At 61.8% G+C, this 57,095-nt stretch carries 51 protein-coding genes and 1 pseudogene (2 of these 52 only partly in view); 28 read left to right on the top strand and 24 right to left on the bottom strand.

Translation table 11 applies throughout. From position 1 onward, the window contains the following. On the bottom strand, nt 1–841 hold the 5' portion of the coding sequence (locus tag D0B32_RS05715) for an alkene reductase (RefSeq protein WP_117332670.1). It extends 302 nt beyond the left edge of the window; 841 of the gene's 1,143 nt are visible here — the first part of the coding sequence; it begins with the start codon at nt 839–841; its stop codon lies beyond the left edge, outside the window. Between the two features lie 287 nt (nt 842–1,128). On the opposite strand from D0B32_RS05715, the gene D0B32_RS05710 reads away from it, so the two are divergent. Beyond that, nucleotides 1,129–2,349, top strand: coding sequence for an MFS transporter (locus D0B32_RS05710; protein ID WP_117332669.1), 1,221 nt, complete (start codon nt 1,129–1,131; stop codon nt 2,347–2,349). A 29-nt stretch (nt 2,350–2,378) separates the two neighbouring features. On the opposite strand, the gene phoU is transcribed toward D0B32_RS05710, so the two are convergent. Further along, on the bottom strand, nt 2,379–3,086 hold the full coding sequence (gene phoU / locus D0B32_RS05705; protein WP_117332668.1) for a phosphate signaling complex protein PhoU: 708 nt from the start codon (nt 3,084–3,086) through the stop codon (nt 2,379–2,381). 408 nt (nt 3,087–3,494) lie between these two features. On the opposite strand from phoU, the gene D0B32_RS05700 reads away from it, so the two are divergent. From D0B32_RS05700 to D0B32_RS05680, 5 genes are all read left to right on the top strand, one after another. Further along, nucleotides 3,495–5,483, top strand: coding sequence for a sigma-54-dependent Fis family transcriptional regulator (locus D0B32_RS05700; RefSeq protein WP_117332667.1), 1,989 nt, complete (start codon nt 3,495–3,497; stop codon nt 5,481–5,483). A gap of 245 nt (nt 5,484–5,728) precedes the next feature. Then, entirely contained in the window at nt 5,729–5,803 is a 75-nt protein-coding gene (gene pqqA, locus D0B32_RS05695; RefSeq protein WP_006410019.1) for a pyrroloquinoline quinone precursor peptide PqqA, read from the top strand. Nucleotides 5,804–5,875: 72 nt separating this feature from the next. Beyond that, nucleotides 5,876–6,169 (top strand): pyrroloquinoline quinone biosynthesis peptide chaperone PqqD, encoded by a 294-nt coding sequence (gene pqqD, locus D0B32_RS05690; RefSeq protein ID WP_117332666.1) that lies wholly within the window; start codon nt 5,876–5,878, stop codon nt 6,167–6,169. Nucleotides 6,170–6,499: 330 nt separating this feature from the next. Continuing rightward, nucleotides 6,500–8,233, top strand: coding sequence for a methanol/ethanol family PQQ-dependent dehydrogenase (locus D0B32_RS05685; protein ID WP_117332665.1), 1,734 nt, complete (start codon nt 6,500–6,502; stop codon nt 8,231–8,233). Nucleotides 8,234–8,306: 73 nt separating this feature from the next. Next, on the top strand, nt 8,307–9,581 hold the full coding sequence (locus D0B32_RS05680; RefSeq protein ID WP_117332664.1) for a c-type cytochrome: 1,275 nt from the start codon (nt 8,307–8,309) through the stop codon (nt 9,579–9,581). A gap of 161 nt (nt 9,582–9,742) precedes the next feature. Here D0B32_RS05680 and D0B32_RS05675 read toward each other — a convergent pair whose 3' ends face one another. The 5 genes from D0B32_RS05675 to D0B32_RS05655 form a co-directional block, all read right to left on the bottom strand. Beyond that, a complete protein-coding gene (locus D0B32_RS05675; RefSeq protein WP_259294889.1) occupies nt 9,743–11,215 on the bottom strand; it encodes an LLM class flavin-dependent oxidoreductase in 1,473 nt (490 codons plus the stop codon). Further along, complete coding sequence (locus tag D0B32_RS05670; RefSeq protein WP_117332663.1) at nt 11,212–12,465, bottom strand: acyl-CoA dehydrogenase family protein; 1,254 nt, start codon at nt 12,463–12,465, stop codon at nt 11,212–11,214. Before D0B32_RS05670 ends, D0B32_RS05675 begins: the two co-directional genes overlap by 4 nt. Before the next feature lie 109 nt (nt 12,466–12,574). Further along, entirely contained in the window at nt 12,575–13,459 is an 885-nt protein-coding gene (locus D0B32_RS05665) for a MetQ/NlpA family ABC transporter substrate-binding protein (protein WP_117332662.1), read from the bottom strand. Between the two features lie 59 nt (nt 13,460–13,518). Next, on the bottom strand, nt 13,519–14,217 hold the full coding sequence (locus D0B32_RS05660; RefSeq protein WP_117332661.1) for a methionine ABC transporter permease: 699 nt from the start codon (nt 14,215–14,217) through the stop codon (nt 13,519–13,521). After that, on the bottom strand, nt 14,204–15,277 hold the full coding sequence (locus D0B32_RS05655; protein ID WP_117332660.1) for a methionine ABC transporter ATP-binding protein: 1,074 nt from the start codon (nt 15,275–15,277) through the stop codon (nt 14,204–14,206). Before D0B32_RS05655 ends, D0B32_RS05660 begins: the two co-directional genes overlap by 14 nt. 398 nt (nt 15,278–15,675) lie before the next feature. Between D0B32_RS05655 and D0B32_RS05650 the strand changes: the two genes are divergently transcribed. Next, on the top strand, nt 15,676–16,665 hold the full coding sequence (locus D0B32_RS05650) for an LLM class flavin-dependent oxidoreductase (RefSeq protein WP_181969722.1): 990 nt from the start codon (nt 15,676–15,678) through the stop codon (nt 16,663–16,665). A 230-nt stretch (nt 16,666–16,895) separates the two neighbouring features. Continuing rightward, the gene (locus tag D0B32_RS05645) at nt 16,896–17,741 is read left to right on the top strand and encodes a CPBP family intramembrane glutamic endopeptidase (RefSeq protein WP_117332658.1); all 846 of its coding nucleotides are present in this window, start codon (nt 16,896–16,898) and stop codon (nt 17,739–17,741) included. A gap of 38 nt (nt 17,742–17,779) precedes the next feature. Here the strand turns inward: D0B32_RS05645 and D0B32_RS05640 are convergent, their stop codons facing one another. After that, a complete protein-coding gene (locus D0B32_RS05640) occupies nt 17,780–18,436 on the bottom strand; it encodes a response regulator transcription factor (RefSeq protein WP_117332657.1) in 657 nt (218 codons plus the stop codon). A gap of 433 nt (nt 18,437–18,869) precedes the next feature. Here D0B32_RS05640 and D0B32_RS05635 point away from each other — a divergent pair, with 433 nt between their 5' ends. Together D0B32_RS05635 and D0B32_RS05630 are read left to right on the top strand one after the other, a co-directional pair. Beyond that, nucleotides 18,870–19,397, top strand: coding sequence for an Rrf2 family transcriptional regulator (locus D0B32_RS05635; protein ID WP_117332656.1), 528 nt, complete (start codon nt 18,870–18,872; stop codon nt 19,395–19,397). Nucleotides 19,398–19,780: 383 nt separating this feature from the next. Further along, nucleotides 19,781–20,989 carry an NAD(P)/FAD-dependent oxidoreductase gene (locus D0B32_RS05630; RefSeq protein ID WP_117332655.1) on the top strand — a complete coding sequence of 403 codons (1,209 nt, stop codon included), beginning with the start codon at nt 19,781–19,783 and terminating at the stop codon, nt 20,987–20,989. Nucleotides 20,990–21,135: 146 nt separating this feature from the next. Here the strand turns inward: D0B32_RS05630 and D0B32_RS05625 are convergent, their stop codons facing one another. Then, nucleotides 21,136–22,092 (bottom strand): LysR family transcriptional regulator, encoded by a 957-nt coding sequence (locus D0B32_RS05625; RefSeq protein ID WP_117332654.1) that lies wholly within the window; start codon nt 22,090–22,092, stop codon nt 21,136–21,138. 258 nt (nt 22,093–22,350) lie between these two features. Between D0B32_RS05625 and D0B32_RS05620 the strand changes: the two genes are divergently transcribed. Genes D0B32_RS05620 through D0B32_RS05610 form a run of 3 tightly spaced genes read left to right on the top strand, consistent with a single transcriptional unit; the run spans nt 22,351 to nt 25,137 of the window. Then, entirely contained in the window at nt 22,351–23,787 is a 1,437-nt protein-coding gene (locus tag D0B32_RS05620; protein WP_117332653.1) for an NAD-dependent succinate-semialdehyde dehydrogenase, read from the top strand. A 13-nt stretch (nt 23,788–23,800) separates the two neighbouring features. Then, nucleotides 23,801–24,133 carry a carboxymuconolactone decarboxylase family protein gene (locus D0B32_RS05615; protein WP_117332652.1) on the top strand — a complete coding sequence of 111 codons (333 nt, stop codon included), beginning with the start codon at nt 23,801–23,803 and terminating at the stop codon, nt 24,131–24,133. Nucleotides 24,134–24,135: 2 nt separating this feature from the next. Then, nucleotides 24,136–25,137 (top strand): NAD(P)H-quinone oxidoreductase, encoded by a 1,002-nt coding sequence (locus tag D0B32_RS05610; protein WP_117332651.1) that lies wholly within the window; start codon nt 24,136–24,138, stop codon nt 25,135–25,137. A gap of 85 nt (nt 25,138–25,222) precedes the next feature. On the opposite strand, the gene D0B32_RS05605 is transcribed toward D0B32_RS05610, so the two are convergent. From D0B32_RS05605 to D0B32_RS05590, 4 genes are all read right to left on the bottom strand, one after another. Next, a complete protein-coding gene (locus D0B32_RS05605; RefSeq protein WP_220444918.1) occupies nt 25,223–26,110 on the bottom strand; it encodes an amidohydrolase in 888 nt (295 codons plus the stop codon). Nucleotides 26,111–26,202: 92 nt separating this feature from the next. Then, complete coding sequence (locus tag D0B32_RS05600; RefSeq protein WP_259294888.1) at nt 26,203–27,228, bottom strand: substrate-binding domain-containing protein; 1,026 nt, start codon at nt 27,226–27,228, stop codon at nt 26,203–26,205. 34 nt (nt 27,229–27,262) lie between these two features. Next, entirely contained in the window at nt 27,263–28,258 is a 996-nt protein-coding gene (locus D0B32_RS05595; RefSeq protein WP_117332649.1) for an ABC transporter permease, read from the bottom strand. A 38-nt stretch (nt 28,259–28,296) separates the two neighbouring features. Further along, on the bottom strand, nt 28,297–29,844 hold the full coding sequence (locus D0B32_RS05590; RefSeq protein ID WP_259294887.1) for an ATP-binding cassette domain-containing protein: 1,548 nt from the start codon (nt 29,842–29,844) through the stop codon (nt 28,297–28,299). A 192-nt stretch (nt 29,845–30,036) separates the two neighbouring features. Between D0B32_RS05590 and D0B32_RS05585 the strand changes: the two genes are divergently transcribed. The 6 genes from D0B32_RS05585 to D0B32_RS05560 all read left to right on the top strand — a co-directional run bounded on the left by D0B32_RS05585 (nt 30,037) and on the right by D0B32_RS05560 (nt 36,355). Continuing rightward, on the top strand, nt 30,037–30,933 hold the full coding sequence (locus D0B32_RS05585) for a LysR substrate-binding domain-containing protein (RefSeq protein WP_117332648.1): 897 nt from the start codon (nt 30,037–30,039) through the stop codon (nt 30,931–30,933). Nucleotides 30,934–31,050: 117 nt separating this feature from the next. After that, nucleotides 31,051–31,800, top strand: a complete 750-nt coding sequence (locus tag D0B32_RS05580) for an SDR family NAD(P)-dependent oxidoreductase (RefSeq protein ID WP_117332647.1) — start codon at nt 31,051–31,053, stop codon at nt 31,798–31,800. Between the two features lie 76 nt (nt 31,801–31,876). After that, entirely contained in the window at nt 31,877–33,205 is a 1,329-nt protein-coding gene (locus D0B32_RS05575; RefSeq protein ID WP_117332646.1) for an MFS transporter, read from the top strand. Nucleotides 33,206–33,250: 45 nt separating this feature from the next. Next, nucleotides 33,251–34,096 carry a transketolase gene (locus D0B32_RS05570; protein ID WP_117332645.1) on the top strand — a complete coding sequence of 282 codons (846 nt, stop codon included), beginning with the start codon at nt 33,251–33,253 and terminating at the stop codon, nt 34,094–34,096. Beyond that, on the top strand, nt 34,093–35,094 hold the full coding sequence (locus tag D0B32_RS05565; RefSeq protein WP_117332644.1) for a transketolase family protein: 1,002 nt from the start codon (nt 34,093–34,095) through the stop codon (nt 35,092–35,094). The genes D0B32_RS05570 and D0B32_RS05565 overlap by 4 nt, the downstream gene beginning before the upstream one ends. Before the next feature lie 280 nt (nt 35,095–35,374). Next, nucleotides 35,375–36,355, top strand: a complete 981-nt coding sequence (locus D0B32_RS05560; protein WP_259294886.1) for an efflux transporter outer membrane subunit — start codon at nt 35,375–35,377, stop codon at nt 36,353–36,355. Between the two features lie 5 nt (nt 36,356–36,360). Here the strand turns inward: D0B32_RS05560 and phnC are convergent, their stop codons facing one another. Genes phnC through D0B32_RS05545 form a run of 3 tightly spaced genes read right to left on the bottom strand, consistent with a single transcriptional unit; the run spans nt 36,361 to nt 38,918 of the window. Next, nucleotides 36,361–37,167 carry a phosphonate ABC transporter ATP-binding protein gene (phnC, locus tag D0B32_RS05555; RefSeq protein ID WP_117332642.1) on the bottom strand — a complete coding sequence of 269 codons (807 nt, stop codon included), beginning with the start codon at nt 37,165–37,167 and terminating at the stop codon, nt 36,361–36,363. Between the two features lie 13 nt (nt 37,168–37,180). After that, a complete protein-coding gene (phnE, locus tag D0B32_RS05550) occupies nt 37,181–38,032 on the bottom strand; it encodes a phosphonate ABC transporter, permease protein PhnE (RefSeq protein ID WP_117332641.1) in 852 nt (283 codons plus the stop codon). A 1-nt stretch (nt 38,033) separates the two neighbouring features. Next, nucleotides 38,034–38,918, bottom strand: coding sequence for a phosphate/phosphite/phosphonate ABC transporter substrate-binding protein (locus D0B32_RS05545; protein WP_117333472.1), 885 nt, complete (start codon nt 38,916–38,918; stop codon nt 38,034–38,036). Nucleotides 38,919–39,143: 225 nt separating this feature from the next. Here D0B32_RS05545 and D0B32_RS32765 point away from each other — a divergent pair. After that, nucleotides 39,144–39,437: pseudogene (locus D0B32_RS32765) on the top strand (zinc-binding dehydrogenase); the annotation flags it as partial. Nucleotides 39,438–39,569: 132 nt separating this feature from the next. Then, complete coding sequence (locus tag D0B32_RS05535) at nt 39,570–40,022, top strand: cupin domain-containing protein (protein ID WP_117332640.1); 453 nt, start codon at nt 39,570–39,572, stop codon at nt 40,020–40,022. A 767-nt stretch (nt 40,023–40,789) separates the two neighbouring features. On the opposite strand, the gene D0B32_RS05530 is transcribed toward D0B32_RS05535, so the two are convergent. From D0B32_RS05530 to D0B32_RS05520, 3 genes are all read right to left on the bottom strand, one after another. Further along, nucleotides 40,790–41,098 carry a hypothetical protein gene (locus D0B32_RS05530; protein WP_117332639.1) on the bottom strand — a complete coding sequence of 103 codons (309 nt, stop codon included), beginning with the start codon at nt 41,096–41,098 and terminating at the stop codon, nt 40,790–40,792. A 304-nt stretch (nt 41,099–41,402) separates the two neighbouring features. Next, nucleotides 41,403–42,149 (bottom strand): bifunctional 2-polyprenyl-6-hydroxyphenol methylase/3-demethylubiquinol 3-O-methyltransferase UbiG, encoded by a 747-nt coding sequence (locus D0B32_RS05525; protein ID WP_117332638.1) that lies wholly within the window; start codon nt 42,147–42,149, stop codon nt 41,403–41,405. 177 nt (nt 42,150–42,326) lie between these two features. Next, nucleotides 42,327–43,853: an acetyl-CoA hydrolase/transferase family protein gene (locus D0B32_RS05520; RefSeq protein ID WP_117332637.1), complete on the bottom strand. Its 1,527-nt coding sequence runs from the start codon at nt 43,851–43,853 to the stop codon at nt 42,327–42,329. A gap of 331 nt (nt 43,854–44,184) precedes the next feature. Here D0B32_RS05520 and D0B32_RS05515 point away from each other — a divergent pair, with 331 nt between their 5' ends. Beyond that, nucleotides 44,185–45,189 (top strand): LysR family transcriptional regulator, encoded by a 1,005-nt coding sequence (locus tag D0B32_RS05515; RefSeq protein WP_117332636.1) that lies wholly within the window; start codon nt 44,185–44,187, stop codon nt 45,187–45,189. 58 nt (nt 45,190–45,247) lie between these two features. On the opposite strand, the gene D0B32_RS05510 is transcribed toward D0B32_RS05515, so the two are convergent. Continuing rightward, nucleotides 45,248–46,897 carry an extracellular solute-binding protein gene (locus tag D0B32_RS05510; RefSeq protein ID WP_117332635.1) on the bottom strand — a complete coding sequence of 550 codons (1,650 nt, stop codon included), beginning with the start codon at nt 46,895–46,897 and terminating at the stop codon, nt 45,248–45,250. A 162-nt stretch (nt 46,898–47,059) separates the two neighbouring features. Between D0B32_RS05510 and D0B32_RS05505 the strand changes: the two genes are divergently transcribed. From D0B32_RS05505 to iolG, 3 genes are all read left to right on the top strand, one after another. Next, a complete protein-coding gene (locus tag D0B32_RS05505; RefSeq protein ID WP_181969721.1) occupies nt 47,060–48,079 on the top strand; it encodes a sugar ABC transporter substrate-binding protein in 1,020 nt (339 codons plus the stop codon). 140 nt (nt 48,080–48,219) lie between these two features. Continuing rightward, nucleotides 48,220–48,933 carry a TIM barrel protein gene (locus D0B32_RS05500; RefSeq protein WP_259294885.1) on the top strand — a complete coding sequence of 238 codons (714 nt, stop codon included), beginning with the start codon at nt 48,220–48,222 and terminating at the stop codon, nt 48,931–48,933. Nucleotides 48,934–49,057: 124 nt separating this feature from the next. Then, nucleotides 49,058–50,068, top strand: a complete 1,011-nt coding sequence (gene iolG / locus D0B32_RS05495; RefSeq protein ID WP_117332633.1) for an inositol 2-dehydrogenase — start codon at nt 49,058–49,060, stop codon at nt 50,066–50,068. A gap of 3 nt (nt 50,069–50,071) precedes the next feature. On the opposite strand, the gene D0B32_RS05490 is transcribed toward iolG, so the two are convergent. Continuing rightward, a complete protein-coding gene (locus D0B32_RS05490; RefSeq protein ID WP_117332632.1) occupies nt 50,072–50,656 on the bottom strand; it encodes a PadR family transcriptional regulator in 585 nt (194 codons plus the stop codon). 126 nt (nt 50,657–50,782) lie between these two features. Between D0B32_RS05490 and D0B32_RS05485 the strand changes: the two genes are divergently transcribed. Further along, nucleotides 50,783–52,804: an NADPH-dependent 2,4-dienoyl-CoA reductase gene (locus tag D0B32_RS05485; RefSeq protein ID WP_117332631.1), complete on the top strand. Its 2,022-nt coding sequence runs from the start codon at nt 50,783–50,785 to the stop codon at nt 52,802–52,804. 45 nt (nt 52,805–52,849) lie between these two features. Beyond that, on the top strand, nt 52,850–53,290 hold the full coding sequence (locus tag D0B32_RS05480) for a nuclear transport factor 2 family protein (protein ID WP_117332630.1): 441 nt from the start codon (nt 52,850–52,852) through the stop codon (nt 53,288–53,290). A 54-nt stretch (nt 53,291–53,344) separates the two neighbouring features. Here D0B32_RS05480 and D0B32_RS05475 read toward each other — a convergent pair whose 3' ends face one another. Beyond that, nucleotides 53,345–53,560 (bottom strand): hypothetical protein, encoded by a 216-nt coding sequence (locus D0B32_RS05475; RefSeq protein ID WP_259294884.1) that lies wholly within the window; start codon nt 53,558–53,560, stop codon nt 53,345–53,347. Between the two features lie 234 nt (nt 53,561–53,794). Further along, complete coding sequence (locus D0B32_RS05470) at nt 53,795–54,571, bottom strand: SDR family NAD(P)-dependent oxidoreductase (RefSeq protein ID WP_117332628.1); 777 nt, start codon at nt 54,569–54,571, stop codon at nt 53,795–53,797. 150 nt (nt 54,572–54,721) lie between these two features. Between D0B32_RS05470 and gcvA the strand changes: the two genes are divergently transcribed. Continuing rightward, nucleotides 54,722–55,648, top strand: coding sequence for a transcriptional regulator GcvA (gcvA, locus tag D0B32_RS05465; RefSeq protein ID WP_117332627.1), 927 nt, complete (start codon nt 54,722–54,724; stop codon nt 55,646–55,648). Nucleotides 55,649–55,682: 34 nt separating this feature from the next. Here the strand turns inward: gcvA and D0B32_RS05460 are convergent, their stop codons facing one another. Then, nucleotides 55,683–57,095 carry the 3' portion of an FUSC family protein gene (locus D0B32_RS05460; protein WP_117332626.1) on the bottom strand. It continues 633 nt past the right edge of the window, so the window shows 1,413 of its 2,046 coding nt (coding positions 634–2,046); the start codon falls outside the window, past its right edge; its stop codon occupies nt 55,683–55,685.

Below are 57,095 nucleotides of genomic sequence, written 5' to 3'. Positions count from 1 at the left end.
CCGTCGGATGGCCTTCATGCAGCGTGTCGTCGCCCTTGATGCGCGGTTCGATGACGTGCAGGTACGCAATCCCGTATGAGTCCAGCACTTGCGCCACATAGCTGAAGGTCGCTTCCGGGTTGCTGTCCGAGATGCCACCCCATTCGCCCGACGGCGAAATCCGCACGCCCACGCGGTCCGCGCCATACACCGAGATCAGCGCTTCCAGTGCCTCGCGCATGAAGCGCACGCGCTTCTCGAGCGAGCCGCCATACGCGTCGGTGCGCTGGTTCGTGCCGTCCTGGATGAACTGATCGACGAGGTAGCCGTTGGCGCCGTGCAGCTCGACGCCATCGAAGCCCGCCTTTTTGGCCCGCACTGCGGCGACGCGGAAGTCTTCCACGATGTCCGCAATTTCTTCGATGGCCAGCGCCCGATGCGGCGACGCCGGCACGAAGCCATCCTTCGTCAGCGCCACGCCTTCGAACGGCACCACAGACGGCGCCACCGGATCGAGACCACCCGTCATTTCCACGTGGCTTTGGCGGCCGCCGTGAATCAACTGCAGAATCGCCACGCCGCCTCGCGCGTGAATCGCATCGGCGATGGCCTTCCAGCCTTCGTGCTGGCCGTCGTGATAGAGGCTCGCAGCACCGAGGTACGAACGGGCGTGCACCGAAATGCTGGCCGCCTCGATGATCTCGAGGCCACCCAACGAGGCGCGCTGACCGTAGAAGTCCGCCATCATCGGGCTCGGAATATCACCGGGCTGAATCGTACGGAGGCGCGTCATCGGCGCAAGCACGACACGGTGTTTGAGATCGAATGCACCAACCTTGATCGGGTTGAACAGCTTGTCCATGATTCTTCCTTCAAGAGTAAGTTGAGCACCGGAGACCGGGGCTGACGCGTTGCGTTGAAGGGGAATGTAGAGATTGCCGCGTGCTTCAGATAGCCCGAAAAAAGGATGTGGCCTATTCCAGATTCGAAAGAATGCCTCCGCTCGTGGCCGCATCGACCCATCATTTATCCCAATCCTGCATGTCGCTCATTCTGTGGCGCGGCTAGTCGGAGCCGTGCGCTACCGGTAGATTCCGCTGCAACACGGTGCGCCATCCCGGCGCGCCCGCCGTTTCAACGGAGTTCGCCATGTCCGCGCAACCTGCTGATATCAAGCCGCACGATCCGCTGCCCTACGTGCCGGCCAGTTCCTTACCTGTGTCCGGTCTGCTCGCATTAGCCATGACCGGATTCGTCGCCATCCTCACTGAAACGCTGCCCGCCGGTTTGCTGCCGGGTATCGGTCAGGGTCTGCATGTGTCGGAGTCGTGGGCCGGCCAGCTCGTCACGCTGTATGCGCTCGGCTCGGTGGTCGCGGCGATTCCCATGACGGTGGCCACACGCAGTTGGTCACGCCGTACCGTGGTGCTGCTCGCCATCGCCGGCTTTCTGCTGTTCAACACCGTCACGGCCGTGTCGTCGTCGTTTGCCTTGACGCTGTTCGCCCGCTTCATGGCCGGCGTCGCCGCGGGCATCACGTGGGGCTCGGTACCCGGCTACGCGCGCCGCATGGTGGCGCCGCATCTGCAGGGCCGTGCGATGGCGCTCGCGCTGATCGGCACGCCCATCGCGCTGGCGATCGGCGTACCCGCAGGCACCTGGCTGGGTGATCTGGTGGGATGGCGCGTGGCGTTTGGCGGCATGTCGGCGCTTACCGCGCTGCTCATCGTCTGGGTGTTGAAGACCGCGCCGCATGTGCCGGGTCAGGACGCGGGCAAGCGCCAGCCGGTGGTGGAAGTGTTCAAGCTGCCAGGCGTGCGGCCGGTTTTGCTGGTGATCCTCGCGTGGATGCTCGCGCACAACATCCTGTACACGTACATCGCGCCGTTCCTCGAACCGGCCCATATGACGCAACGCGTGGATACCGTGCTGCTCGTGTTCGGCGGCTTCGCGATAGCCGGCATCTGGATTACCGGCGTGTTTATCGACCGCTGGCTGCGCGTGCTGGTGCTCGCGAGCCTCGCGACCTTCGCGATTGCGTCGGCGGCGTTGGGTATCGACGGGCGTTCGGCGGTGGTGCTTTATCTGGCCGTGGCCGCGTGGGGGCTGACCTTCGGTGGCGCCGCGACCTTGCTGCAAACTGCCTCGGCAGACGCTGCGGGCGATAACGCGGACACCGCGCAATCCATGATCGTCACGGTGTGGAACGGGGCAATCGCAGGGGGTGGTGTGATCGGCGGGGTGTTGCTCGACACCACCGGTGTCGATGCAATGGCGTGGGTGTTACTCGCACTGCTGCTGGTGGCCTTGTATATTGCGTGGCGTTCGTGCGCGCATGCATTCAAACCGGGTGCGCGCACGGCTGTCTGAACGAGACAGTCTGCGTGGGACGGTTGCCGTTAGCCCGGCAACACCTCACGCTCACTCTTCTTGCGGTGTTCGTGGCGAATGTCAGTACCCCGAACCACATACACGACGGACTCCGCGATATTGGTGGCATGATCGCCGATCCGTTCAATCGCCTTGGCAATGAACAGATAATCGAGCGCGGAAGAAATGGCCCGCGGGTCTTCCGCCATGTACGTCACCAGCTTGCGCATGAACGCGCGAAACTCGTTGTCGATGGCTTCGTCGTCGCGGATGATCTGGTCGGCTTCGTCGGTGTCCATGCGCGCAAACGCGTCCAGCGCGCGGCGCAGCACCTTCAGGGCCATTTCGCCGGAGATCTTGATTTCGGCAATGTTGACGTGCGGCGCGCTGGGAGCGGTAGCAATGCGCCGGGTGCGCTTGACGATCTTGCGCGCTTCATCACCGGCGCGCTCCAGATTGGCCACGCATTTCGATGCGGCCATCAACAGACGCAGGTCACGGGCGGCCGGTTGGCGACGCGCTATCACGTTGGTGATTTCCTCGTCGATCTCCATCTCCATCACATTCAGCCGGCGCTCTGCTTCGAGCACGCGTTCTACGATATCCAGACCGAAGGTGTTAAGTGCCTCGATGGCAAGGACGATCTGCGACTCCACCAGGCCGCCCATTTCGAGCAGTCGTGTTGAAAGCGCCGTGAGGTCGGCGTCGAACCGACTCGAGAGATGTTTATCCGGCATTTTGGCTCCCCATTCGATGCGGCTTGTCCGCCAGCCGCACCCAGGACATGTATTTTTGTCACCTACCGCCAATGCCGTTGCGAAAGCCGCTCCGCGGAGCCGGTACGGCGTGAATTAAAAACAGTATATACCGTATTATTCGACGACAAAAATGCAATCCCTGCAATGACGCGCGGATTAACAACACTGCTTTAAGCAGATCGCAGGCGAACGTTCGTCCCTTTCGCCATGATCCTTTGTCTGGCGCACCTTGCCGAAACGAATCGGGACACGCGGGGTAAACCAAGGAGCGCACGCGGCGCATGTACCCGCAAAATCTACCGGTTGCCCAAACTGGCTCGGGACTTGCTAATCATTCCGTTCATGACACTCCGGCGACACGACCGGTGCTCAAACAGGAGGAGACACATGCGCGATGACACGTCGCACGCGAGCAGTTCTCTGGCGACTCGCGAAACAGGCTGGTTGACCCCGTCCATCCAGAAGGCTCACGAACGCTCGGAAACCTTCGGGCTGAGCGCATCGGGCTGCCCCGATTACGACGTCCTGCCCACCGCCGAACTGGCGCTGAAGCTCGAGCAAAGCCGGGTACTGTGCGCCCACGCGACGCCTGTGATGGAAACCCTCCATGAACAGATCGTCAACACGCAAAGCATGATTGTCCTGACGGATGCCGAAGGGCTGATTCTGCACTCGGTTGGCGACGACGATTTTCTGCGCCGTGCGGAGAAAGTGGCCCTACGTCCGGGCGCAAACTGGGCCGAAGACCGCCAGGGCACCAACGCCATCGGCACGGCCATCACCGAACGATCGGCCACCGTCGTGCATGGCGATCAACACTATCTGGCGGCCAATCGCTTTCTGACCTGTTCAAGTGTGCCGATCCTCGACCCCTACGGTGACCTGATCGGTGTTCTGGATGTGACCGGCGACCATCGCAGCTATCACCAGCACACCATGGCGCTCGCCAAGATGTCCGTGCAGATGATCGAAAACCATCTGTTTGCGCGCACCTTCCGCGAGACCTTGCAAATCGCTTTCCACGGACGCCCCGAGTTCCTCGGCACGCTCATGGAAGGCATCGTGGCATTTACCTGTGACGGCCGCTTTTTATCGGCGAACCGCAGCGCGCAATTCCAGTTGGGCATGCCGCTCGCCGCACTGCGCGCGCATACGCTGTCGTCGCTGTTCGGGCTGACCAGTGCGCAACTCATCGACCGCGTGCGCATGGGACGCGGCCAACCCATCTCGCTCGATCTGCACAACGGCACCGTGGTCTGCGCGAACATGGAGCTGCGACGCGCCACGCTCACCCCCGGCGGCTGGCCGCTCGACATGCAGGATGAAGCGAGACCGCCGGCTACGACCGCATCGCAGCCTGCCGCGCCGCAAGGCATCGTCTCGCGCCTGGCCTGCCTCGAAACAGGTGACCCGCAGGTGGCGGCCGTGATCGGCAAGGTCCGCAAGGTGATCGGCAAAAACATCCCTATCCTGATCACCGGCGAAACGGGCACTGGCAAGGAGCTGCTCGCGCAGGCCATTCACAACGATTCGCCCCGCCGTTGCAACGCGTTTGTCGCGGTTAATTGCGCGTCAATTCCGGAAACGCTGATTGAATCCGAGCTGTTCGGATACGAAGAAGGAGCGTTTACCGGCGCACGGCGTAAAGGCGCGCTCGGCAAATTATTGCAGGCCAACGGGGGCACGCTGTTTCTGGACGAAATCGGCGACATGCCCTATTCGTTGCAGGTGCGCCTGCTGCGCGTGTTGCAGGAACGGCTCGTCAACCCACTTGGTTCGAGCAAATCCATTCCGGTGGACATTGCCATCATCTGTGCAACGCACCGCGATTTGCGCGAAATGATCGCGCAGAACCGGTTCCGCGACGACCTGTACTATCGTTTGAACGGCCTCGTCGTCAAACTGCCGCCACTGCGCGATCGCACGGATCTGGCCACAGTCATCAAACGCATGCTGCAGGGCGAACTCACCGAATGCGGCACGGGTCAGCGTTTCACGGTGGCTGACGATGTGATGGCGTTGTTCGAGCAATGCGCGTGGCCGGGAAATTTCCGGCAACTGGGCAACCTGCTGCGCACCGCCACCGCGATGGTGGACGAGGACGGCGAAATCCGCCGCGAACATCTACCCGATGACTTCTTCGACGATCTGCGCAGCAGCCAGGCCACGGCAGCGCCGAGTATGGTTCATTCACCGGGCAGCCGGGGCGTGCCGCCCGTTCGTCTGCAGGACGTCGCGACCTCGACCATCGCAGCGGCGGTGGCCCGGCATCGCGGCAACGTGTCCGCTGCGGCACGCGACCTGGGGATTTCCCGCAACACCATTTACCGGAAGATGCCTGCGCTTTCCAGTCTGGACGACGGCCCCGAAGATTGATGCGTGCTCAACCATCGGGCCGTCCAGCTGTTCAGCCAGTGTTGCGTTCTGCAACACACGTGTTCGTTAAATGAGCACTCGCGCGTGCCGTGTGGTCGAGCCAATGCACACTCGTCGATGGCTTGACCGATCCTTCTGCATCCCTGCGAATTTCTGTCCACACCCGGCATAGACCTTGCGACGACCCGTCCAGCCGCTTTTCGCACGCGGTTAATTCATCCACCCAGGTATTCAAGGAGACAGTCATGCAGTGGACCACCCCCGCTTACACCGATTTGCGTTTTGGCTTTGAAATCACGATGTATATCGCCAACCGCTAAGGCACACACTCACGCGCCGCGCTGCCGCGCTCACTTGCGGCAGCGTGGCGTGTCCGACAAGGCTGATTGGTCATGACCCCGCCGTTGCTTGACAGTATCCCTTCTGATCTCCCCCGCTCTCGCCCCCTTCTTCGATCGACGTTCCACGTGCAATGGGACGGCACACAAGGCGCATTCCTGCTCCGCTCTCCCACAGAAACCATCAAGCTCAATCCGAGCGCGGGCGAAATCCTGTCGCGCTGTGACGGTACGCGCGAACTCGACGAGATCATCGACGAACTCGAAGATCTGTTCAGCACCTCTGCCGTCGCCGCGGACGTCTATCGCTTCATCGATCATGCGCGGCAGCGCGGCTGGCTCGACTGAACATCACGTATTTTTTTCGCACCAATAGTTCGGATTGCTACGCGTTTTTTCGTCAACAGCCTGTTCAATCTCAAACTACTCCACCCGCTACACCTGTCCCATTTGGCAACACCGCCTGCCTTCCCTGTCTCGCCGTGCAACACCCCGCCGGAAACGATTCAACGCGCCGCAATACCGTTAGCACGGCGAATACACGGCCCCACGGACTCCTTGCCGCGCAGGACATCAATGGCATGCGATTTGCCTTAACGCCTTCGCAGCCATTCTGCAATCTTCGAGCAATGGTCCGCGAGGGCGGCATCGCATCGAAAAACCAATTGGAGACAAACAATGAAGATTCCATCGGCTTCGAGCGTGCGGCTCGCGACGCTGATCATCGGTGCCGTTGCCGCCGTCACCACCAGTCTGAAGCCTGGTCCGGTGGCAGCGGCCGACGACTATCCGCCCGTCACCTACGAGCGCCTGACTTCAGCGCAAAGCGATCCAGGCTGGCTCACCTACTATCACACGTACAACGGTCAGGCTCATTCGCAGCTCAAACAGATCGACACTTCTAACGTAAAGAATCTCAAGCAGACCTGGAGCTACAAGTTTCCGGCTGATCTGCAACAGGGTTTCGAAGCCACGCCTATCGTCAACGGTCATCTCATGTTCGTGACCACGCCGAAGGACAACGTCTACGCGTTCGATGCGACCACCGGCAAACAGCTCTGGAAATACGAGCCGAAGCTCGGCGATGAATCGTTCAAGACCGCCTGTTGCGACGTGGTCAATCGCGGCGTCGCGCTCTACGGCAAGAACGTCTACGTGGCGATGCTGAGTGGCGAAGTCGCCGCACTCGATGCGCAAACCGGCGCGGTTGTGTGGAAGCAGCAGATGTTCGAGCCTGGCCTCGGCTACGCGTTTTCACTGGCTCCGCTCGCACTCGACGGCGCGATCGTGGTGGGCAGCTCCGGTGGCGAATATGGCGCGCGTGGCTTCATTGCCGCGCTAGACCCAACCGATGGCAAAACGCTCTGGAAGCGTTACACGATTCCCGGCGCCAAGGAGAAAGACGGCAACACATGGCCGGATGGCATGCAGGAACACGGCGGTGCGCCTGCCTGGCTGACGGGCACCTACGACCCTGCTTCAAAAACCTTGTACTGGGGCGTCGGCAACCCCGGACCCTGGCTCGCGGATCTGCGCCCCGGCGACAATCTGTATTCGGACTCGCTGCTCGCGCTCGATCCCAAGACCGGCGATCTCAAGTGGCACTATCAATACACGAAGCACGACACGTGGGACTATGACGGCGTGAACACACCCGTGCTCGCCAACATCAAGTACGAAGGCAAGGACTACGATGCAATCGTCCATGCCGACCGTAACGGTTATTTCCACGCCATCGACCGCACCACCGGCAAGCTGATTTACGCGCGACCGTTCGTCAAGGCCACCTCCGTGACGGGCTATTCGGCCGACGGCGCACCGCAGCAGGACGCCAGCAAGTACCCGAAGGCCGGCACGACCATCGAAACCTGCCCGAGCTTCCTCGGCGGCAAGAACTGGTGGTCGGTTTCCTATGACCCCGACAAGCATCTCGCCTTCATCCCCGCATTGCACGCCTGCATGTCGCTGTCGGGCAAGTCCGTGAACTATATGGAAGGGTTGCCGTATCTCGGCGAAGGCTTTGAAATCAAACCCGAGCCGGGCAGCCAGGGTTACGGCGAGTTGCAGGCGGTCGACGTCAACACCGGCAAGAAGGTCTGGAGCCACTGGAGCAAATTGCCGTGGAATGGCGGCGTTGCGACCACAGCCGGTGGAATAGCGTTCAGCGGCTCGCTCGACGGTCACCTGTACGCGTTCGACGAGACGAGCGGCAAGGTCTTGTGGCAAAGCCCGAAACTGGCCAGCGGCGTGGTGGCGCAACCTTCCGTGTTTGAAATAGATGGTAAGGAGTACGTCGCGGTACTGGCGGGTTACGGCGGTGCGAATCCAATCTGGGGCGGTCCGATGGCGAAAGCAGCGGACAAGATTCCGCGCGGCGGCACCCTGTACGTGTTCGCGTTGAACCAGAGCTGATCGCGTCATCCCATGCGATATCGCGGCTGCGGCGCGCGGCCGTGATATCGCCCTCGTCTTTACGGAATTCATCATGACTGCCCTGCACGACAAACCAAGCAAACCGTCCCGACATTTCACCCATGCACTCGCCGCCGGACTGCTGGCAAGCGGCGTGAGCTTCATACCCCTCCAGGCGAGCGCCGAAGTCCACGTCTGCACGTTTCCCGGTAGCCCGTCCACCGCGCTCGATCAGGCGGTGGCGCGAGAAGTGTTCAAGACCGCCAACGTACCCGCCACCTTCGTCACGCATGGCATCGACGAGGGCGATGACGACGGCGTGTCGCTGAAAGAACTCGGCCGGACCCTCGGCCACGACTGCGACGTGGTAGCGGGCTTTCCCCGTTCGAGCGTGGCCGACGCGTCCGGCGGCAAGATGCTGTTTTCGCGCGCCTATCTGCGCTCGGGTTACGTGAGCGTCGAGGCGCCCGACGCGAAGCCTGACGGCGCCGCTAAAACCACGGTGGCGGCGATGTACGCCAGTCCAGCGCAACTGATCGCGGTGCAGCAGACCGGTGTGAGCTTCGACCTGGAAAACACCTCGGAACAGACCGTCAACGCGGTGGCCAGCGGTCACGCACAGCGTGCGATCGTCTGGTATCCGGCCGTGGTCGCGTTCGGTCTTGCGCATCCCCAACAGCGTTTCACCGTCGCGCCAACTACTTCACCTTATGCAGACTGGCACCTCGTATTTGCGTTTGGTCCGAATGGCAAAGCGCTGCAAAAACGTGTGGACGCAGCCCTCGCGACGATGAGCGCGAACGGCAAGCTCGCTGACCTGACTCGCTCCTGGGCGCTGCCCGATGCCCAGGCCACTCTCATCGGCCCTGATGTCCACGCCACGCGCAATGCGTATCGCGATGGTCCGGAAACGCCGTCGCTCGTGCATGACATCGTGATGCGAACCGCAGACAACAACACGGGCCACGGCGGTTTCATCAAGGTATCCACCGATGCGGCGACTGACGCGCCCTCTTTCGATCGCCTGCAAGCCGATCACGGCAAGACGCTCTACGCCAGTTCGTGCGCGAAATGCCACGGCGGGGCGTTGCAGGGCGTGACCGCACCGGCGCTGCGCGGACCCGCCTTCGCACCGGCACAGAACGCGCATCTGACGATTGGGGGGATCTTCGGCTATATGTCGACCAACATGCCGGCGGATCGTCCAGGCAAACTGAAGGACCAGGACTACGCCGACATCATGGCCTTCCTGCTTTACTCCAACGGTTATCAGCCCGGTTCGGGCAAGCTGACGGCTGACGGCGCGCGGAGTTCGGCCACTAAACTGACCGCCGGGCCAGCGCATTGAACGAGTGGTGATCGTGCAAGCGGCGCTTCATGCGCCGCTTTGCACGCTCCTACTGCTTCGGTCAACGTGCAGATTTAAAGCGTGACGATCTCGCAGTTCACGAAGAACCGCGACTCGTCACGCGCGCGAGGCAAAGCGTCGTCATGGCGACGCGTCAAACTTCAGCGGATCGTCGCCACTTCGCGCGCACTCGCGCTTGCAGTTTCAGTTGCATTCGAGGACAGGGACTCGGCGTGTGCCACCGCGCTTGCGGCCGCACTTTCACGCTTGACCCGCTCGATGTCACGAAAGCGGGCCGCCGGATGCTGGTCGGGCAACAGTGCAGCGTCACCGAAGAGTTTTTCGCGTAGCGTACCAGGGCGGTAAGCGGTCGGATACACGCCTCTGCGCTGCAGCTCCGGAACAAGATGATGCACGACATCTTCAAACGTCTCGTGCGCAATTGCATAAGCCAGGTTAAAGCCATCCACCCCCGTGACTTCCACCCACTGCTGCAGGATGTCGGCCACCGTGGCAGCCGAGCCCACGAAAACCGGCCCTAGCCCGCCAATTCCGCCCCACGTGGCAAGCTCCTCGATGGTCCATGCCTTGTCGCCACCCGCCAGATGTTCGACGGCCGACACGATCGCATTGGTCTCTACGCGTCGCACCAGATCAGTCGGCGCATATTGACCGAAGTCGATACCTGTCCAGCCCGACATGAACACCAGGGCTCCGTCATAAGAAACGTAGCGCTGGTATTCCTCGAATTTGGCCTGCGCCTTCGCGTCGGTTTCGTCGACGATCACCGTGACAAGGTTATAGATGAGCAGCTTGTCTGGGTCGCGCCCTGCTTCGGCGGCCTGGCGGCGCACGTCGGCCACGTAGTTTTTCAGCACCGATTGCGAGGGCGCTGCCACGAACACGCACTCGGCGTGCTGTGCCGCGAAGGTTTTGCCCGGACCTGATGCGCCCGCCTGGTACAGCACAGGCGTGCGTTGCGGCGACGGCTCGCACAGGTGGTAGCCCGGCACCTCGAAGAACTTGCCCTTGTGCCCGATCTCGTGGACCTTCTCCGGATGCGTGAACACGCGGTTTTGCCGGTCCCGCACGACGGCCCCTTCTTCCCAGCTTCCTTCGAACAGCTTGTAGAGCACTTCCACGTATTCCGCGGCCACCTCATAGCGATTGCTGTGATCGCGCAAGCCGCCTTCGCTGATATTCTTCGCGCCGCTCTCCAGATACGAGGTCACGATATTCCAGCCAACGCGCCCCTTGGTGTGATGATCGGCGGTGGAAAGGCGGCGTGCGAACGTATAGGGATGCTCGAACGAGGTCGAGGCCGTGATGCCGATGCCCAGATGCTCCGTTACCATCGCGATAGGCGCGGCGAGTTGCAGCGGATCGTTGACCGGAATCTGCGCCGCCTGGTGCAGCGCATGATAGTTGTTGCCCTTGTAGACGTCGTAATAGCCGATCACGTCGGCAATGAAAATGCCGTCGAAAATGCCCTTTTCCAGCGTCTTGGCGAGATCGGTCCAATAGACGAGGTCCTTGTATTGCCAGGAACGGTCGCGCGGATGCGTCCATAGTCCAGGCGACTGGTGACCGACGCAATTCATTTCGAACGCGTTAAAACGGATGGGCTTGCTCATGCTGGTGCCTTTTCGGTTTGTGCCGTGGCGTTGCCGATCTGCCAGACGTAGGGCGGCTCGGTGCCGTTGATGGCCCAGTCGCCCACGATGCGGGCCTTGTAGACGAGGGGATTGTGTGACGAAACCGTGCGGGCGTTGCGCCAGTGACGATCCAGTCCGCTAGCGGTGCTGGTCGCCGAAGCGCCGAGCGCGTCGAACAGGTGCGTGGCGGCGCGTAGCGTGAGGTCGGACACCACCAGTTGGCTTTGCGCCGATTCAATTTCAGCGGCAACATTCACGGCGTGCTCCGCTTCCGCGTCGCCGCCAAAATGCGCTTCGTACGCACGCTGTGCGGACGCTGCCGCGCGCACCGCGAGCGCTTCTGCCGACCAGGCCCACGCGTTGATCTCGCCGATTACCTGTTGAATCTGCGCGTCGTCGCTCGCACGGGGTGCGTTGCCGTGGCTATAAACACGCGTGCGGCCGCGCACGAGTTTGACCGCGTCACGCTGCGCCGCTACCGCAATGCCTGCCAAGGTAGCCACGTGGAAAAGCTGATAAAACGCGGTCTGATAGCGGAAACGCTGGTCAAATTCGATCACGTGATGTTCTTCCACACCCGCCGCTTCGAAACGGCTCGACCCACTTCCCGTGCCCACCTGGCCGAAACCGTCCCAGTCGTCCGCCAGCACCACGCCAGGCTGATGCCGGTTGACGACCGCGATTACGTTGACGCCGTCGTCGGCACGCTGTGCGAGCACATCGAGCCAGTCCGCAAACAGCGCGCCGGTGCTGTAATACTTCTGACCGTCCAGCACCCAGCGCCCCGCGCGCTTCGACACTTTCGTCCTGACTTCGCCAAGCGCAACGCTGCCGGTTTCGGTCCACGCGCCGCCGACGATCTGCCCGTCGACGAAACGCCTGAACCACGCCGACTGATCGCTATCGCGCTGCGCATTAAGGCGGTCCTCCACGAAGGCGAAATGCGAACGCAGCGCCTGGGTCAGATTGGAATCGGCGGCGGCCAGTTCGACAATCAACTGGAACAATTGCGGCAGTGAGACGCCAAACCCGCCGTGCGAAACCGGCACCCGCAGCGCGCCGAAACCCGCTTCTTTCAGCCACCCAATGGCTTCGTAAGGGAGCGTGCGTGCGCGGTCGCGCTCCACCGCCTGCGCTTCGATCCGTGTGAACAGCGGACGGAATTGATCGACTAGCGCGTCGAAATCCGCGCTGGCGGAGAAACCGCTTTTGCCTGCTAGAGATGTCATCGTGATGGTGCTTGGAAAAATTTATACATTGCTGTATCGCGAGCGATACATGTAGGATGCCGAACTTTATTGCCGAGCATCACATCTGGAATCTCGCCCGCATACGCGATTAGCTCGATGAAACTGGCGTTAGCACGCCCTTGACGAGCGGATCGCCGGTCGTCTCCAGATATTGTTTGACGCGCGGATCGGCAAACGCCTTCTGCAATTTGATGATGCGCGGATCGTCCAGATACTTGGTGCCGATCACGAGCTGCGAGGCAAAAGTGCGCGGTGCTGGCGGAAACAGAATGCCCTTGCTGCGCGGAACCTTGCCCGCGTCGAACTGCGACGTGTAGCCGATTGCGACGTCCACCGAATCGAGCACACGCGGCATGGAAAGCAGATCAATTTCCTTGAACACGTAATGGTGCGGGTTGTCCGCAATATCGCGCAGTTTCGCCACGCGCGGTTCAACCTGTTTGTCGAGCCCGATCAGCCCCGCGCGCTGCAGCAGCCAGAGCGCCTGGCCCTGGTTGGCGCCATCGTTGGGCACGATAAAGGTCGCGCCATCCGGCACGTCCTTGATATTCGTGTAGCGGTCCGAATACAGGCCGAAACTCCATTGAAACACCGGTTCTGTGGACGTGAGCTGAAAACCGTTCGCATCCACCACCTGTTTGAGCCACCATTGATGCTGATAAATGGTGCCGGCATAGGTGCCGTTTGCGACCGCCGCGTCGGCCTGGGCCGGATCCTGCAAGCCAACCGCTTCGAGCTTGATGCCGTAGTCGGGCGCAATATGCTGGCTCACGTATTCGATCAATTTCTGTTCGCCCGCCATAGCCGGCTCGTAATGCACCTTCAGCGTGTCGCTGAATTGCACGGCCGCATTGGCGCGATGATTGACATACGCAATCGTGCCCGCGACGGCCACCACCAGCACCACTGCGCTGGCAACCCACGGACCTTTCTTGCGCTGCTTGATTTCGAATTGCGGCTGCGGTGTCGACATGGAATCCTCTTGTTCAAATTGACGTAGACAGAATGCGTGAAGGACGAGAGATGAATGCGCTAGGCGCGCTGCAAACCGGCAGCAATGCGATCGCCGATCAGTTGCACGACCTGAATGGTCAGCACGAGCGCCACGATGGTGGCGATCATGATGTGATGATCGAAACGCTGATAGCCGTAGACCACTGCCAGATACCCGATCCCGCCCGCGCCAATCGTGCCGGCAATGGCCGAATACTCGATCATCGAAATCACGTTCAACGTGATCGCCGAAATCAGACCCGGCAACGCTTCGTGCAACTGCGCGGAAAAGACGATCTGTGGCATTGAACCGCCGGACACCAGACCGACGGCCGAGACCTCTTCCGGCAGGTCACGCAGGGCGTTTTCGACCAGTCGCGCAAAGAATGGAATGCCGGCCAAAATCATCGGTACGGCTGCGGCAGGAATGCCAATCGTCGTGCCCGTAATGAAGCGGGTGAACGGGATCACGGCGGCCATCAGGACGAGAAACGGCAGCGAGCGTCCCATGTTGACGACCCATCCCAGCACGAGATTTTCCCTGCGACGCGGAAACAGTCCACGTGACGATGTGTTGAACAGCAGCACGCCGATGGCGCCGCCCACCGTCACCGTGAACAACATCACCACGCCCACCATGAGCCACGTCTCGGCATATGCCGGGCCAAGCATGGCCGGCACCTGCGACCACGGCGTGTCGTTGCCGAGTATCAGTGCGTCCGCATCAGGCCTGCTCATAGACCCTCCCGCTTTCCAGTGCAGCGGGCTCGGCTATTTGCGCGACCGCCTGGTTGGGCTCGTCGAGCCTGATTGCGTACAGCCCCAACGACGCCATCACCCGAATGGCCCGCCCCGCGTCCGCGTTTGCCCCAGGCAAAAACGCCAGCCCGATCTGCGCGCGCCCCGCCCGCCTGCCGTGGATGTCCTCGACAATGCCGCTACGCAGGCGCACACGCGCCTGCAATGCGTCACCCAGCAAACTGATCCAGTCTTCCGGCACATCCCGTTGCGTGGCGTAGCGAACTTCGAAAGACATCGCGTCGGCCGCGCCGTTCGCTGCAAAACGGATTGGCAACAACTGACGCCCGATCTGCGAATCCGGGTCGCCTACGAGACTCGATACCGAGCCGGTTTCGACAATCTGCCCCGCGCGCAGCACGGCGACGTTATCGGCCACCGTGCGCACGACATCCATCTCGTGCGTGATCAGAATGATGGAGAGATTGAACTCGTCGCGCAGTTGCCTGAGCAACGCCAGAATGGACTCGGTGGCCTGCGGGTCGAGGCCCGAGGTCGCTTCATCTGAAAGCAGCACCTGCGGATGCAACGCAAGGGCCCGTGCAATGCCGACGCGCTGACGTTGCCCTCCTGAAAGTTGCGCGGGGTACAGATGCGCCTTGTCGGCGAGCCCCACGTGCTCCAGCAACTCGGCCACACGCCGCTCGATGTCGCGGCGAACGACGCCCAGGTATTCCAGCGGCAACGCAACGTTCTCCGCCGCGGTCCGGCGTTCGAGCAGCGCCGACGCCTGAAAGATAGTGCCGATAGCGCGCCGCTCGTGGCGCAATTGCGCCGCACCGAGGCTCGACAGGTCTTTGCCGTTGACGAGCACCGAGCCGCTACTCGGCTTCTCGAGCAGGCTGATGCATTTCGACAAGGTGGTCTTGCCGGCGCCGCTCGGGCCGATCACCGCCGTAATGGTGCGGTCGGGCACTTCGAGATTGATGCCGCGCAGTACCTCGACTGGCGCCCCGCTCTTTCCGACATATCGCTTACTCAGCTCTCGAATACTGATCATGCTCTTCTCGCGTAAATTTCTGCATTGCCGGCATTAACGACGACATCCTGGAGAATCACGACGGTTTCCTGGCATTTCATGGTGCCATGCATATTATTTCGTTATCCATAGCATGAAATCTTCACTTGCCAAGCTCGTCCGCGCAGAATCTGCGCAATCGAACGGCCCACAGAGGCCCGGTCACACAATCTATCAGCGGGCCCTGCATTCGCAAACTGAACGATTCCGCAATCTATATTCCTTGTCCGGGTATAAGCGTCGATCCGGCGCACAACCGTCTGCGCGCAGTGCGCTCCGGCGTTCAGGAAAATACCGTTCGGTATGGAAAGCCTGCCGCGGGCGATTGCGGTACGGTGGATGTGGACATGCCGTCGCCACCCACGCTGCCGGGACACCGAATGAAACTCTCCATCCTCGAGCAATCGACTCTTCCTGAGAACGCGTCCGCGTCCGAGGCGATCAACAACACCGTCAAGCTGGCGCGTGAAGCGGACCGGCTGGGCTATGAGCGCATCTGGCTTTCCGAGCACCACAACATGAACATCCTGCAAGGCTCGTCGCCCGAAGTCTTGCTGGCTTCCATCGGCGCGCAAACCCAGCGCATCCGAATCGGCTCGGGTGGGGTCATGTTGCCGAATCACAGTGCTTACCGCGTGGCGGAGAACTTCCGCACGCTCGAAGCGCTTTATCCGGGGCGGGTGGATTGCGGCATTGGCCGCGCGAGCGGCGGCGACATGCACGCACGCTCGCTGCTCAATCCGGCCGCCAGCACGGCGGACGATTTCGTCGCGCAGGTAGACCAGCTCGACCGTTTCTTCCATGACGAGTGCAAGCGCGCACTGGCCATGCCGACGGTGGAGCGCGTGCCGCCCATGTGGCTGCTTTCCGCGGGCAGCCATCCCGGCAGCGGTGCGCTGGCCGCAGAAAAGGGACTGGGGCTCGCGGTTGCGCTGTTCATCAACCCCGAGGCAAGCGCGGAGGCGGTGCAGGTGTATCGGGAACAGTTCAAACCCTCTGCCGAGTTTCCAGAACCGAAGGTCGTCATTGCGCTCAATGTCGTGTGCGCAGAATCCAAAGAGAAGCTTGCGGAACTCAAGAAGGCCTCGGACTACTTCCGACTGATGCGGGATTCGGGCCACTATCCGCGTTTCGTGCCGTCATCTGCGACGCTTGCAGAGGTGAAATTCGGCGAGCAGGCGGAAGATTATCTTCGCGAGATCGCCAATCGCGAAGTCACGGGAACGCCTGCTGAAGTGCGACAGAAAATACTCGAACGGGCCCAGGCGTATGACGCCGACGAAGTCATGCTGGCCATGATGGCCAACCGGCTCGACGACAAGATCGAGACGTTCCGCCTGCTTGCCCAGGTGTTTGGCCTCGCGCCGTGAGAGAGGTGTGATGGGCCGCGTGCTATCGCGGTCTTTCAATCTTCGTTAGGACGACGTTACATTGAGTGACTCGACTACACGAAAACTTTCACTTGCCTCAACGTCACCCTTTCCCTCCAGCACTAGCGTCTGCCCTCACGGCGCCAACCACGCCCGCCCGGTTTGGTATCCTTCCAGCCAGCACCCCACGCTTGCCGCATTGCACTGGAAACCGCCTTCCGAGAGGCCCTATGTTCGCCATTCCGTGGATCGCCGTTTTTCTCGCCGCGCCCATTGCATGGTTCCCGGCGCTTAGATGGCTCACCTTGGGGTTGCTCGGGGTCGCCTACGTGGTGGCGTTGGCCAACGGACCACTCGATACACTCGCCCTGATTCCCCTTGCGTTACTGTTGCTCGCGGCCCTTGCGGTCAAACAACGCCAGCGGCTTTATCTACAGTTCCTCGGTCACGTGCTGTTCATTGCGCTGGCCATCGCGCTGAGCCTGCACTGGCTACCGGGTTTTCATAATCCGCTCGTGATCGGCCCCGTGCGGTTTTCTCCCGACGCTGCGCCCTTCACGATGTACCTCAACCTCGACAAGCCGCTGATCTTTTTCTGGCTCATGCTGGTGCTGCCGTGGATCCGGCAGCATCACGGCGTACTCGAGACACTAGGCGCGGGTATCGGCGGCATGCTGGGGACGTCAGCGGCTTGTCTGCTGATTGCGCTGCTGCTGGGAATCGTCGCGTGGGAACCGAAATGGCCCGCCGTCGCCTGGCTATGGCTGCTGAACAACCTGTTGATGGTCACCTTCACGGAAGAGGCACTGTTCCGCGGCTATTTGCAGGGTGGCTTGCGCCGCCTTCTGCGCGGCCAGTCGCGTGCAAATGTCATTTCTCTGGGCATCGCGTCGCTGCTGTTCGGCATCTCGCACGCGCCCGGTGGCTGGCAATGGGTCGTGCTCGGGACCATTGCCGGCATCGGCTACGGACTCGCTTTCCGTTTTGGTGGATTGCGCGCGGCCGTCCTCGCGCATTTCGGGCTGAACGTAACGCACTTTCTTCTGTTCACCTATCCGATGCTGGCCGCTCCGTGATCGCACTCGGCAGGCCGTTGACGGGCAAAGAGCCGCCCTCAATGCGCCACGGTCCAGCCAATGCCACGCACGTTGCGGATCATGGACTGCCCGAAGCGCTTGCGCATGGAATGAATCAGCACGTCGATGGCGTTGCTTTCCACTTCCTTGCCCCACCCGTAAAGACGGTCTTCGAGTTGACCACGCGAAAGGACCATGCCGGGCCGCTCCAGAAACGCGTGCATCAGCGCGAATTCACGCGCGGAGAGCGAGGACGCGACGCCATTGCAGCACAGCATGCGCTTCTCGAGATCGAGGTTGAGCGACTCGCCGCCGATGCGCGAGGTCGCATAACCCGCCTTGCGGCGCAAGATGGCGCGGATGCGCGCCAGCAGTTCGCGTACTTCGATGGGTTTGACGAGGCAATCGTCGGCGCCCACGTCGAGGCTATGCACACGCGTTTCCAGATCGTCGATTGCCGTCAGGATCAGTACGGGCACGTCGTTGCCCGCAGCCCGCAAGGCACGCAGCATGTCGATGCCGCCCGCGCCCGACAGACCGGGATCGAGCAACACCACGGCGTAATACGCGGTGTTGATGGCCACGCTCGCAGCCTTGCCGTCACGCACCCAGTCGACACTGCACTCCGCATCCTTCAGTGCACGCAGCAGACTTTGCCCAATCTGCACATTCTCTTCAACCAATAAAACTCGCATGATGTCCTGACGTTTTGGATAGCGTGCTGCGCTTGCGTCGCACGCTATAGACGATGAAATCCCCCTGCGGATTCGCATAACGTTGTAGTGCGGGGCAGGATTGCCTGGGATTCACGTCTGTGAAGCGTCGTGCGCATTCCTGCGCGTGGCGGTGCCCTGGATCGAATCGTGACAAGTGGTCGGTTTGATGCAGCGACGCGAAGTGTGCGGGAGTTTTCGCACCAGGGAAAATACCGGCTGACGATGCCGCTATAAGAAGCGCCTATAGCTCGGCATGTGTCGGCTCCGCGTCCTCAGCAGCGTGACCGAACGTTCGTACGTTTTGGCGCGCCGGTCGGCTCCCGCTGGTCGGCTCCATTTGGCATTGCGCCCTTATGCTACAATACTACGACACACTCAATCCTAGTTATGACGGGATAGCAAAGGTTAGCAAATGGCCCACATCAGCACCGGCGTCGAATACGGACTGCACTGCCTCCTTTACCTCGCTGAAACGCCGGCGGGTGTGAAGGAAGCAAGCGTGCGCGACCTCGCGGAAATGCAGGGCGTGTCCACGGATTATCTGGCGAAGCTCTTCACCAAGCTCGCCAAAGCAGAGCTGGTCGTCGCCACTGAGGGCGTGCGCGGCGGCTTTGCGCTCGCGCGCCCCGCTAAAGACATCACCGTTGCGCAGGTCGTCGAAGCAATCGACGGTGACAAAGCGCTGTTCGATTGCCGAGAAGTGCGCTCACGCTGTGCCGTGTTCAACGATCAGGCACCCGACTGGGCAACGCGCGGCGTCTGCTCGATTCACGCCGTCATGCAAGCCGCTGAATCTGCCTTACAGGAAGAACTGCAACGCCATACGCTAGCCGATCTCGCGCACCGGACCCTCGCCAAAGCGCCCGCCAGTTATGGGCGCCATGTGGTGAAGTGGTTCGCCGAGCGCTCCGCTGGCCGTCGCGGTGAAGACCGCGGTTAGCAGGAGCGCGTTCTATCAGCGTTAGCGCGACACCGTAGCGCTGCCAGGCCGCGACGAAGCGGACCCATCCTCGACTCCGCTGACTCGCCCGGCCGTATGCGCTGGGCGAAAAAACGCGCGTGCACCCCGCCATACCAGGGTCCTCTCCTCCTCCCCGTCACCACGTTTCGCACCTAACCAAAGCCCGAAAATTTCTTGCATTTGCAAACTACGACTCATACAATCGTAGTTAACGGATGACGTACCGGAAAAGACGCTGGCCGATGCACAGGAAGACACGATCATTTCGTGCGTTTCTGGACCGCCTTTCGTTCCATCGAATAACGAACGACGTGCGGCGACAGTCAGATCGAACATATCTCTTGATACATAGGATTGCTAACATGAAACGCATTCTCATCATCGGCGCAGGTTTTGCCGGCATGTGGAGCGCATTGAGCGCAGCGCGGCTGATCGACGAACAACGCAACACGGACGTGGAAATCTGCCTGGTAGCACCCGAACCCTTTCTGCATGTGCGCCCGCGCTTTTACGAAGAGAACGTCGCCGCGATGAAGGCGCCGCTCAACGAACTTTTTCGTGAAACCGGCGTGAAATTCATTCAGGGGACGGTTGAGCGTATTCACACGGATCGCAATACCGTCGAGCTCACCACCGCGGATCAGCGCACGTCGACCATGCAGTACGACCGCCTCGTGCTTGCCACCGGTAGCAAACTGTTCCGCCCGCAAATTCCCGGACTCGCACAGCATGCATTCAGCGTCGACCAGATCGACGAAGCGGCTGAACTGGAAGCTCACATCAAGCGTCTCGCGAATCAGCCGGACACCCCGGCACGTAACACGGTCGTGGTTGCCGGTGGTGGCTTCACGGGCATCGAAACCGCTGCTGAAATGCCCGCCCGTCTGCGCGCAGCACTCGGAGCAACGGCGGATGTGAAGGTCATCGTCATTGAGCGCGATGCTGAAATTGGCCCGGATCTCGGCGCCGGTCCGCGCCCCGTCATCGAGACGGCATTGCGCGAACTCGGCGTTACGTTGATGCTCGGCTCGACGGTGTCGTCGGTCGACGCCAACGGCATCACCACGTCAGACGGTCAGCGCATCGAAACCAACACCGTGGTGTGGACGGCTGGTGTGCGCGCGAGTTCGCTTACCGGGCAGGTGCCTGCCGAACGCGATCCCGCAGGCCGCCTGCATGTAGACCGTTATCTGCGCGTCAAAGGCGTCCACAACCTCTTTGCAACGGGCGACGTCGCGTATGCGGCGACCGACGACGAGGGCAACCACGCGATGATGTCGTGTCAGCACGCCATGAATCTGGGACGCTCCGCAGGCCATAACGTGGCCGCCGATCTGCTTGGCGCCGAGATGATTCCGTACGCCCAACCCAGGTACGTGACGTGTCTGGACCTCGGTCCGTGGGGCGCAGTCTATACGGAAGGATGGGACCGTGAAGTAAAGCTGGTCGGTCAGGAAGCGAAGCGGCTCAAGACCCAGATCAACAGCGAATGGATCTATCCGCCTGCCGCAAACGCGACGCGCGCGGAAGTCTTTACCGCAGCGGATCCGCGTCGCATCGTCGTGGCGTGATTCAACGTGGCGTCCCGGTGCTTTGTGAAAGCAGGGGGGCGGGACGCCCGTTGTGACGCGTCGGCGCTCCGCCAAGCATGACAGAGACCGGCGCAACGCCCGATTTCATCAGACCATATATCGACAACATGGCGGAACGCGGGCTTCTACACCGCCTCCACCGCCTCGATTCCCAGTTCGCGTCCAATCGCATCGAGTTCACTTCCTAACTGGTTTTTTAGCACCTCGATAAACCGCTTGATCTTGGCATCCACGAACTGCCGCGACGAATAGACTGCATACACGTTGCGGGAATGGGTGTGATATTCCGGCAATACGCGCACCAGTTTACCGTTGCGCAGATCTTCGATGGCAGAGAAACCCGCGAGCAAGCCGATGCCCGTACCGTCGCGCAATGCGACGGCCATTGCATCCATGTCGTTCACGCAAAGATGCGGCCCGACCGGCCTGAACGTGACACCGGGCGTGACACCACGCGTGGCACTCGAGAGACACCATTCGTCGGACGGATAGTCGACGGTGGAGAGCAGCACGCACGCGTGATCGACCAGATCGTCGGGACTCGCAGGCGCCGGATGCTGCTCGAGGTAGGCGGGCGACGCGGCCAGCACACAATGGCTGCAGCCGATTTTCTGGCTGACATAGGCTGAATCCGGTAACGCACGCGAAATCACCACCGAGACATCGAGCTGGTCTTCCAGCAGATTCGGCATGCGTTGGGAGAGCAGCAACTCCACGGCCACCTGCGGAAATTCCCGGCGATACGCAAGCACGGCGCGCATCAACAACTGCCGGCCGAGTCCCGGCACGCAATGCACGCGCAGTCTGCCGCGCGGTTCCAGGAGCGCGTCGCGTGCTTCGGCTTCGGCCTGTTCGAGGTCCGCAAGGATGACCGCGCAGCGCTCGTAAAAGCGCCGGCCCGCATCCGTCACGGTGAGACGCCGCGTGGATCGCTGCAGCAGCCGCGTATCCAGCGTCTCCTCCAGCGCCGACACAGCGCGCGAAACATTGCCCACTGTCGAGTCCAGATGATTGGCGACCGCTGTGAAACTGCCCATTTCCACGACTTTCGCAAACACCGACATGTTGTAGAACTTGTCCATTCAGGCCTTCCGGTCCTATTCGATGAGGGAGATGGTGCAACCGGTCATGCCGCCCATGATGGATCGGGCACCCTTTTGACGCAAGCCGCCAGCGCGCCGCCGGGCGATTTTGCTGTTCGGGACAAGTATGTTTCCCCCGTCCCCCTCTAAATCGATGCGCCCTCCACTCCTAGACTCTGTTCCGTACCCGGTGCTCACGCTTCTCGACGAAACCAGCACCACCCTTCAGGAACTCAGGCACATCTATCGGAGGTCATCATGAACGCATCGTACGATCCACTCTATCTTTTCATCGACGGCAAATGGCTGGAAGCCGAAGGCCGCAACACCGCTGCTGTGGTCAACCCGGCCACGCAACGCGAACTCGGCCGCGTGCCGCTCGCCACCGCAGCCGACCTCGATCACGCGTTGCAAGTCGCGCAACGCGCCTTCGAAGTCTGGCGTCATACCGTGCCGGCCGAACGCGCACGCATTCTCAAACGGGCCGCTGATCTGATGCGCGAACGCGCTGTGCACATCGCCACCCTCATGACGCTCGAAGAAGGCAAGCCGCTTGCCGAAAGCAGCGACGAAGTGCTGCGTGCTGCGGACTACTTCGAATGGTTCGCCGAAGAAGCGCGCCGCATCGACGGCCGCGTGGTGCCGTCGAACCGTCCCGGCGTGCAGCAACTCGTCAAGCGTCAGGCCATTGGCCCGGTCGCCGCCTTCACGCCCTGGAACTTCCCTGCCATCACGCCGGCCCGCAAGCTCTCCGCCGCGCTCGCCGCAGGCTGTAGCGTGGTCATCAAACCCGGCGAAGAAAGCCCCGCCACCGCGCTCGCGCTGGCCCGCGCGCTCGACGACGCCGGCTTGCCGAAAGGTGTATTGCAGGTGGTGTTCGGCGTGCCCGACGAAGTCTCGAAGCATCTGATCGCCTCGCCGATCATCCGCAAGGTCACCTTCACCGGCTCGGTGCCGATCGGGCGCCTGCTCTCGGCTCGTGCAGCGGAAGGCGTGAAGCCCATCACGCTCGAACTCGGCGGCCACGGCCCGGTGCTGGTCTTCGACGACGCCGAGGTGCAGAAAGCCGCCGTGGAAGGCGCAGCGAACCGTTTTCGCGGTACCGGCCAGGTGTGTATCTCTTCGACGCGCTTTCTGATTCAACGCGGCGCCTACGATGCATTTGTCGAGCACTTCGTGCAAGCGGCCCGCGAACTGAACGTAGGCGACGGCATGCAGCCCGGCACGCAGGTCGGCCCGCTCGCCAACCCGCGCCAACTCGCGAAGATGGAAGAACTGGTGGCCGATGCAGTGGCACGTGGCGCGAAAGTGCTGGCAGGCGGCAAGCGCATCGAAGGCGAGGGCTTCTTTTTCGAGCCCACCGTGCTCGCCGACGTCCCGATGGACGCGCGCGTCATGCACGAAGAGCCCTTCGGCCCCATCGCCGTGCTAATGCCGTTCGACACGTTGACGGACGGCCTCGCGGAAGCGAATCGCCTGCCCTATGGCTTGTCCGCCTACGCCTTCACGAGCAACGCACGTACGGCGCTCGACGTGGCGGACGGCCTCGAAGCCGGGATGATCGGCATCAACCAGTACCGCATCGTGGCGACCGAATTGCCGTTCGGCGGCATGAAAGAAAGCGGTCACGGCTCGGAAGGCGGTACCGAAGGTATCGGCTACTACCTCACCAACAAGTTCATCAGCCAGATCTAATCCGGAGGCGATCATGTCCCATGCCAATTTCAGCAGCCCGCGCGAAGCCGCACGCGCGTTCACACCGAAGCTCGCGGCTTTCGTCGACGACACGCTGTATCCGCAGATCTGGAACGACCCGGCCCTCGCTTTACGCGACCGCAGTCTGATTACCGTCGCCGCGCTGATCGCGGGTGGCCATCTCGACGAGCTGCCTGCCCATCTGCGCCGGGCGCGTGAAAACGGCGTGAGCGCCGAGGAGCTGTCGGCAGCGATTACGCATCTCGCGTTCTACGCCGGCTTCCCCGCTGCCATTTCCGCTTCGGCCGTCGCGCAGGCCACCTTCAACGAATCACAGGATAACTAACCATGAAAGCGATCACATTCACGGATTTCGGCGACGCCGACGTTCTCCAGCTAACAGACGCACCCGCACCAGAAGTGCGCGCAACGGATCTTCTGGTGCGGGTGTACGCGGCCGGCGTGAATCGCGCTGACCTCACACATCGCACGGGTGGGTATGGCCGCCCGAACTTTGGCGATTCCACCATCATGGGTCTCGAGATTGCTGGCGAAGTGATCCAAGCCGGCAGCGAAACCAGCGGCTTCAAGGTAGGCGACCGCGTCATGGGCGTGGTGGGGGGCGGTGCGTATGCCGAGCTGGCGCGCATCGACTATCGCATGGCCATGCCCATTCCCCCGGCGCTCGATTACGTGCACGCTGCGGCGATTCCAGAAGTGTTCGTCACGGCGCACGAAGCCATGCTGCATCTGGGGCGTCTCACGCGTGGCAACAGCGTGCTGATTCACGCGGCCGCAGGGGGTGTGGGTTCGGCCGCTGTGCAACTCGCCTATGCGACCGGTGCGACGATCTTCGCGACCGCCGAAGGCAGCAAGCTGGAACGCGTCGCGCAACTCGGTGCGGAAGTGACCATCGACTACCGCAGCCAGGATTTCGCCGAGGTGATCGCGAAGGCCACCAACGGACGCGGTGTAGATGTCGTGATCGACTTCGTCGGTGCGCCCTACTTCGCCCGCAATATCGCTTCGCTCGCCCACGGCGGCCGGCTGGTTCAGGTCGGCATCCTGGGGGGCGGCGGTGAAGTCGGCGTCGAACTGGAGCAGATTCTGTATCGCCATCTGCAGATCATCGGCACGGTGATGAAATCGCGTCCGCAGCACGAAAAGCACGCAATGGTGCGGCGGTTTCGCGAGCACTGGCTCGATCGCTTCGCAGGCGGCGCGAGTCTCGAGCCTGTGGTCGACAGCACCTTCAAGCTCGCGCATGCCGCCGACGCGCACCGCCGCATGGAGTCCTCGGCCAATGTGGGCAAGATCATCCTGATCACGGATGCACTCGAATCCGCATGACGGTGCGGGTCAAATGCCCCTGACGGTGCGCGAGCAACACGCCAGAAGACGGCGCCTTGTTCGCGCGCCGTCAGTCTGCGTCACGTCAAAGCCGGTACACCCGTTGCGCATTGTCATGGAAGAGCGCGCGCCGCTCGTCGGGAGAAAACGCCCTGGTGATCTCCTTGAAGGCATCGAACACCGCGTCGTAGCTGCTAAACAGTTTGTCGACCGGGAAGTTGCTCGCAAACATGCAGCGCTCCACGCCAAACGCTTCAATGGCGTGCAGTACGAACGGCCGAATGCTGTCTACCGTCCAATGCCAGTCACCCATGCCAAGGCCCGATATCTTGCAGAATACGTTGTCAGCCCAGGCCAGCATCTTCATGCTGCGCTTCCAGCCTTCTATCTCTTGAGGCGACCTGTCAACCGGCATGCCGGTGTGGTTGAGCACCATCGGCGTAGCGGGGAAATCACGCGCGAGTTGCAGCGCTTCTTCCATCTGCGTGTAGTAGAGCTGCAAATCGAAAGACAGGTTGTGACGCTGAAGCAGCGCATAACCGCGGCGCCATTGCGGATCGCTCATCAGGTGCGGATGCTCGATGAACGTCTTCACCGGATCGCGGTGAAAGTTCAGGCACTGCCGGATCCCACGTACGTTTGCATACTGGCAGTGTTCTTCGATCACAGCCTGAGCATTCGGCGCTGAAAGGTCTGCAAAACCGACGATACCGTGCGGATAGCCATGCACGTCCGCCACGCCCTGCAACCAGCGCGTTTCGGCGACCGGGTCGTTGTGATCGTATTCGACCTGCAGATGCACCGTCTTCACCACGTTCTGATTCTTGATATCGGCGAGGAAATCGTCGATCAGATAGTCTTTGCGGATCGCGGAGTAGTCACCGAATACGCGCTCGAGCATCGGCCCTTGCAGCCAGGGATAGTTGCCGGTCTTCAGATCGTAGAGATGATGATGCGGGTCAATGATGGGCAAGTTGTCCATAGTGTCTCTCGTTTTAGGTCGAATGGCTTTCGGGCGCCGCTCGCATGACGCGAGCGGCACACCCGTGGCCGCTCACTGATGTATCAATATTGTCCGGCAGAGGGCGGGTAGACCCGTTTTACCGTTGCCTGTGCATCCGGTTGGTCGATCGTCTCCTTCGTCACCAGCGGCTCCTTGAGCGCCAGTTCCTGGGTGGTCGGCTTATGGTTCAGCGCATTGAAAACCTGCGTGGTCGCATCGATGCCCTGACCCACCGCTTCCTGCAGGAAGATGCCCTGAATCTGCCCGTCGCGCAGCAGCTTGATGGTGGTCGGGCTGCCGTCCGCCGTGACCACCGCCACCTTGCCGACACTACCGCGAGTCTGCAATGCCTTCGCCGCGCCCGTGGCCGCTTCATCATACATGCCGTAGATGCCCTTCACGTCGGGGTGCGCGGTGAGCACGTCGTTGGCCTGCTGCACGGCTTCGTTGACGGTAAGGCCGTGCGTTTCCAGCACCTGCACGAGATCGCAGCCGTCGGACTTGAACGACTCCTGCGCGCCCTTCATGTACTTCTGAGCGTTTTCACGATCCTGCGGCAACGACAGCATCGCCACCTTGTTGCTGCCACGGTCCTTGGCCAGCTTGCAGATATACGCGCCCTCGGCCTTGCCCGTGTCGTAGTTGTTTGCGGTGACAGCAGACGTGTAGTCGGATTCGCCGCTCTGAGGCCCAATGCCCGCGAACGCGACCGGCACGGACTTCGATTTCAGCAGGCGCAGCACCGGCGGCGTGCTGGTCGAACTCACGGGGCCCATGACGATGGCGCTGACGCCGCGTGTCAATGCGGTGCGCACGTTGTCCATCTGTTTGGCTGGCGAGTTCTCCGAGGTGAACTCCACGTAGTTCATGCCGAGTTCCTCGGCGCGTTGCTTGACGCCGTAGGCTACCCATTGCCAGTACGAAATATCGAGCGACGGTGCGATATAAGCAATGGTCTGCTTGTCCGCCGCGACCGCCATCTGCGACGCGAGCGTCGTGGCGAGCGCCAGCACCGACGCCGCGATGATCCGTGCAAATGGCCGGCCCGAAAACCCGCTTCCTGATTGTGACGCGCGCTTGTCCATCATTGTCTCCTGACTGCTAGTTTGAACGACCCCGTGCTCAACGCCGGGCTTTGGTAACACGATCCACGAGGACCGCAATGAGAATCACGACACCAGTCACCGTGCCTTGCCAGAAACTGTTGACGCCGATGAGATTCGCGCCGTTCTGGATAATCGTGATCATCAGCGCGCCGAGCAGCGCGCCGACTGCGGAGCCAGTGCCGCCGAACAGACTCGCGCCGCCAATCACGACCGCAGCGATGGCCTGCAACATAAGGCTCGATCCCGCCGTGGCTTCCGCATTGCTGATGTACGACACGCTGACAATGCTCGCAAAGGAAGCGAACAGCCCCGACAGCAGATACGCCCCGAGCCGCACGCGATTGACCGGAATACCGATCACTCGCGCCGATGAACTGCTGCTGCCAATCGCATACAGCCAGCGTCCCGCGACGATCTTGCGCAAGCTGAATTCGATGGCCACCAGCAGCAGCACGCACCACAACGCGTAGTTGGGCAGACCCGGAATCAGCGTGCCCGAATTGAGGAGGTAATAGTCGGCGTTGGAGATGGGCAACGAATGGCCATCGGTCACGATGAACGAGAGACTGCCCGCAATCGCATACGTACTGAGCGTCACTACGAACGGCGCCAGCCCGACGAAGGTCACGAGCAAACCGTTGATCGCGCCGATCAGTACGCCCACTCCCAGCCCTGCGAAACTGCTGGCAATCGCACCGTAGCCGTGCGCCATCGCCAGACCCGTGACCATGCCAGTGAGCGAGAACACGGACCCGACCGAAAGATCAATGCCACCTGTGATGATCACCAGCAGCACGCCGAATGCCATGATGACGAGCGGCGCTGCTGCTTGCGTCACGTTGGAAATATTGCCGCCCGAGAGCGCTGCCGGTACGATCATGCCCACCGCGAGTTCGATCACGATAATCGCAATCGCAATGGCAATCTCGGTGCGATAAGCCGACAACAGGCGACGCAGTGTGCCGCCGTGTCGTGCGGGCTCCCCCACGATGGAATGCGTGACTGATTTCATGACTGTCTCCAAAGAAAGATCGTTATTGCTGACCGGGTCTAGGCGGCCATGCCTGTCGCGTTGGCGAGCTGGGTTTCATTGACCTCGGCATGCCGTAGAACGCCGGTCGGCTTGCCATCCAGATCGAAAGCGAGCACGGTGTCGCACAGTTCGACCAGTTCGATGTATTCGGTCGACCACCAGACGATGGTCGTGCCCTGTTGCGCCATCTTGCGGATCAGCGCGTAGATTTCGCGCTTGGTGCGGATATCGACGCCGCGGGTGGGCTCTTCGAGCACCAGCAATCGCGGCTTGAGCAACAGCCAGCGAGCGATCAACAGCTTTTGCTGCGTGCCGCCACTCAGGGTTGCGGGCAGGTCCCATAGCGAACCCGCGCGAATCTTCAATGCTGCAAGGAGTTGCGTACCCTGTTCGATCTCGGCGCGTCCCACGACGTTGCGCCGGTTGATCACGCGTGACGATGCGACGAGGTTGTCGACGATCGGCAGCGTCGCGAGAATGCCCTTGTTCGAGCGATCGCCCGACACGAAGCCCACACCGTCGCGTGCGCCCGCTGAAGGATGCGCATAGCTGACGCGCGTGCCGTCACGCGTGATGATCCACGCGCCGGTGGTCGCCATGCCGGTGAGTGCGTCGATCAGCGAAGAGGGACCGCCTGGCGCACCCGCGAGGCCGATGATCGCACCGGCCGGCGCTTCGATGGACACACCATCCCGCTCGATGCGAAGCGTGCCGCCATGCACGGCATGGGATGCCTGCGAGACTGCGGTTTGATCTGAACGGACGGCCTCCGCCGCCTCGGCACTCTTTGCTGCAGCATCGTCCATCACGACGCTTTGTCCCATGCATTCGACAATTTCACGATCGGTGATCGCATCCAGTGCGACGCGGTCAACCGCGGTCTTGCCGTCGCGGATGATCGTGCAGACGTCGGCAATTTGCCGGATTTCGCGCATCCGGTGCGACACGAACAGCACGGCAAGGCCGGTGTCCGCAATCAGGCGGCGTATCACCGCGAAGAGCCGCCCCGTTTCCGCCGCGGTGAGATTCGCAGTCGGCTCGTCGAGCAGCAGCAATTTCGCGCCGGAGCCAAGCGCGCGGGCAATCTCCACCAGCTGACGTTCGTGCAGCGTCAAGCTGCTGACGGGCCGGTCCGCTGATTCGCGTCCGAAGTGCGGGTCGATCAGCGAAAGCGCTTCAATGGCGAGCGCGAGCGACGCACGCTCGCTGTATTTCGCCGTCCCGCGACGCAAGCGCGGCATGGCAATGTTTTCCGCCACGGACAGATGCGGCAGCAGCGCCAGTTCCTGATTGACCACCGCGATGGTGCCCGCCGCGACCTGTCCGCCAACGGATGCGCCAATCGCCTGTCCGTCGAATTCGAGTTCGCCGCCATCGCGTTCGAACTGACCGGAGATGATTTTGATGAGCGTGGATTTGCCCGCGCCGTTGCCACCCAGAAATGCGTGCACTTCGCCGGACGCGATGGAAAGATCGAAGCCCTTCAATACATTGGTAGGTCCGAAGCTCTTGACGATCGAGCGGGCAGTCAGCAAGTAACGCTGCTCGGGCATGGGATAATCCATTGCTGTCTCCTGCGCAGTTGTTGCACTGCGCAATTTATGTGTATGGTTTTGCCGCGTTGCCAGCCTGTGATGTGCTGGGTCGAGAGCGGGAGCAACATGGCTCTGGAATCGTGCGGCTTGTCGACAGAATGGCAGTGCAGATGGCGTGCGAACAAGGCGGTTTCATTCAACTGCATCTGAAAAAAATTCACTATGCGCATTCCACCGGTGAAAGCCATCATCGCTTTCGAGAGCGTGGCGCGGACCAAGAGCGTCAACCGCGCGTCTGAAGAATTGGGACTCACCGCATCGGCGGTCAGCCATCAGATCAGCAATCTCGAGTCGATCATCGGCCAGGCCCTCTTCTACCGTTCGGGCCGTGGGCTCGTGCTCACGCCCACGGGCGAGCGTTATCTGTCCGACGTCACCGGCTCACTCGCGGACCTGAGCCGCGCCACGGAACGTGCGTCGAGCCGTGCAGACGTGCAGATCCTGCGCGTCCATTCCAGTCCCAGCTTCGGGCTGATGTGGCTACTGCCGCGTCTCGAGTCGTTCCAGAAGGCCAACGGCGATATCCAGTTGAACCTCGCGTGTTCGTATGAGGACGTATCGTTTACCAGCGGCTATTACGACATCGATCTGCGCCACGGCTATGCCAACTGGCGCGACGTGGAAGTCAGAACGTTGCGCGGCGAATTCATCGCGCCGCTGGCCTCGCCTGCTTACCTGGCAAACAACCCGGTGGAAACCCCCGAAGACCTGCTGAAGCACCGGCTCATCTACTCGGAGACGCCGCTCGTGCAGTGGAAGCAATGGTTCGGACGCACCGGCGTTTCCGCGGCGCACAAGACTTTCGACTTCTCCTTCGACCGTTCCTACATGTCGCTCGAGACCGCCGCGCTCGGACTCGGCATTGCACTGGAGAGCCAGATGCTGGCGTCGGTGCGCATCAAGGAAGGCACACTCGTGCCGGTGTTCGACAGCACGCACGCAGTCGAAGTGGGCGCGCATCACCTCGTGTATCCACCGCAAAACGCCGAGTTGCCGCGTGTGATGCGCTTCATTGCGTGGATCGAGCGGGAGATCGGTCAGATGGAACGATCGGTTTAGGCCTTCCCGCAGCACGTCACCTGAAAATTTCTCAAGCATAGTTGAGCCGTACCTCGTTGATGCGATTACGGACGAAGTAGAAACTTCGGCCATCACATCAACAGTCAGGAGACAACCATGCTGCTCGAGAACAAGGTCGTAATCGTCACGGGTGCGGCTTCGCCGCGCGGAATCGGCAAGGCAACCGCGCGCGCCCTCGCCGCGCAGGGCGCACGCCTCGTGATTCTCGATCTGCGTGAAGAAGACGCAAAGCAGGCGGCTGCCGATCTCGGCGAAGGTCACCTCGGCCTTGCCTGCAACGTCACCGACAAGGCCGCGTGTGTGGCAGCCGCCAAAGCGACCCTTGACCGCTATGGGCGCATCGACGGCCTCGTCAACAACGCGGGCATTACCCAGCCAGTGCGCACGCTCGATATCAGCGGCGAGAACTTCGACGCCATCGTCGACGTCAATCTGCGCGGTACGCTATATATGTCGCAGGCCGTGCTGCCCGTCATGAAAGAACAGAAAGGCGGCAGCATCGTCTGCATGTCCTCCGTCTCGGCGCAACGCGGCGGCGGGATCTTCGGCGGTCCGCACTATAGCGCGGCAAAAGCGGGCGTGCTCGGTCTGGCACGCGCGATGGCGCGTGAATTCGGCCCCGATCGCATTCGCGTCAACTCCATCACGCCAGGCCTGATCCAGACGGACATCACCGGCGACAAGCTCACTGCGGAGATGCGCGTCGACATCCTCAAGGGGATTCCCCTCGGCCGTCTCGGCGACGCGGCCGATGTCGCCAACGCGTGCCTGTTCCTCGTCAGCGATCTGTCTACCTACCTGACGGGTATCACGCTCGACGTGAACGGCGGCATGCTCATTCACTGATGTCAGCGTCCCGTTGTTCAGGGGACATGGCATCCCGGGCACCCGGGCAAACCCGGGGCCACGGCAGGAGACAGACATGAAAACGAAGTACAGCGCTTCGTCGATGGTGGCCGACGTGCCCGTGCAAACCGGGTCGACCAGCTTCGAGTCGCGCACCTATGCGAAAGTCAGCCGGCGCCTCATCCCGTTTCTGATGCTGTGCTACCTCGGCGCGTATCTCGACCGGGTCAACGTGGGTTTTGCCAAGCTGCAGATGCTCAACGATCTGCGTTTCAGCGAAACGGTCTACGGCATGGGTGCAGGTATCTTCTTTCTCGGTTACTTTCTGTTCGAAGTACCAAGCAATCTGGTGCTGCATCGCGTCGGCGCCCGCAAGTGGCTCGCGCGGATCATGCTGACATGGGCGGCGATCTCAGCCAGCTTCATCTTCGTCAAGTCCCCCACGGTCTTTTACGTGCTGCGTTTTCTCCTTGGCGTGGCAGAAGCCGGTTTTGCGCCTGGTGTGATCCTTTACCTGACGTACTGGTTTCCCGCTGCGCGTCGCGCCAAAGCGCTCTCGTTGTTTTTCATGGCGATCCCGCTTGCCGGAATGATTGGTGGTCCGCTGTCGGGATGGATCATGCATTCGCTGCAAGGCACATTGAGTCTATCCGGCTGGAAATGGCTGTTCTTGCTCGAAGCGCTGCCTTCGCTCGTGCTGGGTATCGCGATCCTGTTGTATCTCGACGACAGCATTGCCAGGGCGAAGTGGTTGACGGAAACCGAAAAGACCCTGCTGGCCCGCAACGTCGCCAACGACAACGCGTACACGGTCGCCCATATCTCGATCAAATCGTTTATCGCCGACCGTCGTTTGTGGTTGATGGCGGCGATCTATTTCTGCGTCGTGCTCGGCCAATACGGATTGACCTTCTGGCTGCCGACCATCATCCGCAAATCCGGTGTCGCCGACCCACTATGGGTGGGCGCGTTCACGGCGATCCCCTACCTGTGCGCCATTATCGCGTTGCCTTTGATTGGCATGAGCGCGGACCGGCGCCGCGAGCGCAGGCTGCATCTCGCCGTGCCGATGCTGGTAGCAGCCGCGGCGTTCGCGGTCCTGCCTGCATTGGGTAGCGTGCCCGCTGCAATCGTCTGCTTGAGCATCGCGGCAGCCGGCATCCTCGCCGCATCGTCGCAGTTCTGGTCCTTGCCCACGGCTTTGCTGGGTGGCATGTCCGCCGCAGCCGGTATTGCGGCGGTGAACTGCGTCGCCAATCTCGCAGGCTTCTTCTCTCCAGCCATCGTGGGCTGGCTGAACGACCTGACCGGCAAGTCGACCGCCGGGCTCATTTTTATCTCGCTGGCTATCGCGCTCGGGGCCTGCCTCGTCTTCCCCGTCCCCGCGAAATCAGTGAACCGCTAACGCTGCGTTCTCTTTCAACCATTCCGACTGATCACAGGAGACGACATGAACAGTCCATCCACTGCCGACACGGCAGCTCTTGCCGAGCACGCTTACCGCATCCGCAGAAACGCCCTGTTGATGGGTGAAGTGCAGGGCCAAGGCTACATCGGCCAGGCGCTCGACATTGCCGACGTACTGGCCGTCGCCTACTTCGGTGCGATGAACTACCGCCCCGCAGACCCCGAGTGGGAAGAGCGCGACCGCTTTCTGCTGTCCAACGGGCATTACGCGATCGCGCTGTATGCGGCGTTGCTGGAGGCCGGTATCCTGCCACCGGAAGAACTCGAAACCTACGGCAGCGACGACAGCCGCCTGCCAATGTCCGGCATGGCCAGCTACACACCGGGCATGGAAATGTCCGGCGGTTCGCTCGGCCACGGCTTGACCATCGCGGTTGGCCGTTGCCTTGGCCTCAAGCGCAAGGGCTCACGCTCGTTCGTCTACACGCTCTTTTCAGACGGTGAGCTTGACGAAGGCGCGATCTGGGAAGGCATCATGTCCGCCGCCCACTGGAAGCTCGACAACCTGATTGCCATAGTCGACGTGAACAACCAGCAGGCCGACGGCCCCTCCACCCAGATCATGTCGTTCGAGCCGCTCGTCGAAAAACTGCAGGCGTTTGGCTGGTTCACGCAGCGCGTGGACGGCAACGACATCGCGGCAGTAGCGGCCGCGTTCGATGCCGCGCGCCAGCATCCCGGCGCGCAACCTCGCATGATCATCGCCGACACCCGTATGGGACGCGGTGTGCCATTCCTCGAACAGCGCGAGAAAAATCACTTTATCCGCGTGGACGAGCACGAATGGCAGTTGGCACTCGAAGCACTGGAAGCTGGGAGACAAGCATGAGCAACGCAACGATGAGCAAGCCGCGCCTGAAGACTTCGGCGATGATCGCATCTATTGCCGGTGAAGGACAACTCACGCGCTCGGCGCCGTTTGGTCACGCGCTGGTGGAACTGGCCCGGCAAAAGGCCAACGTTATCGGCATGACCGCGGACCTCGGCAAATATACGGACCTGCACATCTTCGGCAAGGAATTTCCTGAACGGTACTATCAGATGGGCATGGCAGAGCAACTGCTGATGGGCGCTGCCGCCGGCCTCGCACACGAAGGCGCGCAGCCATTCGTCACGACCTACGCGGTGTTTGCCACGCGTCGCGCCTACGACTTCATGCATCAGGCGATTGCCGAAGACAATCTGGACGTGAAGATCGTCTGCGCGTTGCCTGGACTAACCACCGGTTACGGCCCGAGCCACCAGGCCGCCGAAGATCTCGCGTTGATGCGCGCCATGCCGAACATGACCGTCATCGATCCTTGCGACGCGCTCGACATCGAGCAAATGGTGCCCGCGATGGCCGCACACAAAGGGCCCGTTTACGCGCGCCTGCTACGCGGCAATGTACCTGCCGTGCTCGACGAATACGACTACACCTTCGAACTCGGCAAGGCAAAGATGCTCCGTGACGGTGCCGAAGTGCTGATCATCTCGTCGGGCCTCATGACGATGCGTGCACTGGAAACCGCCAAGGCGCTGGAAAAAGATGGGATCGGCGTGGGTGTACTGCATGCGCCGACCATCAAGCCACTCGACACGCAAACCATTCTGCGCGAAGCACGGCGCTCCGGCCGTCTCGTGGTCGTCGCGGAAAATCACACCGTGATAGGCGGGCTGGGTGAAGCCGTCGCCGCGGAACTGATGCGCGCGGGCGTCTCCTGCGCATTCCGCCAGGTCGGCCTGCCCGACGCGTTTCTCTCCGCCGGCGCCCTGCCGACGCTGCATGACCGCTATGGCATCTCCACCGCCAGCATGGTCAAATCAATCAAGGGATGGCTCGGCTGAGCTGCAATAGCTCGACGCCGCGCTGAGTACTCACGCGGCACAGTACCCGCTCCTTTTCTGCCTTCCTTTGCCCCCTCGCGGAATTCAGGCCACTGAGTTCCGCGAGGGGCGCGTCTCCGCACGACTCCTTGCGCGTCCGCGCGTTATCCCTTTGTCATCGCGGGTCCGCAACCCATAGTTGACTGCGAGGAACAACTCAATTACCACCGACCCCAATGATTTCGCGCCGGGATTCGGCCAGAATACACAGCAGTCCTGAGCGGCGTAGCTGTGGGGACGTGTGCGTGATTCCGTGGCCGCCAGCAAGGACGAAGGCCTCGCTGCCAACGCCGATCTCGCGTCCACGCAGTTGAGCCTCGAAATCGAACTGGCGCGCAGTTACATCGATCTGCGCGGCTTCGACCAGCAGATCCAGTTGATCGAAGGGACGGACGAGGACTATCAGAAGGCGCTCGACCTGACGCGCAGACGGCACGGCGGTGGGGTCGTCTCGGGGCTCGATGTGGCACGCGCGACCAATCAGCTGTCGGCGGCCGAATCGGAGCTCACCCAGGTTCGCGCCAAACGCGCGCTACTGGAGCATGCGGTGGCGGTGCTGGTCGGCGCGACGCCGTCGGACTTTCATATCGAGCCGACCACGCGTCCGATCCAGATGCCCGCCATCCCGGTTGGCGTACCTTCCGGGTTGCTGCAACGGCGTCCCGATGTCGCCGCCGCCGAGCGGCGCACGGCGGAAGCCAACGCGCGCATCGGCATTGCCCGCGCGGCGTACTTCCCCACCCTGACGCTCAGCGCACAAGGCGGTCTGCAAAGTTCGGTGTACGCGGATTTGCTGAGCGCGCCTGGTTCGTTCTGGGCAATCGGGCCCACCTTGGCGGTGTATCTGTTCGACGGCGGTCGTCGCAAGGCCCAGGTGGAATCCGCCAAGGCGGCCACCGCCGAAGCCGGCGCGCGCTATCGAAGCGTCGTGCTTGCCTCGTTCCGGCAGGTCGAAGACGATCTCACGTTGCTAGGCGATCTGGGCACCGCGACAGATCAGCAGCAGGCGGCCGCGACCGCCGCGGACACCTCGGTGAATCTTTCGCTGGCTCTCTATCGACGCGGCGCGGTCAGCTATCTCGACGTGGTCGAGTCGCAATCCGCCGCGCTCGAATCGGAGCGCAGCGTCATCCAGTTGCGAACGCAGCAACTGGATGCGAATGTCGACCTCATTCGCGCGCTCGGCGGAGGATGGACCACGGCTGATCTGGCAGGCGGTTGAGGCCATTACGCCTGCTTCGTGGAGTCGGGCGGCACTTCACGAGCACGCGCATAGACGCGCTGCGCGTGCGTATCGTCAAAAGCACTAACCGGCACATCAAGCGCAATCGCGCCCTCTGCGAGCCCGACAATCCGGTCCGCGAATTCACGCGCCCAACTCACCTGATGCAGGCTGCACAGCACCGCCACGTTCTGCTCGCGGCAACAACCACGCAGCAGCGAGAGCACTTCTGCGCTGCTGTGCGGATCGAGACTCGCAACCGGCTCATCCGCGACGATCAGATCGGGCTGCTGCGCCAGCGCGCGGGCAATCGCCACGCGCTGCTGCTGACCACCTGATAACGTATCGACACGCCGCATCGCGTAGTCGAGCAGGCCCACACGTTCGAGACATTCCAGCGCCAGCAGGCGGTCTGCACGCTCGAAGCGGCGTGTGATGCCGCGCCACGCGCTCACATGGCCCAGCCGTCCCGCGAGGACATTGTCCAGCGCGCTCAACCGCTGCACCAGATTGAAACGCTGGAATATCACCGCGACCTGCCGGCGTGCACGATGACGCAACGCGCTGAGCACTGCGCCAGCTACGGCAATCTCGCCGCCATTGATGGAGTCGAGCCCGGCCACACAACGCAGCAGCGTGGTCTTGCCTGCCCCACTCGCGCCGAGCAGCGCAACGAACTGGCCCGCCTCGATGGTGAGACTCACATTGCGCAGCACGTCTACGCCATCGAGGTGCTTTCGCACATCGCTCACGCGTAACGAAGCGGTGCGCGGTGGCTGCGTGCAAGAGGCCCGTTTCGCGTAGACGTCCATAGGCGCGGCACACTCACGCCAGTTTGAGACGCAGCCAGCCGGATATCTGATCGAGCGCCGTCACCACCATCAGGATGACCGCGATGATGGTGAACAAGCGGCTGAAGTCGAGCAGGTCCATGCTGTTTTTTAGTTCCTGGCCAATCCCGCCCGCGCCGACGACACCCAGCACCGTCGACGCACGCACGTTGAACTCCAGCCAGAACAGTGCCGTCGACGCGAACACCGGCAGCACATCCGGCAGTACCGCGTAAGCGATGCTCGTGAAGCGACCCGCGCCTGTCGTGCGCACGGCGTCGTAGGCGGCCAGGTCGGTGTTCTCCAGATGATCCGCGAATAGTTTGGCCGCGCTACCCCACGTATGGAAGGCAATGCCAAGCACGCCGGCGAACGGCCCGAGGCCCACCGCCGCGACGAACAGCAAGGCGAATACGAACGAGTCGATGCCGCGCAGCATGTTCAGAAACCACCGCGTGGGAAGGTACAGCGCGGGTAGCGGCGTCAGGTTGCGGCTTGCGAAAAGCGCGGCCGGCAGCGCAAGCAGAGCGGCGGCGGTCGTGCCGACTGTCGCCATCGCGATCGTCTCGGCTGTGCGCTGAAGAATCAGCGGCAGTTCGTCGACACGCGGCGGCCACGCCTGCGCGAGCCATCCCGCAATCTTCGGCAAACCTGTGAGGAGACGCGCCGGATCGACGTGCGCCAGGCTGAAGCAGATTGCGTAGAACACTGTGACGGCGGTCAGCGTCGCGCAAAAGCCCATGCGTCGCCAGCCGAACTGCTTCTGCTTCGCTTCGAGCGCCGCAAGCGTTGCAAGCACAGCGGGCGTCGCCGTTGCCGTACGCGCGGACGAGTCCGGTGGACCCATATCAGGTCTTTGCGTGAATCTTGCCAACCGCAATGCCTGCCTGTTCGATCGTCGTATACGACGCATGCGTGGCTGAAACAAAGCCTGTGTAGCGCGGTGGCAGCATGGTGGCCGCCTGTTGCGGCGTGAGCGTGGTGAGAATCTGCTGGACGTGTGTGACCAGCTCCGGCGAGGTTCCGCGTGGCACCACGATCGCGTCGTTCGGTAGCGGATCGGAGGTCCAGATGATCTTCGTGCCGTCCGGCTTGATGACGCCATTGGCGATCATCGCGTTACGGTTGCGATCGAAGTCCGTGGCCAGGTTGACCTGCCCAGACTGCACTGCAACCTCGTTCGCGGCATGCGTGGCGCCATCTGTGTATTTCCAGAACGTCTTCGGATCGATCTTCCAGACTTCCTTCGCATACCAGGTCGGAATCAGCCAGCCCGAGGTGGAGCCGACATCCGCGAAGGAAATCGACATGTTGCGGGTGTCGTCCGGGAAACGCGCGACCTCGATGCCAGGCTGACTAACGATGATGCCGTGATAGAACGGTTTGTCGTCGTACTTGACGGTGGCCAATGCCTGGCAGTCCGTTGCATTGTTGGCGATCACATAGCCCCACGGTCCCATCCACGCAAGGTCGAGCTGGCCGGAACCCATCGCGACCGCCATGCCGGCCCAGTCGGTGGTTGCAGATAGCTCGTAGTCGACGCCAAGCTGGTTTGCCAGCCACGCGAAGAACGGCGCGAAGCTCTTTTTCGTGTCATCCGCCGTGGGCAACAGCGGTCCGACACCGAAGCGCAGCGTCTTCTTCGCCGGCGCCTGGGCACGGGCCCACGGGCCAAGTGCCCACGAAGCGGCCAGGCCGGCCGCGCCAGCGACGAAAGTTCTACGCGTTGCCATGTTTCTCTCCGTGAGCAAAACCGGGGCGGCCTGCCTGCATTCATTCGCGAGGTGCACCGCCAGCATGATGTTTGCGCCGGAATTCACCACGCAGTTGCTCGCGGACGATTGCCGACGTGCAGCATCGTATAGCGGATGCAAAAAGACAGACCGCGCGTCGTGCGCTTTAGAAAATCGTTTAGTTTTCCTTGTCAGCATGTTTATTAAAGAGCCGAGGCATGCAGGCGTGTCGTGCAACCGCGCGGCACACTTATCCCGCTTCGGAATGACGCTCATGCGAGTACGCGCGTTCCCCGATCGTTACGGCATGGCTATATTGCCTGTGACCGAACCCGCAGGCGGTTCACGAGCCCGTTATCGAAGGATTCAAAGGCAGCCGTTCAGTTCATTACGGCCGGCCTCGCCTCCGGCGCGCTCAAACCGGTGATCGACTCGACGTTCCGCTTCGACGACATGGTCGAGGCGCACCGCTACCTGGAAACCAACAACCAGTTCGGGAAGATCGTCGTCACGGTGTAACTTTCAGTCGCGTCTCATACGGCGTGGGAACAACTGTTAGCGGGTGTATTCTGCCCGCTAGCGGTAACGTGGAGAGTCATTGATGCTCGCCATTTCGCCGACGAGGTCGGCACGCCCATGTCCGGAGAAGCGATGAACAGCAACGCAGTCGAATCTGGCCCCGCCACCTGCCGGGTTGTACAGCCCGGTTCAGAATTCGAAGGCAAGCAGGGGTTGACCTACGCCGTGGGTATCTCCGCGGAAAGTGTCGGATCGAAGTTCGTGCACCTGCAACTCGCCACCATTCCGCCCGGTGCCCGCGCCAAAGCGCACCTGCATGCGCAGCACGAAACCGCCATCTATCAACTGAGCGGCGTTTCGGGGTGCTGGTACGGTGACAGGCTGGAACATCATGCGGTGGTGCGGGCCGGAGATTTTTTCTACATTCCCGCAGGCGTACCGCATGTTCCGTACAACCCGAGCGCGGACGAACCCTGCGTCGCCGTGATTGCACGCACCGATCCTAACGAACAGGAAAGCGTGACCATGCGCCCGGACCTCGATGCGCTTCCTGACTGGGCGAGCGTCACGCCGTTGTCGCGCTAATGCGGCTAAATCACATGAGGCGCAACGAGGCCTGCGCGCCGGGATGCGTTGCCGCCTGACTAGCTTGCGTTGACTGCGCGCGTCTGAGCGGTTGGGACCGGTTGCTTGCAATTCACTTAACGTGCCCCTTTCCGCGAGTCCGATCCGCGCCTTAATCCGCCGCTAATAAATGGCCGTTATCGTAATTGTGCTGGTTGCAGCGGGTCTCGTCGCCGCGAGACTTCCAGCTTGCTTACAGCGCATGTTTACAACCCGATTACGCGGAGTCCTTAAATTCTTGTTGCGCCAATTTGCGGCGCAGTGGGGCATAATGTGGCCCTCTCAGGTTCTGGCGAGGCCCTCGGAATAGCCAGAATCTTTTCAGCCGACCCTAACCGGTCGGCTTTTTTTTCGACCAGAAAGTGTGTGCCGCTAGCGGAAATGGCCGAACTATCGCGGAAATTCCGTTTCTACAGCAGACGCGCTGTTGCAGCGGCGGGGCGTTGCATCGCTTGGGATGATTATCTAAATGTCTGCGGAAAGGGCTGCCGCATGGGTTGCCGAGCGTTGGCTGAGAATTTTTGACGCAGTGAGACGGGAAGACGCGAGGCTCAACCACACCTCCGGGCGGTCATCGAGTTTGGGCACGCAGCAGGAATGACATGGGTTGATGATTCCTTAGTCACCCTAAACAATAACTGGAACAAATAACAGGCCGCTGTCCGTGAGAACAGCGGCCTTCCTGCTACCTACAACACATCACTAACTGGCGGCAAACTCAACTGCCGTTATTGCCCACCAGCCGGCGAGACCGTGCTCGGCGTCGCTAGCGTATTGTTGGTCTTCGGAGCAGGGGTAATCGTGGGGTTGGCGTTGCTATTCGGCAGGCCCGAATTAGGCGCAGCACGCATCCCGCTGTCCGTATTGGTCGAGCCAGGCGTACCGTAGCCGCTAGTCGCGCCGTTCTGGTTCGACGGGCTGGCGGTGCTGCCGCCCGTACCGCCGCCGCTCGAACCGCCTGCTGACTGCGCAAACGCGCCGCTCGACAAAGTAAGTGCGGCCACGGCCGCGATCAATGCACTGGTTGCCTTTTTCATGATCCGTTCCTCCTGTTTTTACTGGACGGTAATATTGACGCAGACGATGCCCGCCTGCTTGATATCCATTGCAGCAAGCACCGTGCCGCGTGCTTGTAATCTGGTCCAGCAAGCACCGTACCGCGCGTCGTGATGCGGGAGGAAAGCGGCGTGTGCGCGCTGGCTCAGGCAATATGCAGAGTTCAACTGAACAAATCGCAATCGCTGAAGGCCAACGCAATATGACCGGCTCGACGCTCCGTCAATGAAAATCTTGTAGTGGAGCGATTTTTTCTGGAAGGGTAGAACGCATCCACGTACGCCACTATGTGGGCGCAGACGCGGGCACGAATGCAGAAACCAGCAACATCATGGGTCGCTCCAGTTCTTCCGAGAGCTGCGGCGTCTGCGTAATCTGCTCAGGCGTCGGCGCGAATTCCTCGACTCGGCCAATCTGAAAGCCCGCGTCAATCAACGCATTGAGTGTGGTGCCGAGCCGCCTGTGATACTTCAGCACGCCCTCGGCAAACCAGTTCGTCCGCCGTTCGCCTTCTATGGCATAGCCATTCACTGGCCAGGTCTTGCGGCCATCTTCATCGCTGATCCAGTGCGGGTGCGCTGCTGCCATGAAGATAGGATGCTCGATCGTGAAGACGAAATGCCCCGTTGGAACGAGTGCCTTTCGGATCACACGCACGAGGCGCGCGAAATCCTGCACGTAGTGAAACGTCAGCGCGCTGTACGCGAGATCGAATGCGGCTTCGGGCAACGCCAGCGTATCGAGATCGGCGATGCGATACTCGATGGCGGAGTCCACGGTGTCGGCCCTGGCGCGCTCGATCATCTTCTGCGAGAGGTCGAGGCCAAGCACCGACGCTGCGCCCTGCCCGCGCACCCAACGCGCGGCCCAGCCGAAACCGCAACCTAGATCGACGACCCGCTTGCCGCTCAATTCGGGCAGCATGGCGCGGATTGCGGGCCATTCAGGCGCGCCCTCGAGTCCCTGCACCTGCCTGGGTAACTGGCTGTAGCCTGAGAAAAAATCAGGGTCGTCGTAGATGTTCTGCGCCATGTACGTCTCCAGTAATAGCACGGACGGGACGCGTGGCGAGTCGGGATATTGATCAAACCCCGGTGATCGCGCACCGGGGCTTTTGCAACCGTGCCGTCCGCATCAATGGCTGGATTTTACGTCTTACGTGGCGGTTTCAATGGACACTAGCGCGAACGTGAAACTCCTGGCCGATTATCAGGTGAGGCATTCCGCTGGTTGAGAAACCTGCTCCAGCATCGAGCCCGTTGCGTCGAGGCGTGAATGCCACGCAAACGCGCGCTCCAGACAATGCGGCGTGTGACCGCCGCGTCGCAGCGCGTCACGATAATAATCGCGCAGCATGTCGCGATACAAAGGATGGACGCACTTTTCGATGATCAACGAGGCGCGCTCACGCGGCGCGAGACCGCGCAGATCAGCGAGGCCCTGTTCGGTGACGACCACGTCTACGTCGTGCTCATTGTGATCGCAATGCGGGACCATGGGCACGATGCTTGAAATCCGCCCGCCCTTCGCCACCGACTTCGTCGCGAAGATCGCGCACGATGCATTACGCGCAAAATCGCCTGAGCCGCCAATGCCGTTCATCATGTGCGTGCCGCCCACGTGGGTCGAATTGACGTTGCCGTAGATATCCAGTTCGAGCGCGGTGTTCAAAGCAATCAGTCCCAACCGCCGAATCACTTCAGGATGATTGCTCACCTCCTGCGGACGCAACACCAGGCGATCGCGATAGCGCTCCAGTTCGGCAAATACCTGTGCATGGCGTGCCGCCGAGAGCGTGATGGACGCGCCCGAGGCGAACGTGACCTTGCCCGCGTCCAGCAGATCGAAGGTGGAATCCTGAAGGACTTCTGAGTAAATCTGGAACGGCTCGAACGGCGATTCGACGAAACCGGCCAGCACCGCGTTGGCGATCGTGCCAATCCCCGCCTGCAACGGTGGCAAGCGAGCGGGCATGCGTCCCCGCGAGACTTCGTGTTGCAGAAACTCGATCAGGTGTCCCGCGATCTGCGCGGTTTCCACGTCCGCCGGCAGAACCGTCGAGGCGCTATCGGGCTTGTCGGTGATCACGATAGCGGCGATTTTCTCGGGCGCAATGGGGATGACCGGCACGCCGACGCGATCGCGCGGCGAGACGATGGGCAGCGGTTCACGATGCGGACGGTGGCCCGGAATCCAGATGTCGTGCAGGCCTTCCAGTGCGAGCGGCTGCGCGAGATTGATCTCGACGATGACCTTGTCGGCCAGAATCGCAAAGCTGGCCGAGTTGCCTACCGAAGTGGTCGGCACGATGCCGCCGGTTTCGGTAATCGCCACGGCTTCGATGATCGCCACGTCGAGCTTGCCGAGTTGATTGGCGCGCAGCATCTCGACGGTCTCGGAGAGGTGCTGGTCGACGAACATGACTTCGCCGCGATTGATCGCCTCACGCAGCGTCCTGTCGACCTGAAACGGCAGGCGCCGCGCCAGCACGCCGGCCTCGGTCAGGGTGCGGTCCACGTCATGACCGAGCGACGCGCCGGTCATCAGCGTAATGCGTAGCGGCTTGCCTTCCTGTCTGGCGCGTTCCGCCAGCGCGACAGGTACGGCCTTGGCATCGCCCGCGCGGGTAAAGCCGCTCGCGCCCACGCGCATGCCATCGTGAATCAGCAGCGCCGCGTCGGCGGCAGAGGTCACCTTGCCGCGCAGGGCGGCACATCGAATCCGGTCTTCGTACATGCTCGAGTCTCTCCATGATCCTGCTTCGATGCCGGTGCACGCTTCTGGCGTGTGCTGCCGGCCGATCCTGCCGTCGTCTTTGCCTTATTGCTGACCGGGCCATCCACACCCCGCACCCGCACCGGCACCGGCACCGATTACCCGATAAAATCCCGGCAAAACGGCTGCCGACCGACGACACGCCGATTGTAGAAGCGCCGGATGCGCGTATTAATGGCCCCCGCCGGAAACCACCCTTCCAGCTTCGACAACAATGCATGGCCCAGCAGGTGGACAATACGGGTTCTCTCTCGCAGCGATCTCGCCTTAGTCGAGTCGAAAAGAAGGTCTGATGGATACGTTACAAAACATGCGCGTCTTCGTACGCGTCGTAGAAGCGGGCAGTTTCACCGCTGCGGCGCAGTCACTGAATTCGACCACTGGCGCAATGTCGCGCGCGGTTTCCGAACTCGAAGCGCATCTGCGCACCCGTTTGATGAACCGCTCGACGCGAAGGCTCGCGCTGACCACGGCCGGCGAACGCTATCTGAAGCGCTGCCAGCAAATACTGGCTGACGTGGATACGGCCGAGGAGGAAGCCAGTTGCGCGCAGGAACGGCCGGCCGGTGCATTGCGCATGCACAGCTTTGCCAGCATTGGGCAGCACTATGTGTTGCCGGCCATTTCGCGCTATCGCGCGCTGTACCCTGAAGTGACGGTGGAGTTGACGCTTTCGCAGCGCATGCCGGACCTGTTCGAGGGAAGCGGCGACGTCGCGGTGGTCACTGCCGCCACTCTGCCGAATTCGGATCTCGTTTCGCTGCCGCTCGGCACTACGTTCAGCATTCTGTGCGCCTCCCCGGCCTACGTGCGCAGTCACGGCGCGCCGCAGCAACCCGCTGATCTGCGGCAGCACGACTGCCTGATTCTGCAAACGCCCGCGTTTCCGCCCCACGACTGGCTGCTGGAAGGACCCGAGGGTAGCGAGACGATGGAAGTCAACGGGCCCGTGCAGGTGAATATCGCGGAGTCGCTGGCGGTGGCGATCCGCGAAGGCATGGGCATCGGCATTCTGCCGCTCTACGCTGCCATAGACGGACTGCGCGATGGTTCCCTCGTGCGCGTGCTGCCCGAGCATACGCTGCAAAAAATGACCATCTACGCGCTCTACCCGTCGCGCAAGTTCGTCGACGCCAAAACGCGCACGTGGGTCGAATTCCTGCGCACCCATATGCCCAAGGTGATTGCGCGTGATGTGGAGCTGCTCGCGGAAGTGGGCAAGGCCGATCCGATTTCCATCATGCCGCCAGTGCAGGCCGGCTCGCACATCGCGTCGGACCACGCGCCGGAGCAGTGAGTCTGCGTTACGCACTACCAGGTTTTAACGTTCTAGCGCGTGATCTGGCGGCGCGGGATTACTTGCGTCGCCGCCCTGCCAGTGACAACGCGCGTTGCAGTTTCCCCAGCCCCTTGCGAACGTCCTGCGTTGTGTCGAACAGCAGTACTTCGAGATGATCGCTCAGCACCTGCACGAGATCGTGATACGCGGGAATCGCCGGCGACGGGACGGTTTTGATCTGGCGTGTCTTGGCCAGCTGGTCGATCACTTCAATCACGCGATTGCGCTGCAACACGTAGTAATCCTCGGCGACGGAATGCCGTGAACTACCCGCCGCACCGTGCAGAACGAAATACTTCATCAGCTCGGGCGACGCAAATGTCTCGATTGCCCGCCATGCGCGGCGAGCAGCGGCTTCGTCATTGCGCGCCGGAATCGCCAGCAACGCGCCACCGAGGGGCGACACCGGCGTGACGCCCGGCGCAAAGGTCGGGTGCAGTTGCAGGCCCACGCGCCCGCCCTTTTGCCATAACGTGTGACTGTCCAGCATGCCGTAGCGATTCGACCAGTGGTAGCACATCGCGGCCTTTCCTGAACCGAAGATCTGCGCGTTGCGCGACCAGCCCACACTGCGTAGCTGCGCGGGCGACAACGGGACCAGCGCGCGCAGGTAGTCGATGACCTCTCTGCCGATTTCGGTATCCACCTGTAGCACGCCGCCGTCGAACGTCTGGCCACCCTGCGCGCCCAGAATCTGCAGGAATGTTTCGGCCAGCGGCAAGCCCGGCGCCGCGCTCCACGTAATGCCGGCGCGATCCTGACTGCGGCGTCGCAGCAGCGTGGCACAGCGAAGCACGTCGTCGAAGCTGCGGGGCGGCTCAAGCCCTTCCGCTTCGAACAGATCCTGCCTGTACCAGAGAAAATCGACCGCGGGCTGCAAAGGAATGGCATATAACTGCTTGTCGAACCAGCCCGCCTGCCACACGGCATCGTAGAAGTCCGCGCCCGAGAAGCTGCTCTCGGCCTGCAAGGTTTGCAGCTCGAGCAGATGACCGTCGTCGCATTGTTCCGCGAGCCACGGAAATGGAATCGCCACCAGCAGCGGCGCGGCCGCTTCCACTCTCGATGTCTCCGTGAGCACCTTGTTGAGCGCCGAACGATAGGTATCCTGAGGAAATGTCATGATACGCACGCGATGCCCGACGAAGCGTTCGACGTCCGTGCGGTTGCGTTTGAGTATGTCGAACACCGGGTCTTCGTAGGCGACCAGCGTCAACTCCACGGCTTCGTTGAAGCCCTCCGCCGCGGGACGTGGCCACGGAATACCCGCATCGCGCGTCAGACTCCTGGCGTCGAAGCGGTCAACGGCACCCTCGTGACTGGCGCCCACGATCATCTTCACCGTCTGTTCCGTGATGCTGTCGAGCCGGTCGAGCAACGAAGCAGTTGGCAACACCACGTCGCGATTACCCGAACCCAGGCCCGCGCGGAATTGCAGCCAGCCTTTGGCTTTCATGGCAAACACGACGCGCCGTGCACTTGTGCGCGGCAGTCCGGAAAGATCGGCAAGCGCCGTGATGGTCATGGGCCGGTCGCGCAGATGGTTCTGCAACAGCGCGCCCAGCACCGGCCAGACCGCCTGCGCGTCCTCACCCAGTTCGTCACGCAGGATGCCGGCTACCTTGTCGAGCACGGCGAGCGCCGCAAGCCGGTCTTGTGTGTGCATGACGAGTCCTTTTCCGGTTCGTATTTTTAATCTAACCCCATGATAACAATGTTAATAACCAGAATGGACATTTCTCTGGAGAGCGCTCCCGAAGCGTTGCCATAGGATGCATCCACGGACTCGTTTGCGAAGCGTCCGGCTATAAAACGGAAGGAGACAGACATGAAAGGAGTGACTCGCCTCGTCGCCGTCATGGCGGCGTTGGCTTTCAGCGTGAGCGCCGTCGCGCAGAGCGACAGGTTTGTCGTCGTGTCCCACGCGCCGGACGCGGACCCGTTCTGGAACGTCGTGAAGAATGGCATCGCCGACGCCCAGAAAGACTTCAACGTTGCAGTGGATTATCGCAATCCGCCCAATGGCGATCTGGCCGACATGGTGCATCTGCTGCAACAGGCGGCGGCCCGCAACTATGACGGCGTGGCAACGACCATTGCCGACCTCGATATCGTGCGTGCCCCCGTCAAGACCATCGTGGCCAAGGGTATTCCCGTCATCACCTATAACTCCGGCACGGCGGAGCAGAGCAAGGAACTGGGCGCCCTGCTCCATGTGGGCCAACCCGAATACACTGCGGGCAAAGAAGCCGGCGAGCGCGCCAAGGCGGCCGGCGTCAAGAGCTTCCTGTGCGTGAACAACAACGTCACCAACCCCTCCTCCTTCGACCGTTGCCGTGGTTTTGCCGAGGCTATCGGCGTGGACTTCAAGAAATCGACTCTCGATTCCGGCAACGACCCGATCCAGGTCGAAAACAAGGTGTTTGCCGCATTGCACGCACACCCGGATACCCAGGCAGTGCTGGCGTTGGGCCCCACCTCGGCGGTCCCCGCGCTGCGGGCGGTCGCCAAGCTCGGTCTGACGGGGAAGATTTTCTTCGCCACCTTCGATCTCACGCCTGAAATAGATCAAGGTATCGAGGCGGGCTCGGTCAAGTTCGCGATCGATCAGCAACCCTATTTGCAGGGATACATTCCGGTCGCGCTGCTGGCGCTCATGAAGCGCGACAAATCGCTCGACATTCACAAAGCCATCGCAGCGCTGCAAGGCAATCCACAGTTTCAGCAGCGCATCAAGACATATGGACTGGCCCCGCGCTTCGGTGCCGGTGGCGTGGACACGGGGCCGGGCTTCGTGACGCGCGATAACGTCGCGCTGGTCGAAAAATACGCTGGACAATATCGCTAGATTTTACTTCGCCATCCGAATCTTTTTACGCTGAGCTGAGCGAAGCGACCCGATTCACGACATCCTTACAGAGGCTCATTATGTTTCAGCTAGCCGTGTGTGCAGAAATGGTTTTCCGCCATCTTCCTTTTGTCGAGCGCGTGAAGAAAATCAGCGAACTCGGCTTCCACGTGGAGATATGGGACTGGACCCAACACGATATCGCCGCACTGCAAAGCACGGGCGCAGCGTTTTCTTCGATGACGGGATATATCGAAGGCGATCTGATCACGGCAGACGGCGCCCGGCGCCTCATAGAGACGGCGGAACAATCCATCGAAGTTGCCAAACGTCTGCACTGCCCGCGTCTGAATCTGCATGGCACGGGCCTCGACGGCAAGGGTATGCCGGTCAAGCCGACGCCTGTCGTCACCGGCGAAATGTGGCTCGCGGCACAGCGCACGCTCAAGCAGATCGCCGATCTCGGGCGCCGTGCGGATGTGGTGTTCTGCCTCGAGAACCTCAATACGGAAGTGGACCACGCGGGCGTCCCGTTCGCCAGAGCAGCCGACACGCTGGCGCTGGTCAAGACGGTCGACAGCCCGAATCTGCGCCTTAATCTGGATCTGTATCACGCGCAGATTGGCGAGGGCAATCTGATCGAACTGGTCCGCAACGCCTTGCCCTTCATTGGCGAAGTGCAGGTTGCGGATGTTCCGGGACGCTATGAACCGGGCACGGGCGAGATCAATTATCCGGCCATCTCCAGAGCGCTGGCGCAGGCTGGATATCGCGGCATGATCGCTATGGAGGCGTGGGCCAGCGGCGACGACGAGCTTGCGCTGCATCGTTTCAGGGAAGCGTTCAGCGTTTAGTGCAGCGCGGTTCCCTTTGAAGGCCAGGTTCTTTTTTATTTATGTCGCAGTCCGTATTAGTTATTCGCAAGCAACAAACTCGATCTGAACGTGCGTTTCAACTTTGAATGGAAGATCCCACACCATGCTCAACATTGCCCTTCTAGGGGCCGGCCGGATCGGTCAGGTCCACGCCCGCTCCATCGCCGCCAACGCCGATTGCAAACTCGTGGCCGTGGCCGATGTTGCCACGGACGCGGCTCGTACACTCGCCGCCCGCTACGACGCCCAGGTGCGTTCCGTTGACGATATCCTTGCCGATCCGGCCATTAGCGCCGTGCTGATCGCCACCTCCACGGACACGCATTCGGACCTCATCGAACGGGCTACGGCAGCGGGCAAAGCGGTGTTGTGTGAGAAGCCGGTGGATCTGGCGCTGGAGCGCGCATTGCAATGTCAGGCGAAGGTGGCAAGAGCGGGCAAACCGGTCATGATCGGCTTCAATCGCCGGTTCGATCCCAATTTCGCCGCGCTCAAAGCGTCCTTCGACAACGGGGAAATCGGCAAGGCGGAACTGCTGGCCATTACGTCCTTCGATCCCGCGCCCCCGCCCCTTGGCTATATCAAGGTGTCGGGCGGCCTGTTCCGCGACATGATGATTCACGACTTCGACGTGGCCTGCTGGATCATGGGCAGCGCGCCCTCGCACGTGAGCGCGGCGGCTTCGTCGCTCGTCGACCCTGACATCGGCGCGGCCGGTGACGTCGACACGGCCGTCGTGACGCTCACCTGGGCCGATGGCCGCATCGCCGTCATCAAGAATTCGCGCCGTGCAGGCTATGGCTACGATCAGCGCGTCGAACTACTCGGATCGCAAGGCCTGCTCGCGGCGAAGAACGAACTGGAAAACACGGTCGAAAAAATCACGACGGCAGGCACCCAATCCGCCAAGCCCGTGTACTTTTTCCTGGAGCGTTACATGCGAGCCTACGAAGCCGAGTGGGCTGCCTTCGTCCATGCGGTGCAGACAGGCTCGAACATGCCCGTTACCCTGGCGGACGGCATCGCGGCGCTCGCCTGCGCCGAGGCCGCCACCCGCTCGGCGCGGACCGGCGCCTCCGTGGCGCTGACCCCTGAAATGCTGTCGGCCCTGTAACGCTCACGCCTCGCCTGATCGGCTCACCCGGCGACGGGACGCCGATCCGGCACGGCGGCCCGGTTTCTGCAACGCGGCCAGTGCGGCATTCAGCGTTGCCAGCCAGCCCTCCTCGTAGCCGATGCCCGCGCGCAGCACCACGCGTTGCAGGGCTGTTTCGCGGTCCTGTGGCTCTTCCGGGAAATCGCGCGCTTCGATCTCGCGATATTGCGCGAGCTTGTCCGCATGCAGTGCAATGCGACGGCGAATCTCCTGCGCCAGCCCCGTGGGCCCGACCACCGCCTCCGCGCGCAAGCGAATCATGAATTCGTGGCGCAGCGGCGACGGCTCATCTTCCTGCGCGACCCAGCGCTTCAGCTCGGCGCGCCCCGCCGGCAGAATCCGGTAAGCACGCTTTCGGCCCCGCGTAGCCTCTTCGGGCAACGACTCGATCCACCCGGCCTCCTCCAGATGCCCTAACTCACGATAAATCTGCTGATGCGAGGCACTCCAGAAGTAGCCAATCGACTTGTCGAAGCGGGTGGCGAGTTCGGATCCAGAACCGGACCGCTCGACGAGGGCAGTAAGCAAGGCGTGGGGCAGCGACATGTGACAGGAACGAAAAGATTGAGCGCGCGATAAAGGATTTCCTCTAAAAGCATACAACCCCTTGCCCGTTTATGAAACTAGTTGCATGATGAGCGCTCCGTCTATGCAACTAGTTTCATAAACATCATGGAACACTACCCCAATCTGCTGCGCCCCCTCGATCTGGGTTTCACCACGCTGCGCAACCGGGTCCTGATGGGCTCCATGCACGTTGGCCTGGAAGAATTGCCAAACGGCTTCGAGCGCATGGCCGCCTTCTACGCCGAGCGGGCGCGTGGCGAGGTCGGCTTGATCGTGACGGGCGGCATTGCGCCGAACGAGCGCGCGCGTCCGATGCACGGCGGCGCGATGCTGACCACGGAAGCCGAGGCCGAGCCGCACCGGCTGGTCACGCGAGCGGTGCATGCCGAAGGCGGCAAGATCGCCATGCAGATCCTGCATTTCGGGCGCTACTCGTATCAGCCGAAGCTGGTTGCACCCAGCGCGTTGCAGGCGCCCATCAACCCGTTCGTGCCGCACGAACTGACAGACGAAGAAGTCGAGCAGACCATCGACGACTACGTCCGCTGCGCCGCGCTCGCGCAGCATGCGGGCTACGACGGCGTGGAAATCATGGGCTCGGAAGGCTACCTCATCAACGAGTTCATCGCCTTGCGCACCAACCAGCGCAGCGATCGCTGGGGCGGCAGTTACGAGAACCGCATCCGCTTTCCTGTGGAAATCGTGCGCCGCGTGCGCGAACGCGTGGGCCGCAACTTCATCATCATCTATCGCCTTTCCATGCTCGACCTGGTGGAAGGCGGCTCGACGCTCGACGAAGTCATCCAGCTCGCCCAGCGCATCGAACAGGCGGGCGCAACCATCATCAATACGGGAATCGGCTGGCACGAGGCGCGCATTCCTACCATCGCCACGAAGGTGCCGCGCGGCGCGTACGCCTGGGTCACGCAACAGTTGATGGGCAAAGTGACGGTTCCACTGGTGGCCACCAATCGCATCAACACGCCTGATCTGGCAGAACGACTGCTGGCGGAGGGAGCGTGCGACATGGTGTCGATGGCGCGGCCGTTCCTCGCCGATGCCGCGTTCGTGCGCAAAGCCCGCGAAGGCCGCAGCGATGAAATCAACACCTGCATTGGTTGCAATCAGGCGTGTCTGGACCATACGTTCGCCGGCAAGGTCACGTCGTGTCTCGTCAATCCACGCGCGTGTCACGAAACCGAAATCGTGATCGAGCCTGCGCAGCAAGCAAAGCGTGTGGCCGTCGTGGGCGCGGGGCCTGCGGGTCTCGCCTGTGCTGTAACGGCGGCCCAGCGCGGCCATACGGTGACCTTGTTCGAATCGTCCGCAGAAATTGGCGGGCAATTCAACATTGCCAGGAAAGTGCCGGGCAAGGAAGAGTTCAACGAGACGTTGCGCTACTTCCGTCGCCAGCTTGAACTCGCCGGTGTCGAACTGCGGCTCAACACGCGTGCAACGGCAGAAAGCCTCGCAGAAGGCGCGTTCGATGAGGTGGTGATCGCAACCGGCGTCGTGCCACGTGCGCCGCAGATCGAGGGCGCGGATCACACCAAAGTGTTGGGCTATCTCGAAGTGCTGCGCGACGGCAACGCCGTGGGACGCAACGTGGCGATTGTCGGCGCGGGCGGAATTGGCTTCGACGTCGCCGAGTTTTTGCTGCACGACGGCGAAAGCGCCAGTCTCAATCCCGAGAAGTTTTTTGCCGAATGGGGCGTGGACACCACCTACGCCGAGCGTGGCGCGCTACGTGAACCACACCTGACGCCGCCTGTGCGACGTGTGCATCTGCTGCAACGCAAGCAGTCGAAGGTGGGCGACCGGCTTGGCAAGACCACTGGCTGGATTCACCGTACGGCGCTGAAGGCGCGCGGCGTACGGATGGTGTCGGCAGTGGATTATCAGCGCATCGACGACGCTGGACTGCATGTGAGTATCGACGGCGAACCCCATACGCTTGCCGTCGACCACGTCGTGATCTGCGCGGGACAGGAACCGCTGCGCGAACTGGCTGATCAATTGCAGGCCGCTGGTCACACCGTGCACGTAATCGGCGGTGCGGCCGAGGCTGCGGAGCTGGACGCCAAGCGCGCCATTCATCAGGGCACCTCGCTCGCGGTGACGCTCTAACCATTTCTTTGCGTTGAATTTCCTTGCGTTGAAAGCGGAGTTTTCATGGACCAGTCCTCACTCAATCTACAACCCGCCGTCGCGGCGTCGCTCGAGAAGTGGCACAAGATGGTCGCGAGCGGCGACCTCAGCACACTGGACGCCATCGTTCACCCAGATGCGGTGTTCCGTTCGCCTATGGCATTCAAGCCCTATGCGCCCGCCCCTGCCTTGCTGATGATCCTGCGGACGGTCGTAACGATCTTCCAGGATTTCACCTATCATCGTGAATTCGGCAGTGACGATGGGCTGAACGTAGTGCTGGAATTCAGCGCCACGGTGCAGGACAAGCAGCTCAAGGGAATCGACATGATCCGCTTCGACGAAGCGGGCCGTATTGTCGAATTTGAAGTGATGATCCGGCCGTTCAGTGCCTTGCAGGCACTGGGCACGGAAATGGGCACTCGCCTCGCGCAGTTTCTGCCGGCGTACAAGGGCGGGGCCTGACAAGGCCCGCCATAGCGTTCGACGCCTTGCTTGCCGGCGCCAGAAGAGATGGGCCTAGCGGCGCTTCTGAAGCAGTTCGCGCCCTGCGTAGACCGCTAAAAACAGACCAATGACGAGGGCCGCCACGGCCAGCGACTCGTCCTGCTGCCCGGCCTCGACCGTCGAGGCGGCATGGAACCAGAGGCCCATGCCAATCGCCGCCATGAACACGCCGAAGAGGAGCCCCCAGAGCGGGCCCGCGGTGTTCGCGCTTTCTAGTCTGTGGGACATCTTCATGGCCGGCTCCCCGTCAATATCACCGTTGCGTGATTTGCCATCTCCTGCGCATGCCGCATTCGGATGGTCTAGGGATACCGTACGCCATAAAAAAGCCGCGTTCAACATGCCAAATTAGCCGCCGTATCCAACGCGCAACGGAATGCGTGGAGCGCCCCGAGTTGTCTGGCACCTGTGAGGCATGCAGCAGGTAAAGCTCGCCGACTGCCTCACGCCAGCGTTAGCACCTCAGGCCTGGCGGCCGGCCATCACACCACCGTCGACAGGCAATACCGTCCCCGTGATCCACGCAGCGCTCGGCGATGCCAGAAACAGGATGGCTTCGGCGACGTCCGCCGGCTGGCCGTTGCGTCCGAGCGGATGAAACGCGTTGAACGACGGCAGCGTTTGCCGGACCTGATCGTCCGTCATGAACGTGTTGTAGACCGGCGTCTCCACCACGCCTGGCGCGACCGTGTTGATGCGGATATTGGCGGAGGCCAGTTCGATGGCGAGGTTGCGCGTGAGCGCATGTACGCCTGCGTTGGCCGCCGAATAAGCCGAGGACGGCGTCGCGCCAATGGCCTGCAGGGCCCACAGCGAGCCAGTCTGGACGATGGCGCCGCCGCCGCGTTGCTGCATGGCACGGGCTGCGGCCTGCGCCATGAAAAACTTGCCCTTGAGGATGGTGTCGAGGAACCAGTCGTATTCGGCTTCGGTGACCGCGAGGAATTCCTTGGGCCGGAACACGCCCGCGTTGTTGATCAGAATGTCGACGCCACCGAACGCCTGCGTCGCGACGTCCACGAGGGCGGCCGCCGTTGCCGGCAAGGCAATGTCGCCCGCGTGGATACGAACCCTGGCACCCGTCGCGTCGATCTCCGCAGCGGCCAGTTTCAGCTTCGCCTCGTCACGGCCGCCAATCACGACACTGGCGCCCGCCCGCACGAGGCGCATAGCGACTTCCTTGCCGATGCCCGAACCGCCACCCGTCACGATGGCGACTTTGGAAGAAAAACTATGCATTTTGCTACTCCTTTGAATGATTGGTCAGAGCAGAATTGACGCAATCCGCTTGCCTCGTTTTCTGCTTTTTTCAGACTTCATTGTTGGATTGCACGCCTGCTTTCGCAAATGAGATATTCTGTGCGTACCTGAAAGAAAAACTTTGCCACCATGACCGCACCGAGTTTTCTCAATGCACTGCGCGCCTTCGAGGCGAGTGCGCGCCACCAGAGCTTCTCCGCAGCGGCGGCCGAACTCAACGTCACGCCGGCGGCGGTCGGTCAACTGGTGCGCAGTCTGGAGGAATGGCTGGGTGTGGCGCTGTTTCATCGAGGCAGCGGCGGACGCGCCCGTCTGATCCCCACGGACGTTTCCCTGCGAGCGCTACCCGACATCCGTGACGGCTTCGATCGGCTGAGCCTCGGCTTCGCGCGGCTCAAGGAGGGATCGACGGTGGGCATACTGAACGTCACGGTGAGCCCCGCGTTCGCGGCAAAGTGGCTGCTGCCACGCCTCGACCGCTTTCAGAGCGCTTGGCCGGAGACCGACGTGCGCCTCGACACGAGTCTCAAGCTGATGGACTTCGCCACCCAGGGCATCGACATCGGCGTGCGTTATGGCGCCGGGCATTGGGCCGGGCTGGAAGCGGAGAAGCTGATGGACGAGGAAGTGTTTCCGGTCTGCTCGCCCGCGTTCCTCGAACGTCATGCGGGATTACGCAAACCCGAAGATCTACGCGGGCTCACCTTGATCGACGATCTCTCCGTGGATCGTCAGGCCGGCTTCGTGACATGGAGCGCCTGGCTGAAAAACGCCGGCACGAAGCTCGCCGCTACCCGAACCAGTCTGAAGATCAATAACTCTGCGGCGGTTCTGCAAGCCGCTATCGACGGTCACGGGGTGGCGCTGGCGCGTAGCGTGCTCGCTCGCGACGATCTGGCATCCGGGCGATTGATCCGGCTGTTTCCGAAGATCACCCTGCCCTCCGAGCTGGCCTATTACATCGTGTATCGCAAAGAGTGCGCAGACCTACCTCGACTCGCCGCGTTTCGCACATGGCTGCATGACGAGGTTGCCAGCGCGGATCAGCAGGCATGATTGCTGGCGCAATTTGATAACTCCACGTGCGCGGTTACGCAAGCTCGCCGGGCGCCGCGCCCGGAAACAACGACAGGCGCAATCCAACCAGTGCATGCAGCGCGCCCTGGCGGCGTCGGTAGCCGGGTGCGCCGGGATCGGCCGCGCAATCCGCCATGATCCGCGCAACGGCGGCATCGACGGCGACCGCCAGCGTCGGCGCTACGGGCTGACGCGCGCCCGCTGCGAGGCAGCGCTCATAGTGCAGGCGCACTTCATCGAGCACGCTGTCCAGCAAGACCGGCAACTCGCCGGAGAACTTGCCCGCGAGCCGGTGCAGGTCGAGCGAATTGAGCGCGATCCGCATGTCGCGCAGGCTTTCCGTGGAAGGATGCTGGCGATCGTCGCTCGGCGCCACGCGCGGGATCAGTTGTATGAGCCGGTCGAGCATGCGTGCGTTCAGATCGCGCTGCTGGTCGATTGCCAGATCGGTGCCGCTCAGCACCACATCGCGCCAGTTGAAACGCAACAGCCGCGAAGTCGCCGCGTCCGTGCCGAACGGACGGATCACCCCGGTCATCACCGAGGCGAACAGCACGCCAGCGAGACCGGCCAGATTCGCATTCAGGAAGTTCAAAATATTGGCGTCGTAGACGTCGTTGATGCCGACGAACGTTGCGGCCAGCAAGGCGATGAGCGTCGAGATCAAGGACACTTTCGGGCGTGGCATCAAGAGACCAAGCGGAATGAACAGGAACGCGAAGAACACCACGAGAATCTCGAAGTCCTGGCCGCTCGGCAACACCACGAATAGATAGAACCCCGAAATAAGTATGCCCATTGCCGTGCACTTCAGGAACGTCATCATCATGGGCACGGGCTCATCCAGTGCAGCAAAGAAGCAGACGCCGATCGCGCCCAACGACACCGCTGCCGCACCGTCCTGCCATCCCGAAGCGATCCAGATACACGACGAAACGAAAATCACCAGCCCCGCCGAACTGGCGGAGAACAACGCAAGCCCTCTGTCGAGAAAGGCCTGCTGCGCGCCGAGGCGCCAATGACGAAAGCGCGGCCGCCACTGCGTCCTGCCTTCCACCACGTTCAGACGTAAGGTCCGGCAATCGACCCACAGATCGACCACCTGCCGCAAACGCCAGAGCGCACTGGACAGCAATGCCGTCTGCCATGTCGTCAACTGGTGATGCGCCGGGTCCAGTTGCGTGAGACGGGTTCGCAGCTGCGGTGCCGTGCGTTCGGGGTCCTCACTGAGCGGCGCGTCGAGCCAGCGGCCAATATCGTGCAGCAGTTCGTTGAAGCCAGCGGGAAACCCCGAGCCCGATTTCTGCGCGGCGGCGAGCACGTCGGCGAGCGCCGCGGTGATGGGCATGATCAGTTGCATGCGACCCTGCAGTTCCTTGCTGCGCGCGAGAATGGCGGGGCTGACGTGATCGTAGGCCAACTGGCT

The organism is Paraburkholderia sp. DHOC27 (assembly GCF_003429005.1).
Lineage (GTDB): Bacteria > Pseudomonadota > Gammaproteobacteria > Burkholderiales > Burkholderiaceae > Paraburkholderia.
The sequence above is the reverse complement of the archived record's forward strand: the minus strand, read 5'-3'. Positions and strand labels throughout refer to the sequence as shown.

What these genes read in the sequence shown, in the direction of transcription:
- pqqD (WP_117332666.1), top strand. Translation starts at nt 5,876, where the DNA reads ATGACCCCGCCGTTGCTTGACAGTATCCCTTCTGATCTCCCCCGCTCT.
- D0B32_RS05655 (WP_117332660.1), bottom strand. Translation starts at nt 15,277, where the DNA reads ATGATCAGTATTCGAGAGCTGAGTAAGCGATATGTCGGAAAGAGCGGG.
- D0B32_RS05480 (WP_117332630.1), top strand. Translation starts at nt 52,850, where the DNA reads ATGGACCAGTCCTCACTCAATCTACAACCCGCCGTCGCGGCGTCGCTC.
- D0B32_RS05520 (WP_117332637.1), bottom strand. Translation starts at nt 43,853, where the DNA reads ATGTACGAAGACCGGATTCGATGTGCCGCCCTGCGCGGCAAGGTGACC.
- D0B32_RS05610 (WP_117332651.1), top strand. Translation starts at nt 24,136, where the DNA reads ATGAAAGCGATCACATTCACGGATTTCGGCGACGCCGACGTTCTCCAG.
- D0B32_RS05570 (WP_117332645.1), top strand. Translation starts at nt 33,251, where the DNA reads ATGAACAGTCCATCCACTGCCGACACGGCAGCTCTTGCCGAGCACGCT.
- D0B32_RS05670 (WP_117332663.1), bottom strand. Translation starts at nt 12,465, where the DNA reads ATGACATCTCTAGCAGGCAAAAGCGGTTTCTCCGCCAGCGCGGATTTC.
- D0B32_RS05545 (WP_117333472.1), bottom strand. Translation starts at nt 38,918, where the DNA reads ATGGCAACGCGTAGAACTTTCGTCGCTGGCGCGGCCGGCCTGGCCGCT.
- D0B32_RS05505 (WP_181969721.1), top strand. Translation starts at nt 47,060, where the DNA reads ATGAAAGGAGTGACTCGCCTCGTCGCCGTCATGGCGGCGTTGGCTTTC.
- D0B32_RS05700 (WP_117332667.1), top strand. Translation starts at nt 3,495, where the DNA reads ATGCGCGATGACACGTCGCACGCGAGCAGTTCTCTGGCGACTCGCGAA.
- D0B32_RS05615 (WP_117332652.1), top strand. Translation starts at nt 23,801, where the DNA reads ATGTCCCATGCCAATTTCAGCAGCCCGCGCGAAGCCGCACGCGCGTTC.
- D0B32_RS05525 (WP_117332638.1), bottom strand. Translation starts at nt 42,149, where the DNA reads ATGGCGCAGAACATCTACGACGACCCTGATTTTTTCTCAGGCTACAGC.
- D0B32_RS05535 (WP_117332640.1), top strand. Translation starts at nt 39,570, where the DNA reads ATGAACAGCAACGCAGTCGAATCTGGCCCCGCCACCTGCCGGGTTGTA.
- D0B32_RS05650 (WP_181969722.1), top strand. Translation starts at nt 15,676, where the DNA reads ATGAAACTCTCCATCCTCGAGCAATCGACTCTTCCTGAGAACGCGTCC.
- D0B32_RS05635 (WP_117332656.1), top strand. Translation starts at nt 18,870, where the DNA reads ATGGCCCACATCAGCACCGGCGTCGAATACGGACTGCACTGCCTCCTT.
- phnC (WP_117332642.1), bottom strand. Translation starts at nt 37,167, where the DNA reads ATGGACGTCTACGCGAAACGGGCCTCTTGCACGCAGCCACCGCGCACC.
- D0B32_RS05565 (WP_117332644.1), top strand. Translation starts at nt 34,093, where the DNA reads ATGAGCAACGCAACGATGAGCAAGCCGCGCCTGAAGACTTCGGCGATG.
- D0B32_RS05640 (WP_117332657.1), bottom strand. Translation starts at nt 18,436, where the DNA reads ATGCGAGTTTTATTGGTTGAAGAGAATGTGCAGATTGGGCAAAGTCTG.
- D0B32_RS05665 (WP_117332662.1), bottom strand. Translation starts at nt 13,459, where the DNA reads ATGTCGACACCGCAGCCGCAATTCGAAATCAAGCAGCGCAAGAAAGGT.
- D0B32_RS05710 (WP_117332669.1), top strand. Translation starts at nt 1,129, where the DNA reads ATGTCCGCGCAACCTGCTGATATCAAGCCGCACGATCCGCTGCCCTAC.
- D0B32_RS05600 (WP_259294888.1), bottom strand. Translation starts at nt 27,228, where the DNA reads ATGATGGACAAGCGCGCGTCACAATCAGGAAGCGGGTTTTCGGGCCGG.
- D0B32_RS05680 (WP_117332664.1), top strand. Translation starts at nt 8,307, where the DNA reads ATGACTGCCCTGCACGACAAACCAAGCAAACCGTCCCGACATTTCACC.
- D0B32_RS05620 (WP_117332653.1), top strand. Translation starts at nt 22,351, where the DNA reads ATGAACGCATCGTACGATCCACTCTATCTTTTCATCGACGGCAAATGG.
- D0B32_RS05475 (WP_259294884.1), bottom strand. Translation starts at nt 53,560, where the DNA reads ATGTCCCACAGACTAGAAAGCGCGAACACCGCGGGCCCGCTCTGGGGG.
- D0B32_RS05485 (WP_117332631.1), top strand. Translation starts at nt 50,783, where the DNA reads ATGGAACACTACCCCAATCTGCTGCGCCCCCTCGATCTGGGTTTCACC.
- phoU (WP_117332668.1), bottom strand. Translation starts at nt 3,086, where the DNA reads ATGCCGGATAAACATCTCTCGAGTCGGTTCGACGCCGACCTCACGGCG.
- D0B32_RS05675 (WP_259294889.1), bottom strand. Translation starts at nt 11,215, where the DNA reads ATGAGCAAGCCCATCCGTTTTAACGCGTTCGAAATGAATTGCGTCGGT.
- D0B32_RS05585 (WP_117332648.1), top strand. Translation starts at nt 30,037, where the DNA reads ATGCGCATTCCACCGGTGAAAGCCATCATCGCTTTCGAGAGCGTGGCG.
- D0B32_RS05625 (WP_117332654.1), bottom strand. Translation starts at nt 22,092, where the DNA reads ATGGACAAGTTCTACAACATGTCGGTGTTTGCGAAAGTCGTGGAAATG.
- iolG (WP_117332633.1), top strand. Translation starts at nt 49,058, where the DNA reads ATGCTCAACATTGCCCTTCTAGGGGCCGGCCGGATCGGTCAGGTCCAC.
- D0B32_RS05515 (WP_117332636.1), top strand. Translation starts at nt 44,185, where the DNA reads ATGGATACGTTACAAAACATGCGCGTCTTCGTACGCGTCGTAGAAGCG.
- D0B32_RS05470 (WP_117332628.1), bottom strand. Translation starts at nt 54,571, where the DNA reads ATGCATAGTTTTTCTTCCAAAGTCGCCATCGTGACGGGTGGCGGTTCG.
- D0B32_RS05685 (WP_117332665.1), top strand. Translation starts at nt 6,500, where the DNA reads ATGAAGATTCCATCGGCTTCGAGCGTGCGGCTCGCGACGCTGATCATC.
- D0B32_RS05575 (WP_117332646.1), top strand. Translation starts at nt 31,877, where the DNA reads ATGAAAACGAAGTACAGCGCTTCGTCGATGGTGGCCGACGTGCCCGTG.
- D0B32_RS05510 (WP_117332635.1), bottom strand. Translation starts at nt 46,897, where the DNA reads ATGCACACACAAGACCGGCTTGCGGCGCTCGCCGTGCTCGACAAGGTA.
- D0B32_RS05645 (WP_117332658.1), top strand. Translation starts at nt 16,896, where the DNA reads ATGTTCGCCATTCCGTGGATCGCCGTTTTTCTCGCCGCGCCCATTGCA.
- D0B32_RS05490 (WP_117332632.1), bottom strand. Translation starts at nt 50,656, where the DNA reads ATGTCGCTGCCCCACGCCTTGCTTACTGCCCTCGTCGAGCGGTCCGGT.
- D0B32_RS05630 (WP_117332655.1), top strand. Translation starts at nt 19,781, where the DNA reads ATGAAACGCATTCTCATCATCGGCGCAGGTTTTGCCGGCATGTGGAGC.
- D0B32_RS05530 (WP_117332639.1), bottom strand. Translation starts at nt 41,098, where the DNA reads ATGAAAAAGGCAACCAGTGCATTGATCGCGGCCGTGGCCGCACTTACT.
- D0B32_RS05595 (WP_117332649.1), bottom strand. Translation starts at nt 28,258, where the DNA reads ATGAAATCAGTCACGCATTCCATCGTGGGGGAGCCCGCACGACACGGC.
- D0B32_RS05590 (WP_259294887.1), bottom strand. Translation starts at nt 29,844, where the DNA reads ATGGATTATCCCATGCCCGAGCAGCGTTACTTGCTGACTGCCCGCTCG.
- D0B32_RS05660 (WP_117332661.1), bottom strand. Translation starts at nt 14,217, where the DNA reads ATGAGCAGGCCTGATGCGGACGCACTGATACTCGGCAACGACACGCCG.
- gcvA (WP_117332627.1), top strand. Translation starts at nt 54,722, where the DNA reads ATGACCGCACCGAGTTTTCTCAATGCACTGCGCGCCTTCGAGGCGAGT.
- phnE (WP_117332641.1), bottom strand. Translation starts at nt 38,032, where the DNA reads ATGGGTCCACCGGACTCGTCCGCGCGTACGGCAACGGCGACGCCCGCT.
- D0B32_RS05580 (WP_117332647.1), top strand. Translation starts at nt 31,051, where the DNA reads ATGCTGCTCGAGAACAAGGTCGTAATCGTCACGGGTGCGGCTTCGCCG.